This window comes from Propionivibrio sp. (assembly GCF_029255185.1).
Lineage (GTDB): Bacteria > Pseudomonadota > Gammaproteobacteria > Burkholderiales > Rhodocyclaceae > Propionivibrio.
Genome location: NZ_JAPUVO010000132.1, coordinates 56,563 through 112,699 on the forward strand (window position 1 = coordinate 56,563; position 56,137 = coordinate 112,699).

Consider the following 56,137-nt stretch of genomic DNA (forward strand, 5'->3'; position numbering starts at 1 on the left):
AGCCAATTGTGCCGCCGCCGTTGCGCATGGCGATCAGCGCCTGTGAACGCACGTGCCTGGCCGCGTCACCAAACCAGGACGAGGTTTCAAAACCGGACGTCGAACCACAGTAAGGCTGACTGAGCGTCTCGGCAAACTCCTGCAATTTCTCGCTGACATCGGCAAACTCAGGCAGTTCTTCGGCGTTTTCCGGCTGATCCCACAAACGCACGGCAACATGGGGAACAGCGAAATCATCGCGCAGATGCAGATTGAGCGTATGCAGCACCGACTGGAACGTCGCCGCAGCAATCATCGCCACGCCAAGTCGATGCATCTTCTCGCTGATCGTGTCGTTTTCTTCGCCAAACTCGAGCAACTCACCCATCTTGCCTTCAAGCTGCTTGTTCTTGTCGCGCAGACTGAGCATCTGGCGCTCAGTAATCGAGATGGTTCGCCCACCATGCGGATGCGGAATCACCATACGCGACATCAGTTCCGCATGCTCTTCAAAGAACTGCGGATTGTCTTGCAAATACTGGGCGACGTCGTCTGATCTCATAATTCGATTTCTCCGGTAAATACGGTGACAGCCGGGCCGGTCATCAGCACTGCTGTGCCCTTGCCGCCCCAAGTGATATTGAGTTCGCCGCCGCGCGTCGTCACGCGCACCGGTGAGTCGAGCAGACCACGCGCGATCCCTACCACGACGGCAGCGCAGGCGCCGGTTCCACAGGCCAGCGTTTCGCCAGCGCCGCGCTCGAAAACCCGCAGACGGATGGTGTGGCGGCTCAGCACCTGCATGAAGCCGGCATTGACCCGTTGCGGAAAACTTGGATGTGCCTCAAGCAACGGTCCTTGAACGGCCACCGGCGCCGCATCGACATCGGTGACCACTTGCACAGCGTGTGGGTTGCCCATCGACACGGCAGTTAGCACAATGTCATTGTCGCCAATCCTCAACGTTTGCAGCAGATCAGTGTTCGGGCTGAGGAAAGGGATCTTCTGCGGATTGAATTCCGGCATTCCCATATCCACCGTGACCTTCCCGTCTGCTTCCAGACGCAGACCAATCACACCACTCATCGTTGCAACACGAATTTCACGCTTGTCGGTCAGCCCCTGATCATGCACAAAGCGCACAAAACAGCGTGCGCCGTTGCCGCACTGTTCAACCTCGTCGCCATCGGCATTGAAGATGCGGTAACGAAAATCGACGTCCGGGCGAGTCGATTTTTCAACCAGCAGTATCTGGTCACAACCAACGCCAAAATGGCGATCGCCAAGCAAGCGCAGTTGCGCCAACGACAAGTCTAGCGACTGACGAACGCCATCAAGGACAACAAAGTCGTTGCCCAACCCATGCATTTTTGAAAATTTGAGTTGCATCGTTATTATTCCACCAGCAAAGTCAGGCTCAACACAATGATCTGGTCATTATAAAGTCGTCCATGACAAAATCGTTGGTCAGCGGTGAAATCAGTGGGATCATGCAGGCTTGAATCGGCAAGGGTGGTGAGCGGGGATGGTTGACCATACAATGCCGCAGCACGACACTGCACTGCAATTCTGTACGCAGTGAGACCCAACACCAACATGACCATACTTATCACGCCCTACGTTGCCAATTGCGCCGGCCCTGAATCTGTGCAGCGACCATGCTGAGCCGCGCCTTGAGCCGTGCAGCGATCGCCCTGTTCTGGCTGTTGCATTTTCTGCCGCTCCCCATTCTGGCTGTCCTCGGTGAAAACCTGGGATTGCTGCTTTATCGCCTCGCCGGGCACCGCCGCAACGTGGCGTTAGTCAATTTATCCCTGTGCTTTCCTGAACTGGAAGAACAGGAACGCAAGGCCCTGGCCCAGGCGAACTTCAAAACGCTCGGCCGCAGCATTCTTGAGCGCAGCATTCTCTGGTGGGGAGGCAAGAATCGCCTGTTACGCCTCATTCGGGTCGAAGGCGAAGAAAAAATTCGCGCCTTGCTTGGCTCCGGTCAGCCCGTCATTCTGCTGGCCCCCCATTTTGCCGGCCTCGATGCCGGTGGCATCGGCATTGCCCTGCGCTTCGACTCACTGAGCATTTATTCAGCACAAAAGAACGCGCTCTTCAACGACCTGCTCCTGCGCGGTCGCAAACGTTTTGGCGATCAACTGCTTTTGTCTCGCCAGGAGGGCGCACGCACCACCATCAAGGCGATGAAAGCCGGCCGGCCTTTCTACTACCTGCCCGACATGGATCTTGGCCACCGTGATTCGGTGTTTGTCCCCTTCTTCGGGATTCAGGCAGCAACCATCACCGGCCTGTCGCGTCTCGCGCGAGCAGCGGGCGCCGCCGTCATTCCCTGCGTTACCCGCATGCTGCCCGGTGGACAAGGCTATGTTGTCAAGATCGGCGACCCGTGGACTGATTTTCCCAGCAGTGACGTAAAGGCCGATACTCGGCGCATGAACGCCTTCATCGAAGGCGCCGTGCGCACCATGCCCGAGCAGTATTACTGGGTCCATCGCCGCTTCAAAACTCGTCCTGAAGGCGAGGCGCGCCTCTACTAATCAGGGCGCCCGGTCTTGCCGTTCGCGGATCTTCGCGTACTTGATAAAGCTGTTGAAGCAACCGATCGTGATATGTACGAGCCCGGGCACCCCATCGCGAAAACCGCCGCGCACAACGTAGAACTTGATAAAACGAAGCAGCGGCGACAACACCAGGCGCGCCGCAAAGACCGGTTTGCCACTGAAGGCGCCGGCCGCCAGCGTGGTGTAGCGGTTCTGTTTCGCAAGATAACTCTCGAGCGTCTCGGCGGATTCGTGAAGCAAATCCCCCGCCAGATCACCGACCGGCGCTGCGCAGATCACCCTCTCATGCACGACATCGGCTGACCAGTGCGCGATCCGGCGATCAAAAAGACGCAAGCTCCAGTCGGGATAGCCCTCGCCATGACGCAGATAGCGCCCGAGAAAGCGGTTTCTGCGCGCACAGCGATACGCCGAATACGCCGGTTCGGCCAATGCCGCCCGGATGCCGGCCGACAGCTCAGGAGTCAGCCTTTCGTCGGCGTCAAGACACAGCACCCAGTCGTTGCGCGCCGACTGCACCGCGAGATTCTTCTGCGGCCCAAAGCCAAGCCAGTCGGCCGCAATGACCCGAGCGCCATGGGCGGCGCAAATTTCGCGGGTGCCGTCGGTACTTCCCGAATCGAGGACAACAATTTCATCGGCCAATCCGACAACACTGCTCAGGCAATCGGCAATGACCGGAGCCTCGTTCTTCAAAATGATGACTACACTTACAGGGGTCATGACCAATCCTTGGCTATCCTGGAATCTTTTTGGCGCTCGGATGGTCGCAAAGCCTAGCATTGAGACATCAAGAAAGCCATCCATACACGCACTCGCGCCACAGGTGACAACTGCCAGCGTGCTTTTCGCCATTCCTCTGCTATGGCGATATTCGGCAAGCTGGACCCCGTCGGGTATTCCTTGCCTTGCGGCTATAATTGATGCGGATCGACTGGCGGCAATCACCTCGGCGCTCACTTTGACCGCCTCGAAGACATTACAGCCCACATAGTGCTTGAACAGAAAACCCCATGAACTCGACTTTTGCTGCGTCCGCCCCTCGCCCGCTCACGATTCTTCACACGGAATGGTCTGACGGCTGGGGTGGGCAGGAGCGCCGTATTTACTCCGAAATGCAGGGCATGCGCGAGCGCGGCCATCGGGTGCTGCTGGCTACCCGTCCGGGGTGCATTCTGGCTAATCGGGCAGAGGATGTTGGCCTGCCGGTGAGCTACTTCCCGTTCTCGGGGAAATTCGATTTGCATACAGTATTGCGCCTGCGCCGCTTCATCCTTGAAGCGGGCGTCGATATCGTCAATACCCATAGCGGAATCGATTCATGGGTTGGTGGAATGGCCGCCCGACTTGCCGGTGTCAGTCTTGTTCGCACGCGGCACCTTAACCTGCCGCTGAAACGCTCCTGGCATAATTTTGTGCATTTTCTGCCCCATCGCATCGTCACCTGCGGGCAATCCATGCTCGAAAACTTGCGCGATAACGAGAGATTCCCGGCGGTACAACTGACGAGCATCCCGACCGGGATTGATTTCACGCAATTTCGCCCGCACCGGGAACGCGCCGAGGTGCGCGCGGAATTCGTTCTGTCCGATGCGGGGGTGCAAACACCTTTTATCGTACTGATGGTCGCCGTCATTCGCGCCGTCAAACGGCATGAAGTGGCTATTGATGCTTTCGCGTCTTTTCATCGGCAGCATCCTGACTCCTTATTGTTGCTCGCTGGCGAAGGCCCAATGCACGCTCAGGTTGAGGCCATGTGTGCCGCACGGGGAATTGCCGACGCCGTGCGCTTTCTCGGTCATCGGGAAGATATCCCGGACCTGATGAGCGCCGCCGACGCCCTCATTCTGACTTCACGCTCTGAAGGTGTGCCGCAGGTCGTTACCCAGGCGCTTGGACTGGGATTGCCGGTCATCGCTACGGCGGTGGGTGGTGTTCCGGAACTCGTTATCAATGACAGGACCGGCCTGCTCGTCCCCCCGGAGAACCCGACGGCGACCGCCGCTGCCCTGTGTCGCCTGTACGATGACGCACCTTTGCGCGAGCGACTGTCCACTGCCGGGCGCGCGCACGCCCTTGCCCATTTCAGCCATGAAGCCATGCTGGACGCGACCGAAAAACTTTACGCCCAACTGCGCAGGCACTGAATCATCGTCTGTCGTCGCCAGGGGTGCATCGGTGGCCCCGCGTATAATGCCCACCCATTATGTCCAAATCCAATGCTCAGTTGTCCAGTCGGCAACTCTATCTACGCTTGCTCGGCTACGTTCGCCCCTACTGGCGTGCTTTTGTCGCGGCTATCGCTTGCATGGGCATTTCTTCGATCGTCGAGCCCGTATTCCCGGCGGTCATGAAGAACCTGCTCGATAACGGCTTTAGCCAGGCGAGGGATAGTTGGGACTGGCTCATTTATCCTGGCATCATTCTGGGCGTCTTTTTGACTCGGGCCATTCTCGGCTTTATCGGCGACTACGCCATGAGCTGGGTGTCGAACAATGTCGTGGCTGAACTTCGCCGTGCCATGTTCGCGCGCATCGTCGAGCTGCCCGCCTCGTATTTCAGCGATCACACCTCGGGGCGTCTGATGTCTCGCGTTGCTTACGATGTTGGCGGCGTCGCGGGTGCAGCAACCGGCGCCCTCACGACGCTGGTCAAGGATAGTCTTTCGGTGATCGGTTTGTCCGCATGGCTGCTCTACCTGAACTGGCGGCTTTGCCTGGTTGCCGTCGTCATGGTGCCCTTCATTGCCATCGCCGTGCGCGCCTTCAGCGGTAGGCTACGGCGGGTGTCGCGCGGCATTCAACAGTCGCAAGGAGCGATTACGCAGGTTCTCCAGGAAGCCATCGAAGGCCATAAAGTCGTGAAGATTTTTGGTGGCCAGCGCTATGAGCAGCAGCGTTTCACCAAGTCGGTACAGGAGCAGCGCCGTTTGAATATGCGCGCCGCCATCGCCGCGGCAGCGCAGGGGCCGATCGTGCAGTTTTTTGCCGCCATCGCGTTGGCCACCATCATGGCAGTCGCGCTGCGACAGGCCAGCAGCGACCAGACAACGGTCGGAGACTTTGTCTCCTTCATCACGGCCATGCTCATGCTGCTCGCCCCGCTGAAACGCTTGACTGATATCAATGCGCCGATCCAGCGCGGCTTGGCGGCGGCCGAGAGCGTTTTCGAGATTATCGACGAAGCCCCTGAAGCCGACACCGGCAGCGAAGACCTGGGCCGCGCCGAGGGCCGCATCGAGTTCTCCGGCGTTGACTTCACCTACCCCGGTGCCGAACGGCCTGCGCTCAAACACGTGAGCTTTACAGCCAACCCTGGCCAATGCATTGCGCTGGTCGGCCAGTCAGGGAGCGGCAAATCGACGATTGCCAACCTGCTGCCACGTTTTTATGCGGTAGATGAAGGCGAAATCCGTATCGACGGGCTTGTGCTCAGCCACATCAATCTGGAAAGTTTGCGCAGCAATATCGCGCTCGTCACCCAGGAAGTCGTGCTGTTCAACGACACCGTTGCGGCCAACATCGCCTACGGACTACGACGTGTCGCAACGCGCGAGGAAATTCGCTCGGCGGCACAGGCCGCACACGCCCTTGAGTTCATCGATACCATGCCGCAAGGGCTCGATACTCAGATCGGCGACAAGGGCGTCAAGCTGTCGGGAGGGCAGCGGCAGCGACTAGCCATCGCGCGTGCGCTGCTCAAGGATGCGCCGATTCTCATTCTCGACGAAGCCACATCGGCACTTGATACGGAGTCCGAACGCCACGTCCAGGCAGCACTCGATACCTTGATGCAGGGGCGAACCACAATCGTCATCGCGCACCGATTGTCGACCATCGAAAATGCCAGCCGCATTGTCGTGATGCTGCGCGGAGAGGTCGTCGAAACCGGATCGCACGCCGAACTGCTGGCCAGCGACGGGACTTACGCTCAGCTTTACCGCCTACAGTTTTCACCGACGGACCATGCACAATGACCGCCAGCGCTCTGCCTATCCTGATGTATCACCATGTCAGCCCGGCGCCCGGACTCGTCACCGTCACTCCGAAAAACTTCGTTGCTCAAATGGCCTGGCTGGCAGCAAACGATTACCACACGGCAAGCTGCGCCGACCTTGAAGGATTTTTGCAGGGCCGCCCACTCCCGCAGCGTACCGTGATGATCACTTTCGACGACGGCTATCTTGACAATTACGTCCATGCTTTTCCGATACTTCGGCAATACGGCTTGCATGCGGTGATCTTCGCCGTGACCGATTGGATCGGCGACGGGGCGGCCCGCCCCCACCCTGTCGCCGGCGAATCGGGTGCGCCGCTCCTGCTCAATCACAATGCGTGCACAGAACGCATCCGAGAGGGGCGTGCTGACGAGGCCATCGTGCGCTGGTCGGAAGTCGAATGCATGCGCGCTGCAGGCAGCTTCGAATTTCAATCGCACACAGCGTCCCACACCCGCTGGGACAAAATCAGTGGCAACGCTGCCGAGAAATCCACCGCGCTCGGGCGTGACCTTGAGCGCTCGCGTGAAACCTTGCGCCAGCGCCTCGGCATGCTCGGCACCCATCTGTGCTGGCCACAGGGATATTTCGATGCCGACTATCTGTCGGTTGCCCGCGACCAGGGTTTCACGCACTTGTATACGACGACTCCCGGTTCGCTGCGCCCTGACGGGGATGCGAACAAACTGCCGCGCATCGTCGTCAAGGACAAAGGGGCGGCCTGGTTTTCCAGTCGTATCCACCTGTACAGTTCGCCGTTTCTGGCGCGCTGGTATGGCCGTTTGAAGGGAATCTGAGCGCTGTGGGAACGCATTTTCGTGAACACCTGCTGCGCGCTGCCTTGCGCTTCATCAAAGCCCACGACCGGCGCACGCCCGACCCCAGCAAACTGGGCACCGCCGCAATCGAACGTATCCTGGCTATTTCATGCACCGCCATTGGCGACACCCTGATGTCGACCCCGGCCTTGCGCAGTCTGCGCCTGGCTTACCCGAATGCGCATATCAGCCTGCTACTGAACAAGCGCTATGTCACACTGTTCGCCAACAATCCGGATATCGACGAAATCATTCCTTATGCCGGAGGCTACCGGCGCTTCTTTCGCTTGGCATGGGCGCTCAACCGGCAGCGCTTCGATGTAGCTTTGATTCTGCATGGCAACGAACCGCAAGCCACGCCGTTGGCCTATCTGTCTGGCGCTGACTATTGCTTCAAGCTGCCTAACGACAATGACTTCCGCTTCCTACTGAGCAATGCAGAGCCTGTACTGCGCTGGGAGGCGTTTGCGCACGGCATCGATCAGCGCCTTGCGGTTGCCGCACTGGCTGGTGGTGCACAAACCGACCGGGCGATGACACTGACGCCAAGTGCCGCCGCCATGGCCCGGCTAAACGCACGAATCGCCGCCCGCGACATCCCGCCAGAGGCCCAGTTGATCGGCTTCCAGGCGGGAGCCTCAACAGTCAGCCGACGCTGGTCGAGCGGCCGCTTTATCGAACTCGGCAAACGTCTTCTGAAGCGCCTGCCAGATACCTGGATTGTCCTGACCGGCTCCGCCGATGAACGGCCGCTGGCCGAAATAATCGCCTCCGGTATCGATCACCCTCGCGTATGGATTGCCGCCGGCGAGCCGTCGCTTGAGGAAATGCCGGCTTTGATGCAACGACTCCAGATTCTGCTCACCGGCGATACCGGGCCAATGCACATGGCGCTTGCCGTTGGCACCTCGGTGATTGCCCTCTTCGCCGTGTCCGACTGGCGCCGCTCGGGACCGGCTTCCGAGCTTGGCAAACACGTGGTTATTCAGAAGTGGCGAACCTGCGATCCCTGTCTTTCGAAGCGCTGCCCCTATGCGGAACCCCTTTGCATGGCCAGCATCGGCATCGATGAAGTTGAGCAGGCAATCCTCAGTCGCCTGTCTGGCGCACCGGGTGCAATCAGTGAAAACTCGGCGCCAGGAGCAGCCGTATGAAAAAACGCGTCCTGCTGCTCGATACCGGCAGAGAATGGGGCGGCGGCACCAATAGCATGTTCGAGTTGCTCAAACGAATTGACCGTGAGCGTTTTGACATTAGCGCTGTTTTCTACCACAACTACCGCAAGGGTGAGCTTTCCGATCTGCGCAGCGAACTGGCGGCAATTGGTATTCCATTTGAACTGATGCCTGCGCAACGTCAGCCGCTTTGGGCGAAATTCGCCAAGGAGCTGGTGCGCGGACCGTTAAGTCCCTGGCCATCGTTCAAACAGAACATGATTCACGTCATCGAACGATGCTGGCGCATCAACCCGTGCGCACGTGCCATCGCTGAGCGTCTGTTGGGCGGCAAATTCGATCTCCTGTATATGAATAACCAGCCATCTTCGAATCTTGAAGGCTATCTCGCTGGCGAGATAGCCGGCGTTCCAGTCGTTCAGCATTGCCGCAGCAATGCAAGGCTTGGCCGCTCGGAAGTGGCGGTGGTGAATAGGGTGGCGCAGCGTCTCATCTGCGTTTCCGCAGGGGTGCGCGACTCGTTGATCGCGCAAGGCGTAAGGCCGAATCTTTGCGCCGTCGTCCACAACGCAATCGACGTTAAGCAGGTGCTTCCCGAAGCGGTGGCCTTAACCGAAGTTGCTGCGGATGCGGTCGTGATCGGATCGGTCGGCTCGCTCTTGCCGAGGAAATCTAATGACCACCTCATACGCGCCGCGGCCCTGGTCAAAGCACGCGGCGGACGGCCTTTCCATATCGTGCTGCTGGGCGACGGCCCGGAACGTGCTCGACTTGAACATCTGGTCGCCGGACTCGGCCTCACCTCTTGCGTGAGCTTTGCCGGCTTTCGCCCGAACGCACTGGCCTGGGAGGCGGCAATGGACATTATCGTTCTTGCTTCCGATAATGAAGGGTTTCCTCGCGTCATACTCGAAGCAATGCTCCTGGCAAAACCAGTGATTGCCAGCGATGTCGTCGGCTCCAGAGAACTCGTCAAGCATGGCAGCAGCGGCTTCCTCTATCCTTACGGCGACGAGGAGGCTCTGGCCAATCGTCTGCAACAGTTGCTGGAAGATGCCGATCTGCGCCGTAAAATGGGCGCTGCCGGGCATCAGGACGTGCTGCAGAACCACGCCATAGAACGCTATGTGCGTGGCGTTGAAGAACAACTACAGGGAGGTAGGCATGACATTGAATGATCTGAAGATAGCAGTCGTTGGCTTAGGTTATGTCGGTTTGCCGCTGGCCGTCGAATTCGGCAAGAAGCGCCCGGTTGTCGGCTTTGATATCAGCGAAACCCGTATCGCTGAACTTCGCAGCGGGCGCGATCATACGCTGGAGACGGACTCTGACGCGCTCAAGGCTGCGCGTTTCCTCAGTTTCACCACCGCAGTGGACGATCTGCGTGGCTGCACCTGCTTCATCGTTACCGTTCCCACGCCAATCGACGAGCACAAGAATCCTGACCTCACCCCATTGCTCAAAGCCAGCGAAACAGTCGGCAAAGTACTCAAACGCGGCGATATCGTCATTTACGAATCGACGGTCTATCCAGGCTGCACCGAAGACGACTGCGTGCCGGTACTGGAAAATTTTTCGGGCCTGAAATTCAATCAGGATTTCTTCTGTGGCTACAGCCCGGAGCGAATCAATCCCGGCGACAAGGAACATCGTGTCACTACCATCAAGAAAGTGACCTCCGGATCCACGCCTGAGATCGCCGATCTGGTTGACGCCCTCTATAACGAGATTATCAGCGCAGGCACCCACAAAGCCAGCAGCATCAAGGTTGCCGAAGCAGCCAAGGTGATCGAGAACACCCAGCGTGACCTGAACATCGCACTGATCAATGAGCTGGCGCTCATTTTCAACAAAATGGGGATTGATACCGAAGCCGTGTTGCAGGCGGCCGGAAGCAAATGGAATTTCCTGCCATTTCGACCCGGACTGGTTGGCGGGCACTGCATCGGCGTTGACCCGTATTACCTCACCCACAAAGCGCAGAGCATCGGTTACCACCCTGAAATCATCCTCGCCGGGCGGCGTTTGAATGACAGCATGGGGGCTTATGTTGTCGCTCAGCTCGTCAAGGCCATGACGAAACGCCGATTGCATGTTGACGGTGCGCGCATTCTCGTCATGGGTCTTGCCTTCAAGGAAAACTGTCCGGATCTGCGCAATACCCGGGTCGTCGATATCGTCGCCGAACTTGAGGATTACAACTGCCAGGTGGACGTATTTGACCCTTGGGCCTCCACCCAGGAAGCGCAGCACGAATATGGCATTACCCCGGTCAATCAACCAGAACCCGAAGCTTACGACGGCATCATTCTCGCTGTTGCACACCGACAGTTCGGCGAGATGGGAGTAGAAGCAATCCGTAAATTTGGCAGACCTGGGCATGTACTTTATGACCTGAAGTATCTTTTTCCTGCCCATGCGTCAGATTTACGGCTATGAGCAGCCCAATGACTGCGTATGCACAATGCAAACATCGCCTGGAAGCGGCGCCACAAAGCTGGCTGCTTACCGGCGTCGCCGGTTTCATCGGCAGCAACCTGCTCGAAACCCTGCTCAATCTCAAGCAGCGCGTTGTTGGCCTGGATAACTTTGCCACCGGTCATCAACGAAATCTGGATGAAGTGCAAAGCCTGGTCAAACCTGAACACTGGGCTAATTTCCGTTTTATTGAAGGCGATATCCGCAATCTTGAGGATTGCAACAGGGCTTGCCAGGGTGTTGATTACATACTCCATCAAGCGGCCCTGGGCAGTGTCCCGCGCAGCGTGGAAGACCCCATCACGACCAATAGCGCCAACATCAGTGGTTTTCTGAACATGCTGGTTGCCGCACGCGACGCAAACGTTGAACGTTTTGTCTATGCCGCCTCCAGTTCCACCTACGGCGACCATCCCGGCTTACCCAAGGTTGAAAACATCATTGGCAAACCATTGTCGCCCTATGCCGTAAGCAAATATGTCAACGAGCTTTACGCGGACGTCTTCGGCCAGACCTACGGACTAAAATGCATCGGCCTGCGCTATTTCAACGTCTTCGGCCCGCGCCAGGACCCTGATGGCGCCTACGCAGCAGTGATCCCGAAGTGGGCATCGAGCATGATCAAGGGTGAGACCATTTTCATTAACGGGGATGGCGAAACAAGCCGGGATTTCTGTTTCATCGCCAACACGGTTCAGGCCAACCTGCTGGCCGCAACGACAGAAAATCCGGCGGCAATCAACCAGATTTATAACGTCGCACTCGGTGATCGCACAACGTTGAACGCGCTTTTTAATGCACTGAGAGATACGCTTGGAAAGGCGGGTATCAACTATTCAAAAGAGCCGGTCTATCGGGATTTTCGCGCCGGTGACGTTCGTCATTCCCAGGCGGATATTACCAAGGCTAAGAAACTGTTGGGCTACGCCCCTTTGCATCGTGTTCAAAGCAGCATCGAGCAGGCGATGCCCTGGTACATTGCAAATTCTGAATGTCCGTCATGGGAACCCTTGCGTCTGTGAAACAACGATGCGGCGCAGCACTCCAGCATGGGCCGGGCGCATAATGTACCTGCTTCTGGCCTGGCTGCTTGCTCCGCTGGCGCTCTTGCGTTTGGCACTGGGCCGTGGCGCGACCTTGCCGCAGAATATCCTGCTCATCCAGACCGCGAAGATCGGCGACTATATCTGCACGACCCCTCTCATTCGGGCCTTGCATACGGCATACCCGCAGGCCCGCCTGAGTCTGCTGGTCAATCCGGCTGCCGAGCCGCTGGCCAGACACCAGCCTGATGTGGACCAAGTTTTTACGCTGACGGAGGGCCGTATTCGTGGATTTTTCGGGCGCCTGGAACTTTATCGACTGATGCGTCGCGAAGGTTTCGATACGACTGTTTGCATCAGCCCAAATCAGACTTTTTTGCTGATTCCATTTCTTGCTGGCGTGCGCAGGCGGGCAAGCATCCTGCCAAATTTTGGCGGCCGTAGCTATCGACTGGCGACGGCCTTTTTGACCGCCGCTGAAACACACCGACAAGGCCGCATGATGGTCGAAACCGGGATGATGCTGTTGCAGCGGATGGGAATAACAGCCTCTCTACCCGACAAGGAAATCGTTCCAGCACCGGGCGCTGACGAACGTGTGGAACTCGCCTTTCCGGGGCTGCGCGGAAAATACTGGATTGGCCTTGGCGTAAGCAGTGGCAACAAGCTCAAGGAATTGGGCAAAGACAAGCTGGTCGACCTGATCAAGCTACTGCTGGACATCAAGCCCCTGTCAGGTTTGATTCTGATCGGATCGGCAGAAGACAGGGTACTGGCCGCCGAACTTTGCACTGCCACTGACAGTTCACGGGTAATCGATACGACCGGTTGCGTCGCACTTGAAGATCTCGCTGCACTGATCAACCGACTCAGCCTCTATGTGGGAGTAGACTCGGGGATCACCTATCTGGCGGATGCCAGGAATATTCCGGTCGTTGATGTGATGGGCCCGGCCGACCCGCAAGACCAGCGCCCGACTGGCAAGCAGGCTATCGTCATGCACACTCGGCTAGAGTGTGCTCCGTGCTCGCACACCTTCCTCGCCCCCTACGGCTGCGCCATAGGCACCCGAGCCTGCATCAAGAACCTTAACATTATTGAAGTGGTTGCCGAGGCTGTCCGTCTGTGGAAACACACCTCGTCACTTGGGGCAGAATGAATAAGTTCAATCGTTTAACGCTGGCGTATGCGGCAACCCTGGGGCTGGTCTTTATCTGGTCGATTCCCGGCACGATTGCACTGCGAACGCTTTTGCTGGTTGCCGCACTCACGCTGGCGGCATGCTGCACAACACATAAAGACTGGGCAACGCAACGCCGCTGGCCCTTGTTCCCGCTGTTGGCACTTGCCCTGCTCACCGCCTGGCTGTTCTTCCAGGCGGTTTTTGTTTCGGCCGAAACGGCCTGGGCCCTGGGCGAATTACGCGGGCAGTGGCTAACTGCCCTGGCCGCCTTCGGACTTGGCGTCTTGATGAGCAAGCTGGACAAGCCCCAGGCCAGCGGATATTCCCTATGGACAGGCATCGCGCTGGTGCTTTCCGTCCAGGCGGCAATCGCCATTAGCCAATCAGTCTGGCATTGGTTTATGCACGGCAGACTGTTGTATGGGGTGGTGCCGCTGACAGGAGGGCGGCTCGAAATGAGCTACATCATGAACATCCTGCTGGCGCTCCTCACTGTCGACCTATTCTTTCGTGCAACCGAGCATCGCGCACTATTGCGCATCCCTGTTTCAGCTAGCCTGACCTGTGCGGCCTTGGGACTGACGGCCAACTTCCTCGCTGGTTCACGAAATGGAATCCTGGGCACGCTCTTTCTGGCCTTAACAATGACCTGCCTGTTTCTTATCGACGGTCGGCGAAAACTGGGGAATAGTAAAACGATCTTAATCGCGACTGCGCTTGCCGTTGGCATTGGGCTTTTTGCCCTCGCCAGCTACCAGGCTGACTCCCGCTGGAAAACTTTTTCGGAGACCGCCGAGATTGCCATGGATATTGACGGGAACGAAGCCTGGTTTGATCCCGACAACCATCCGCTACCGTTGCTTAGCAATGGCGAACCTGTTGAAGAGTCTGCATATCTGCGCATTGCCTGGTTATCGGCCGGGATTCGTCTTGCCAAGGACATACCCTACGGCGTCGGTTATGGAAGAAATGCCTTTGTTAGAGTACTTCTCCGCCAAGGCTATCCGGCGAAAATCGGACACTCGCACAGTGGGTTTATCGACCTTCTGTCAGGCGCCGGAATTCCTGCCGTTGCCCTGTGGTTAATCTTTGCCGCCGCGATGCTGGTGACAGGCTGGCGCTCATTCACAAGGTTTCGCAGCCCGTTGGGGCTATTGTTGATTCTGTTGGTCAGCGGGCACACTGGGCGCATGTTGATTGAAAGCGTCAATCGTGATCACATGCTACAGATTTTCTTCTTCCTTATTGGCGCGCTGCTCATTGCCGACGCCTCACGCACTGCGGCCAAAGCGTCTTCGACCGAGATATCCTGAACCCGTTTCGAGTCGGCTTGCAGCAGAACGTAGGGCACATGCCAGGGATGCCACTCGACACAGTTCGAATGCCCGAAAAAACACACGATCGGTTTGCCGAGCGCGGCGGCAATGTGCATCGCCCCCCCGTCGCTGCAAACCATTTGCCCGGCAAGCGAAAGGGTCGCCGTAAGAACCTCGATTGAGCGTGTTGGGCAAGGGAAAACCGGCAGATTCGCCAACTGGGCAAGAATTCGCGCGGCCTTGCCGTCGTCACCCGGATGCATTGGATCGTCTTCCAGGCCCGGCGCCCAGAAGAGCAATATCTGCCGTTTGTCATGTTCATTCAAACGCCGGATAAACTCGACAAAAAACGCTTCGGGCCAGCGCTGCCCCGGCTGGCGCGAACTAATATGCACGGCCAGTGTTGACTGTTCCGGATGCCAACCGAGTTCACGCAATCGCACGCCAGCCGTTGTCACAAGCGCCGCATCTGGAAATATGTGCAACGGGCCCACGGCCTGCTCGACGCCTATGGCACTCCCGAGCAACGCCATCTTAGCCACCTCGTGATCGTCCCGCCCACGATTGGCCAGCGGCACGACAATGTCGGGCTGACGATGATCGGGATTGTCTCGCTCACGAAAACCGATAATGGACTTACCACCGAGCTGACGCGCGTAACGCCAGCCGCCGTTGGCCAGCAATACGTGATCGAAACGGCGCGTGCGCAGCATGCGGATGAGCGCCCAGCGCTTCCAGAGCATCGACAGCAGGCCATGCTCGTGGGATCTCTGCTGCCGTTTGAGATAGACAAAAACGTCGTCAATATCCGGATTGCCATTGAGCACAGCAACGTTATAGCTACTTGCGAGAACGGCAAGGTAGGCCTGCGGGTAGCGCTGGCGAATGGCATGAAGCAACGGGGTCGTACACAACAGATCGCCGATATTGTCACGGCGGATAAGCAAAATGCGTGGAGTACTGTTCATGGGCCATGACTTCGCTTCGGACGCCTATTTTATGATGCTTAGCGTCTATACTTCCAGCTTTTCGCTCCGCACTCCAGATGGTCAGATCGAAACCGTACAGCATCCTCGTCATACGACGCGACAACATCGGCGACCTGGTGTGCACGACACCGCTGCTCTCGGCATTACGCCGTCATTTCCCTGATGCACACATCAACGCGCTGGTGAATGGCTACAACGCGCCGGTTCTCGACGGCAACCCCGAGCTAGACGAGGTCTGCGTCTATCACAAGGCAAAGCATAGGGAAGCAGGAGAATCAAAACTACGCGTCTGGCTGGGGACTTTGAGGTTGATGCTCAAACTGCGTCGCCAGAAGTTCGACCTGGCTATCGTCGCCACTCCCGGACACCAGCCAGGTGCGCTGCGCTTTGCGCACTGGGTACGCGCAAGGCGCGTGATCGCTTATGACGAAGCCACGAAGGCTGGCACCACTCCGGCAACACCAGACGGAACGCGCCACGAGACCGAGGAGGTCATGCGCCTGCTACTGCCGCTGGGCATTGATGATTTTCCTGGCCCGGTGCGCGTCTTCCCCAATGTGCGGCGTGCCGAACGAGTGCTTTTGCCACCCGGTGCGGGCCCACTGATTGCCTTGCATATTTCGGCGCGCAAACCAGCGCAACGTTGGCCGATTGAGCGTTTCGCCGAGCTAGCACATAGCCTGCATGCCAGTCATGGCGCTCGTTTCCTGTTGTTCTGGTCGCCCGGCGCCGAGAATCACGCGCAACATCCCGGTGATGACGTCAAGGCCGAAAGGCTGATCGCACTCTGCCATGACCTGCCACTGCTGGCCTGCCCGACGCATCGACTTGAAGACCTGATCGCTGGGCTATCTCGCTGCGACCGGGTAATCTGCTCTGACGGTGGCGCCATGCACCTCGCGGCAGGACTTGGCAAGCCGATTGTCTGCTTCTTCGGCAATTCCAGCGCTCAACGCTGGCGGCCATGGGGGGTGGCGCACGAACTGCTGCAACCGGAGAGCCGCGATGTTGGCGACATTTCACTTGACGCTGTGCGACAAGCCTACGCGCGGCTGGAACAGCGCCTTGCTGCGCAACCCCGGCAAGCCCTCGCCACGATGCCAGACCTGAACGGGTAAAATAGCCGGATGCTCAAGGATTCCATTCCGCTTAACACCCTCCATCGCGCGCTGGTCATCAAACTTCGCCATCATGGCGACGTGTTGCTCAGTTCGCCAGTTTTTTCGGTACTCAAGACGCATGCACCGCAGCTTGAGATTGACGCGTTGGTTTATGCCGATACGGCGGAAATGTTGACCCAGCACCCGGCCATAAGCGCCGTCCATGTCATTGATCGACGCTGGAAAAAGCTCGGGCTGTTGGCCCATATCGCAGCCGAATGGGCGCTATTTCAGGTTCTGCGCAGCCGTCGCTACGACCTGATCATTCACCTCACCGATCATCCGCGTGGGGCCTGGATTTCCCGGCTATGCGGCGCGCGCTGGGCGGTGGCGCGCCGGGTTGGTGGACGCGGGGCATGGTGGAATAGGGCCTTTACGCATTTTTTTTCGAGCCCGCGCGAAGCCAGGCGACACAGTGTGGAATTGAATCTTGATGCGCTCCGGCGTATCGGCGTCTACCCGGCCCAGGCTGAGCGCCGCCTCTGTCTCGTTGCCGGCGCCGAAGCCGACGCTCGCGTGAACTCGCTGTTGCAGGCTCTGGACCTGGATACTCGCCCCTTCATTCATATCCATCCAGCCTCGCGTTGGCACTTCAAATGCTGGCCGGCGGCGGCAATGGCGACACTGATCAACCAGCTTCATGATGCAGGCCACCGGGTTATTCTCAGCGCCGCGCCGGACGCTGCGGAAATGAGCATGATTGACGCCATTCAGTCTCAACTCAAGCAGGCCGCCCCCAGCTTCGCCGGACAACTGTCACTGAAGGAACTGGCTGCGCTGACTGCCCGCGCCCGCCTCTTTGTCGGCGTCGACTCCGCGCCAATGCACATTGCTGCGGCGATGGGGACGCCCACGGTGGCGCTGTTCGGCCCTTCGGGTGACAAGGAGTGGGGGCCGTGGGCGGTGGCCCACCGGGTTGTCGCCAGCCATAGCCACCCTTGCCGGCCTTGCGGCATTGATGGCTGCGGTGGCAGCAAGGTCAGTGACTGCCTGACCACCTTGCCGGTTGAGCACGTTCACCGCGCCGTGCAGGAACTTCTGGCGCAATGATCAGTACAGCGCGTGGCGCCACTCCCGGCGAGCTGAACGCCGGAATAAAGGTCGCTGTCGTTCGTCAACGCTACAACCCCTGTGGCGGTGCAGAGCGCTTTGTCGAACGTGCGCTCGGCGCTCTGGTGCGTGAAGGGGCGCAGGTCACGCTGATTACCCGCAGTTGGGAAGGCGCTGTGCAAGAAGGCTTTCAGCAGAAAATATGCAACCCGCGTTATTCCAGAATCTTCGGCGGCCGGATTGCACGTGACCGGAGCTTTGCCGCCTGTGCCCAGCACGAAATGGCACAGGGTGGCTACGACATCATTCAGGCGCACGAACGGATTCCCGGGTGCATGATTTTTCGCGCCGGCGACGGGGTGCATGCCGCCTGGCTGGAACATCGTGCGCGCGGCCAATCTGCCGTAGCGCGCATGGTCGCAAAGCACAGCCCCTTTCACCGCTATATCCTGCAACAAGAAGCGGCGATGCTGGCCAGCCCTGCGCTCAAGACAGTGATCTGCAACTCGACCCTGATCCGCGAGGAAATGCAGCGCTATTACCGTGTCCCCGAAGAAAAGCTGGTCGTCATCGAAAACGGTGTCGACCTGGACGATTTTCATCCGCGCCTGGCGGTGCAATGGCGAGAATACCAGCGGCAGACGCTCGGGATCGATGCCGATACCCCCGTATTTCTTTACGTCGGTGGCGGCTTTGAGCGCAAGGGAGTGGCTCAATTGCTTGCTGCGCTGACCGGCATGAGGTCTGAGCAGGCACAATTGGTGATTGTTGGCAAGGACCGAAACAGTGCGCGTTTCGAACGTCAGGCCCGCAGGCTCGGCCTCGAAAAGCGCGTGCTGTTTGTCGGCGCGCAACAGGATGTGCGGCCTTTTTACGCAATGGCCGACGCCTTCGTCCTGCCGACCCGTTATGACCCGATGCCCAACGCAGCGCTGGAAGCGATGGCCAGCGGTCTGCCGATTGTCACTTCGACGACTTGCGGTATCGCTGCGCGCGTTACCAGCGGCGAGAATGGTTTTGTCTGTGATGCGCTCGACGTGGCGCAACTCGCTCACCATATGGACCAACTGGCCGCACCCGGGATAGCTAATGCCATGCGCGGCGCAGCGCGGGCAGCGGTCCTCGATCTCGACCTGGACGCGATGGCCACTAAACTCATTGGCCTTTACCATAGCCTGCTTTAGAAAAAATTCTCATCGTCGAAAGTTTTGGAGCAATGAAATGAAAATTACCGTTATTGGCACCGGCTATGTCGGCCTGGTCACCGGCGCCTGTCTGGCCGAAGTCGGCAACGATGTGCTGTGCGTGGACGTCGATGCGCGCAAGATCGACGTTCTCAAAGCTGGCGGCATTCCTATTTATGAGCCGGGGCTGGAAGAGATGGTCAAGCGCAATATGGCTTCCGGACGGCTGATCTTCAGCACCGATATTGAAGCCTCGGTGCACTTCGGCGAAATTCAGTTCATCGCCGTCGGCACGCCGCCTGACGAAGACGGCTCGGCTGACCTGCAATACGTCGTTGCCGCTGCGCGCAACATCGGCCGCCACATGAAGGCCTTCAAGCTGGTCGTCGACAAATCAACGGTTCCGGTCGGCACTGCGGATCGCGTCAAGGCGGCAATGCACGAAGAACTCCAGGCGCGCGGTCTGAACATTGAATTCGGTGTCGCCTCCAATCCGGAATTTCTCAAGGAAGGCGCCGCCGTCGACGATTTCATGAAACCCGATCGCATCGTCATCGGCACCGATAGCGACAAAGCCACCCAGTTGCTGCGCAGTCTCTACACGCCATTTCAGCGCAACCGCGACCGCCTGCTGGTCATGGACGTACGCTCCGCCGAACTGACCAAATACGCCGCCAATGCCATGCTCGCTACGCGAATTTCCTTCATGAACGAGCTGGCCATCCTGGCCGAAAAGCTCGGCGCCGACATCGAACAGGTACGCCATGGCATCGGTGCCGACCCGCGGATCGGCTATCACTTCCTGTACGCCGGCTGCGGTTACGGCGGCTCCTGCTTTCCCAAGGACGTGCAGGCCTTGCGCCGGACGGCCCAGGAAAATAACGTCCCGCTGCACGTACTTAACGCCGTCGAACTGGCCAACGAGACGCAAAAGAGCGTGCTGATCAACAAGATCAGGGCCCGCTTCGGCAGCGACTTGAAGAATCGCCACTTTGCCTTCTGGGGTCTGGCCTTCAAGCCCAACACCGACGACATGCGTGAAGCGCCCAGCCGGACCATGATCGAGGCGCTCTGGCGCATGGGCGCCAGCGTCTGCGCCTACGACCCGGCGGCGATGGACGAAACGCGCGCAATCTATGGCCAGCGCACTGACCTGATGCTGGCGGACAGCCCGATGGACGCTCTGCAGAATGCCGATGCCCTGCTTATCGTCACCGAATGGAAGGCATTCCGCAGCCCCAATTTCGAGACCATGAAGTCGCTGCTCAAGGCCCCGATAATTTTTGATGGCCGCAACCTGTATGAGCCCGAAGCCATGCGCGCACACGGTTTCGAATACTTCCCCATTGGTCGACGGACATGAAAGTTTTAGTCACCGGCGCCGCCGGCTTCATCGGCCTGCACGTTACCCGCCTGCTTCTGGAACGTGGCGACGAGGTCGTTGGCATCGACAACCTCAATGACTACTATGATCCAAAACTCAAGCTGGCACGTCTCGAATGCCTCAAGCCCTACGCCAACTTTCGCTTCGTGCGCATGGATGTGGCCGATTCCGCCGCCTTGGGCGGGCTGTTCGTCGGCGAACAGTTCAACCGAGTCATCCACCTGGCCGCTCAGGCCGGCGTGCGTTATTCGCTCGCCAACCCGCAAGCCTACATCCAGAGCAATCTGGTTGGTTTTGCCAACGTCCTCGAAGGCTGCCGCCACAACAGCGTAGAGCACCTCGTCTACGCCAGCAGTTCGAGCGTCTACGGCGCCAATACCCGCATGCCCTTTTCGGCGCATGATGAAGTCAATCACCCGGTTAGCCTGTACGCCGCCACCAAAAAATCCAACGAACTGATGGCGCACAGTTACAGCCACCTGTTCGGACTGCCCACGACTGGCCTGCGCTACTTCACAGTCTACGGTCCCTGGGGTCGTCCGGACATGTCGCCCTGGCTATTTACCAGCGCCATCCTCGAAGGCCGCACCATCAATGTATTCAACCATGGCAAGATGCAGCGCGATTTTACCTACGTTGACGACATTGCCGCAGGAACGGTCCGGGCCATGGATCGCACCGCCGCACCCAACCCCGATTTCGACAGCGACCATCCTGACCCGGCCAGCAGCCACGTGCCTTACCGGATCTACAACATCGGCAATCACCAGCCGGTCGAACTGATGACCTTCATCGAAACCATCGAACAATCTCTAGGGCAGCAAGCCCGGAAGGTTTTTCTACCAGCACAGGCCGGCGACATGCCAGCCACCTATGCCGATGTCGAAGATTTGAAGCGTGACGTCGGTTTCGAGCCGAAAACCTCACTGACCGAAGGGATTGCGCGCTGGACAACATGGTTCCGCGAGTACGCAGGGGGCAATTCATGGTCATAAAAAACGATTCGCCAAGAAAAACAGGGCATCAAGCAGGGTAAATTTGCCATATAGATCGAGCTTGACCGTACTCCAGGAGTGCAAGGCCACGAGGTCGCTGAAGTAGTCGGTGAGTTGTGCTTCGGACAGATGGTCAACCCCTCCATCGAGCGGACGTTCCAAAGGCCGCTTCGCGCCCCTCACCTTGAACGTTCGGCCCCTTGTCGTCGTACGTAAGCGTTGGACTGATTGACAGCGGTCGTACATGTTGGCACTATCTCCAACATGAAAGCCGTTCAGCTTGTTAGCGCTCGCATTGCCTACTCAGAGTCAGCGTTTGCGGAATTGGTGCTGTGGCGCCTTTCGACTTCACTCAAAGGGTCGGCACATGCGTTCAAGTACAGGCTGGCCTATGTAGTGCGTGGAGAATGCGTTCTGCGCTACGACAACGAAGTTGGGAAGGGCGATCACCGGCATTTCGGCAAAAAGGAAAGTTCCTACGCTTTTACTACGCCGGATCAGTTGATCGCCGACTTCCAGAAGGATATCGCGAGGTGGAACCATGAAAACAGTAACTCTTGATGTGCGTACCCCTGCCGATTCCATGGCTGAGTTTACCCACGCATGGAAGACAGGAAAAGCTCAGAAGACCGCGCGTATCAGCTTTGCCACTCCCGAGTTGCTGTGGAGGGTGCTAACCGAAAAACGATGGGAACTACTCAAGGTGCTTTGCGGAGCGGGGCCGGTGTCCATTCGCGAAGCCGCACGCCGCGCGGAACGCGATGTAAAGGCCGTGCACGGCGACGTCACTGCGCTGCTCAACGCTGGAGTGCTTAACAAGACAGAGGACGGTCACATTGTTTTTCCGTATGAAGCTGTGAAAGTCGAGTTTCTGTTGCAGGCTGCATAGCGTGGCAGCATTTCAGGGGCCGAACCCGGCGTTGCAGGGGAGCTGCGCGATAAGTCCTGCGCAGCTCCCTGAACTCGAACGTTGAGGCTGTAGAAAAACCCGTTTCGCATCAAAATCCAGTCGTAGAAAATGGCGCGGATTGATCGCGCCATTTTTATTTTCTGTCTTGCCGGGCGAAGGAACCTGAGTCGTTCCTGTTTGGGTAGCCGCATTAGAGGGCGGCAAGGTCGATTGTCTTCTCGACGCTCGCGTTATCCATTCGCCGCATACCCGTGACGTGCCAGTTTCTCGATGTTATGGACAAGGCAAAAGAGCTTCCACTGCGCATCGACTTTTTTCTGACTGCGGAGCGTGAAGCGGTTGAGCCGTTTGTTGTGCCGGATGTTTCCGAACACCGGCTCGACGGTGGCAAAGCGTTGTCCGTAGCGCCGCCGCCCTTCCTCGCTGTCAATCGCCTGTTGCATCCGCCCGGTGTGGCTTTCTTCGCTTGAATCGGCCTTGCCGCGAAAGAAGCTGACCTGCCGGACCTTCGTCTTCTCCGGGGTGCGCAGGCATTTGGCGCGCTGATCACACGGCAGGCAATCGCGCAACGCGCCAGAGAACTTGGTCGCAACATAGCCGTTGTGGATGCAGTTCGAGCCGTTTTGGTAGAGCGTCTTGCCCGCCGGGCAGAGACAGGTGCCGATGTCCGGGTCGTACGTGAAGTCGGCCGGCCGGTAGGTTCTGCGGCCCTTCTTTGGGTGCGCCTTGTCGTAGAGCGGGTCGGGCAGGTCTTTGTACTTCTCTTGATAACTGGCACCTTAGTAGGTTTTTTGTGGCTGTGCTTTACTAAAGGGCTTCGAAGTAGGCGCGCGCTTCATGTTTGTCACCATAACGACAAAAAATTACTCGGGCGCGTTCATTGCGCTCTGTCCACACCCAGAAGACAACACGTTCGCGAAACCAGCCCAAACTTTGCAGTCGCTGCTCGCCGTAATTCTCGCGCTCATCTTCCACCGCGACCATCGGGGCATCGAATACACAACCAACCTCAGCCAAGTCAATGCCGTGATCCTTGAGGTTCTAAGTGCTGCGGGCTGACACCGTAATGGCTGCATCGGGAGCCACGTTGCCCTCAACGAAGCCACCGAGCGAACGGGCGCTTCGTTCGGGAACCCGACGAAACTGTTGTAGCATTGACCGCCCCCACTGTTTGCGGTCAAATCGGTTCCTGCCAATTCAATGACAACATCAGGCCATCAATGAGCAATCAACGCGGTTTTCTCGACGGCTTTCGCAGTGCCGGCATTCTGCCCAGCGACTCCGGGGAATTGCGCCTGCAAAAATCCCTGCTGATTTTTGCCACCGGCCTGATCAGCTTCGCCTCGATGCTCTGGCTGTTCATCTACTGGCAACTCGGTCCGCAGTTCTCCTCGACAATCCCTTTTGTCTTCCAGTTGCTGCTCGTCGGTAATCTAGTCGTTTACCTGAGAACGAAAAATTTTGACGCTTTTCGCCTGATTCAACTGTCACTGTTTCTATTCACGCCCTTTGCCGCTCAGTGGAGCATGGGCAACTTCATTTCCGCCAGCGGCGTCAGCCTGTGGGCGCTGCTGGCGCCAATTGGCGCCGTGCTGTTCATTGGCCCGCGTGAAGCTCTGGCCTGGTTTTTTGCCTACCTTTTCCTCACTATTCTCTCCGGCGGCTTTGACTACTATCTGGCCGATACCCTGCCCACAACGCAGTACAAGGTACCGACGCAGACCACGGTATTTTTTTTCGCACTTAACTTTGCTGCCGTGTCGACCCTTGTTTTTCTGTTGCTGCGCTACGCGGCCAGCGAAAAGCAGAAGGCCCAATCACGCCTCGAAGATGCCCATCTGCAATTGCAACTTGAGCAGGATCGCTCCGAACGGCTGCTGCTCAATATCCTGCCTGGCCCGATTGCCGAACGCCTGAAGAACAGTGACCAGACCATCGCCGACGGCTTTGCCGATGTTTCAGTGATGTTTGTCGACATCGTAAATTTCACCCGGATCGCCGAGGGACTCAGTCCACAACAGGTTTTTTCGATGCTCAACAAGATTTTCTCGTCGTTCGACGAACTCGCTGAGAAATACGGACTGGAGAAGATCAAAACCATCGGCGACGCCTACATGGTGGCCGGCGGCCTGAACGACGATATTGGCGATTATTCTGCGGCACTCGTCGATATGGCGCTGGAGATGCGTGATCTCCTGGAACGCGATTTTGACGTCAACCAGATGGGCCTCGAAGTACGCATCGGCATCGGCACCGGCCCGGTGGTCGCCGGCGTGGTCGGCAAGAAAAAATTTATTTACGACCTGTGGGGCGACACCGTCAATATTGCCAGTCGCATCACCAGCGAAGGTGTTCCCGGCATGGTCCAGCTGGACGAAACAACCTACCGGCGACTACAAAACCTCTTCGATTTTTACGAGCCGCAAACGATTTATCTCAAGGGCAAGGGCGATATGATCGTCTACCGCGCCATCGGCCGCCGGGCGGCTTGATCAGCGACGGCGCCTCAACTCGAAGCAGACCCGCCCAGCCACCGAACTCACCAGCCGCAGTTCGTAGCCATACGCTTCGGCCTGTTTGGCAGCCTGGTAAAGACCGATGCCGAGCCCGTTCTCCGACGCTACCGGCGCCCGTAGCAAACCGCTAACGATCTCTTCCCGCAGCGCACTGCCGTCATCGCAAACACAAAACAGCGTGGCGTCGGCGGCAAGCGCAGCGCGCACCGCTAGACCGCTCTCATCCTGACGCTTGAGCAGTGCATTGTGCAGCAGATTGTCGGCCACGCTGTCCAAGAGCGCTGCCGGCAAGCGAGCCGCAGGGTCTAAAGCAACCGGGCTGAAAAGAATGTTGTCATGGGCATAGCGTTGTTGCAGACCGTTCCACCAGGTTTCAGCCAGGACCAACCCGCTGGCCTCCTCCGGTGGGTCCTGCGGCGCTTGCAGCTTTTTCATCGTTAGCTGCAAACGCTGGGTGATCTGCGGCAGTTGCCGTTGCAGCAACTGATTCAGACGTGCGCCATCGCTATCGCCTGGCGACTGCGCCAGAAAACACAGGTTGTCCAGGGACTGCAACAAGTTTTTCACATCGTGCGTCAGGCGGGCGCCAGTCTCATGTACGGCGCGCAGGTAGCTCATCTGCTGCAGCTCGCGCGCGCGTTGCTTGGTGATGTAGTACTCGTTGGTCAATTGGGCCAACAAATGAAAATGCCAAACCAGCGAGGGGCTCAGTTTGTGCCGGGTATAGAGGGTCAATTGCAGCGGTTGATTGGAGAAGTCCTGACAAAAACGCGACTCCTGGCCAAAGCGGCCCGACCCGGCCTGGCTGCCTTGGGCTGGCCCCCAAGCCCCCCCGGCGACCCACGGCAGTTCGAGCATACCCTCGCAGGCGGTGGATATGAAGCGGTCGGGATCGCTCTCGCTCTCCGCACATTCCATCAGCCGCTGCAACCAGGTTTCAAACGGCAAGCCAATGGTCAGCAGATAGCGCGAAAGGAAAACACCGATCCCGCTGAAACCCGGTCGCGGATTCCACGCCCAGGCAATCAGCAGCAGCATGGCCGCCATCGATACCAGGGTCTTGAACACCGCTTCGATATACAAGGCCTCGCGCAGTAACATGAACGCCAGGCTGCCGAGAACGAGCACGGAAATCAGCAAAAAGATGAACAGGCTGTAGAAAAAATCGACCATGCCGACACTCGGCAGGCGAATCTCGCGCGGGCTTGGCAGCAACAGCATGGCTACGAAGAGCAGCGGCGCCGTCCAGGCAAACTGTGCATCCAGCGATGGGCCGATCAGCGTCGCGTCGGGAACGACTCGCGGCACCAGCCAGACCAGGAGGGCGCAGAGCAGATAGGCAAACGCCAACAAATAGAAAATCCGCGTGGGCCGATGGCCAAGCAGTAGCACCCGCCCGCCAAGCAGCGCGGCCAGGACGATCACCCAGAGAATCAGCAACCACCAGCCGAATAGCCAGGCGCCCGCCGCCAGCGCCAGAATAATCAGCGACAGAGAACCTAAATCGAGTTTCCGCTCGGCCTGAATAAAGGGTTGCCAGAGGATGAACAAGCCGACGTCAACCAACCAGCACATCAGGCTCACCGCAGTCTGCGCCCCGGCCAGCAGGGCCAGGTGGAGAACGACGAGCAGCGCGATCAGCACCCAGCGCTGCCGTTCCCTGAGAAGACTGCCAAATTTACCGAGAGTGGTCATCAACGCACGCCCGGAACTGACCGAAGCCCGTCATCAAGAGCGCGCCACGGTCCATTTCTCGACAAATATGTCGAATAATCGACATATTTTTGCCCAGGGCGGGCAAAAAGCCCCCTTTTAACATGGCATGCAATCTGCTTTGAACTGACCGTCATTATCGCCTTGGGCGGGAGAATTAAATGAGAAAACAACAATCCGGTTTCACGCTGGTGGAAATTGCCATTGTACTCGTCATCATCGGTCTGCTACTTGGCGGGGTGCTGAAGGGGCAGGAACTGGTCAACAACGCCAAAGTCAAGAATCTGGCAAACGACTTTCGCGGGATTTCGTCCTTCGTATATGCTTACCAGGACCGCTTCCGTGCACTACCCGGTGACGACCGGGCCGCAAATACTCACCTTAACGGTGGCACTAACGCAGCCGCCGCAAGTCTTGGCAACGCTCGAATTGATGGTGCCTGGAACTCTGTGACGGCAACCGACGAAAGCTATCTGTTTTGGCAACATGTTCGCCTTGCCGGGCTCGCAACCGGAACAACAAATACCGCCGCCGGAGACTACATCCCACGCAATGCCGAAGGTGGCACCATTGGCGTTACCAGCGATCCCATACTTACCGGTCCAGCAATTCCCTATCCAGCAAGCTTCTATGTCTGTTCCCAAGGAATACAGGGGCGCTTTGCCAGGCAGATTGACACCACGCTGGATGACGGAAATACACAAACGGGAACAGTTCGGGTAATCACTGACAATGCCGCCAATATGGCAGAGGCGATCAACGTAGCAGCTGCGAACGACGCCGTTCTCTATACCGTTTGCATGAGCTTTTGATACCTCCAATTCATGGAGCCCGCTGCGGCGGGCTTTTTCGTTCACCCCCCAAGCAGCCGCGCTTCCGCCGTCGCCAGCGCCCCCGGCACACCGAGCAGCACCACCACATCGCCTGCTGCGAAGCGGGTTTCCGGCGAGGGCTCGAGGGCGCGGATATTGCGCCGACGTACCGCCGTGACCTCGACCCCGCACCCTTCTATGGCCAACTCGCTCAGCGTCCGCCCGACGGCATAGGCGCCAGCAGCCAGTGAGACAGAGTGCAGGCGCGCTTCCTCGCCGTCGCGGGCGTTTTCGTCATGATCGCTTTCGCCATGGAAGAAGCCGCGCAGGCTGCGATACCGTGCCTCCCGTGTCTGGCGAATTCGCCTGAGCACGCGATTGATTGGCACCCCGGCGTGAATCAGCGCGTGCGAGGCCAGCATCATTGCCGCTTCCAGAGTTTCCGGCACTGCTTCGGCAGCGCCGGCACGCTGCAGGCGCTCGAAGTCCTTGTCGTCGGTGGTACGCACGACCACTGGCAATCCGGGCGCCAGTTCCCGGATATGGCGCAAGACCTGTTCGGCAGCGCGCGTATCGATGAACGAGATAACCAGCACGCTGGCGCGGCTGATTCCGGCGGCCACCAACGTCTCGCGCCGGGTGACATTGCCGTAGACGACATTCTCGCCGGCCGCCGCTGCTTCACGCACGCGGTCCGGATCGAGGTCGAGCGCCAGGTAGGAAACTCCCTCGTGCGCCATGAAGCGCGCCAAATACTGGCCGCTGCGCCCGAAACCGCAAATCACTGCGTGTTTCTCGGTCGCCATGGCGCAGGCGGCCAGGGTGGTCAGCTGCAAGGAGCGCATCAGCCATTCGCTGGCGGCAAAGCGCAGCACCAGACGGTCACTGTAATGCACAATAAATGGCGCCAGAAACAGCGAAATCACCAGCGCCGCGAGAACTACCTGTACCGACAATTGGGGCGCCACGGCGTATTGCCCGATATCGGAGAGCAGGACAAAACCAAACTCGCCGCCAGCGCATAGCCACAGACCGGAACGCATGGCGGCGCCGCTCATCGCCCCGAATGCACGGGACAAGCTGTATACCAGGGCAAACTTGACCAGCAACAGCGCCGCTAGAAGAGCCAACACAGCGCCCAGATTGGACAGCACCAGCGCCACATCAAGCATCATGCCAACGGTCACGAAGAAGAGGCCGAGCAGCACGTCACGGAAGGGCTTGATGTCTTCTTCAACCTGATGCCGAAATTCGGTTTCCGAAATCAGCATTCCGGCAACGAAGGCGCCGAGCGCCAGCGACAGGCCGACGGCTTCAGTCAGCCACGCCAGCCCGAGGGTGACGAACAGTACATTGAGCACGAAAAGCTCGGCCGATTTGCCATGCGCGACAATAAAAAACCAGCGGCCAAGAAAGTGCTTGCCAAGCAGAAAAACCAGGGCGAGCAGCGCGCCTCCCTTGAGCAGGGCGATACCCATGGTCATCGCCATCTGTTCGGGAGACTGCGAGTACGATGGAATCAGGATGAGCAGCGGAATAACTGCCAGATCCTGGAACAGCAGCACTCCCATGACTTCCCGACCGTGCGGGGCATCAAGCTCCAGCCGTTCGCTGAGAAGCTTGGTCAGCACGGCGGTCGAGGACATCGCCAGCGTCCCGCCAATGGCTACCCCAGCCTGCCAGGGCAAGCCCAGGGCGACCGCCACAGCAGTCACGACGGCCAGGGTCAGCAACACTTGCAGCAAACCCAGCCCAAAGACGATGCGCCGCATGGCAATGAGCTTGGACAGTGAAAATTCGAGGCCGATCGAGAACATCAGGAAGACGACCCCAAACTCGGCCAGATAGTGCGCCCCGGCCAGACCCTCGAGGAGGTTCAGGGTATGCGGCCCGATCAGCGCGCCGACCAGCAGATAGCCCAGGATGGGTGGCAAATTCAGGCGGCGAAAAAGAATGACCGACAGCACCGAGGCGCCCAGCAACATCAGAATGATCGGCAGCGTTTCCATTGTGTCCATTGGCCAACGATTGGCATTGAGGCAATTGCTCAGAGCGTGGGAGAGAGTCGTAGTATTGACGGGGCGTGGCACTACGCCTAACATCTAAAAATTTTTCAAGGTGTTCTGCCGTGAAACTGGAACAGCTCTACAACCTGATTGAGTCAGACATGAAGGCCGTTGATGCGGTGATACGCTCGCGTCTTCATTCTGATGTGGCGCTGGTGCGGCAGGTTGCCGAGTATATCATCAACGCTGGTGGCAAGCGTCTGCGTCCGTCGCTGGTGCTGCTTTCCGCGGGTGCGCTCGGCTATCGTGGTGCGCATCGTCATGAACTTGCCGCAGTGGTTGAGTTTATTCATACCGCAACTTTGCTGCATGACGATGTGGTTGATGAATCCGATTTGCGGCGCGGGCGGAAAACAGCCAATGCCCTGTTCGGCAATGCCGCCAGTGTGCTGGTCGGTGATTTTCTGTATTCGCGTGCCTTCCAAATGATGACCGAAGTCGATGACATGCGCGTAATGCGCGTTTTGTCGGACGCCACCAATATCATTGCCGAGGGTGAGGTTTTGCAGTTGATGAACTGTCACGATGCTGACGTGGATGAAGTGCGGTATCTGCAGGTGATCCGCTACAAGACAGCCAAGCTGTTTGAGGCCGCGGCGCAGCTTGGCGCCATCATCGGCGGTGGCTCGCCGGAGATCGAGCAGCGTATGGCCGAGTATGGCATGCATCTGGGGACGGCCTTTCAAGTTATCGACGATGTGCTTGATTATTCGGGAGCCGAGGTCGAGACTGGCAAGCATCTGGGCGACGATCTGGCCGAGGGCAAGCCTACGCTGCCGCTGATCTATGTGATGCAGAGCGGTACCGCCGAGCAAGCAGCCTGCGCGCGCAGAGCGATTGAGATCGGTGGTTGTGATGACTTTCAGGCGGTGCTGGAAGCAATCCGCTCAACCGGTGCGCTGGAGCATGCCAAACAACAGGCCAAGGCCGAAGCCGATCTTGCCCAAGCTGCACTTGAGGCTTTACCTGCTTCCACATACAAGGATTCTTTGCTAGAATTGGCGACCTTCGCAGTTGCTAGATCCTTCTAGTGCTGTCGTTGTTTCGGTCGGGGCGTAGCTCAGCCTGGTAGAGTACTGCGTTCGGGACGCAGGAGTCGGAGGTTCGAATCCTCTCGCCCCGACCACTAATTCTCCGAGTAAAGCCCTTCCCCAATTCATTGAAGCGTAATTCCGAGTTCGCCGACTGTCTTGCCGTCGACCAGCGCCACCTGCGTTCGATGGCGCGCGATCTGCGTCACCTTTTTGGCGCCAGGCGCGATGCCTTGCAGGCCGAGTGTAACCGCCTGCTGGAGACATCGCGTGCCGCCGTCGCGGTGCGTCGCGAGCGATTGCCCAGGCCCGAGTTTGCCGATGACCTGCCGGTCAATGCGCGGCGCGCCGAGATTGCCGAACTGATCGAAAAGCATCAGGTGGTGATCGTCTGCGGCGAGACCGGTTCTGGCAAGACGACGCAGATTCCCAAGATATGTCTTGAACTCGGACGCGGAACCACCGGCCTGATCGGTCATACGCAACCGCGCCGCATCGCCGCCCGCGCCACCGCGGCGCGTATCGCGCAGGAACTGCACAGCGAGCTTGGCAGCCACGTCGGCTACAAAATCCGCTTTTCCGACCGCACCTCGCCACAGTCCTATATCAAGCTGATGACCGACGGCATTCTGCTTGCTGAAACGCAGGGCGACCCGTGGCTGGCCCAATACGACACCTTGATTCTCGATGAAGCGCACGAGCGTAGCCTGAACATCGACTTCCTGCTCGGCTATCTCAAGCAAATTCTGCCCAAGCGCCCCGACCTCAAACTGGTCATTACCTCGGCGACGATAGACGCCGAGCGTTTCTCGAAGCACTTCAACGCGGCCCCGGTGATCGAGGTTTCGGGCCGCATGTTCCCGGTTGAAGTGCGTTACCGCCCGGTGCAGACCGAGGAGGCCGAGAAGGACGACGAGCGCGACCTTTACGATGCCATTGTCGACGCTTGCGACGAACTGAACCGTACTGGCCCCGGCGACGTGCTGGTCTTCCTGCCGGGCGAGCGCGAGATTCGTGAAGCAGCCGAGGCGCTGCGCAAGCACGCTTTTGGCCGTGGCGGCGTGCATCCCGAAATCCTGCCGCTGTTCGCCCGCCTGTCGGTCGAGGAACAGTCGCGTCTCTTCAGGCCGCATGACGGACGGCGCATCGTGTTGGCGACCAACGTCGCCGAAACCTCGCTTACCGTTCCGGGGATCCGTTACGTCGTCGACTCGGGGCTGGCGCGCGTAAAGCGCTACTCTTACCGCAACAAGGTCGAGCAATTGCAGATCGAGAAAATCGCGCAAGCGTCGGCCAACCAGCGCTCTGGACGCTGTGGGCGGGTGGCCGCTGGCGTGTGCATTCGTTTGTACGACGAGCAAGAGTTCAATTTACGCCCGCCGTATGCCGATCCCGAAATCCTGCGTTCGTCGCTGGCCGGGGTGATTCTGCGCATGAAGGCGCTGCGCATCGGCGATGTCGAGGATTTTCCCTTCATCGAAGCGCCACCGCCCAAGGCGATCAGTGATGGTTACCAACTTTTACTCGAACTTGGTGCGGTGACCGACGATCATGCGCTGACGACGATCGGGCAGGAACTGGCCAAGATGCCGCTCGACCCCAGGGTGGCGCGAATGATCGTCGCCGCGCGCGACGAGGGCTGTCTGCGCGAGATACTGGTGATTGCCGCAGCGCTGACCGTACAGGACCCGCGCGAACGGCCGCAGGAGCGGCAGGGAAGTGCCGACGCCGCGCATAAGAAGTTCGCCGACGAGAAATCGGAGTTCTTGTCCTGGCTCAAGCTGTGGACCTGGTACGAAGCCGAGGTCGGGCACAAGAAGTCGCAGCGCAAACTGGTTGAGGCCTGCCACGAAAACTTCCTGTCGGCGCTGCGCATGCGCGAATGGCGCGACATTCACAGCCAGCTACACAGCCTCGCGGTTGAGCACGGCTGGCTTAAAGAGGCCAGCCCCCCAACCTCCTTCCCGAGGAAGGGGGCGCCTGCATCCTCGCTACGCTCGCAATCTGACGAAGATTCTGCCTTGGGGCGGCCCGGCGGCAGGATCAATCAGATTCCCGCGACCTACGACGCGATCCACCGTGCGCTGCTTGCCGGCCTGCTCGGCAACATCGGCTGCAAGTCGGAGGATTCGGGCTACTACCTCGGCGCGCGCGGCATGAAGTTTCTGATCCACCCGGGGTCGGCGCTTAACAAGAAAGCCGGAAAATGGATCGCCGCGGCTGAAATCACCGAGACGACTAAGCTCTTCGCCCGCTGCGTGGCGCGAATAGAGCCCGATTGGATAGAGAAAGTGGGCGCTCACCTGATCAAGCGCAGCTGGTTCGATCCGCACTGGGAAAAAAAGGCCATGCAGGTCGTCGCCTTCGAGCGTTCGACGCTCTACGGCATCGTCGTCCATCCCAACAAGCGGGTCAATTTCGGGCCGATGAACCCGCAGGAAGCGCGCGAGATTTTCATCCGTCAGGCGCTGGTCGGCGGCGAAGTTAGCGAGGAGTATGTCCGGCGCTGGGCCTTCTTCACGCACAACCACCAGTTGATGCTCGACATCGAAACGCTGGAGCACAAATCGCGACGCCCCGATGTGCTGGTCGATGACGAACTGATCTTTGCCTTCTACGACCAGATCATTCCCGAGGGATTGAGCAACGGCGCCGAGTTCGACCACTGGCGGCGCGAAGCCGAGCGCGAGAATAAAGAGTTGCTCTACCTCAAGCGCGAAGATTTGATGCGTCACGAGGCGGCCGGGGTGACCACCGAGGCATTTCCGCATCAACTCAAGCTAGGCGGCATTGAGTTTGCGCTCACTTACCATTTTGAGCCGGGCTCGCCGAGAGATGGCGTGACGCTGACGGTGCCTCTGGCGCAGCTCAACCAGATTCCGGCAACGCGTTGCGAGTGGCTGGTGCCGGGCTTGCTCAAGGAAAAAGTCATTCAACTCATCAAAACGACGCCGCAGAAGATACGCTCGAAACTGGTTCCGGTACCTGATTTTGCCGCCGAGTTCGCCGCCGCAGTTCAGCCTTCAGACAAGTCTTTGGTGCTGGCGCTGATTGCCTACATCCTGCATTCGCGCGGCCTCAATGCGCGCGGTTGGGAGATCACCCCCGACGCCTTTCGTCCCGATGTGCTGCCAGCGCATTTTTCCTTTAACTTCAAGCTGGTTGACGAACATGGCCGGCAACTTGGGCTTTCCCGCAGCTTGACCGATCTGCGCGGCGAGTGGGGCGGCAAGGCCAAGCAGGAATTCACCGAGCTGCACGAGACGCCGTCAGAGTACGCGGGGATGACCGACTGGAGTTTCGGCGAGTTGCCCGAATTGATGAAAGTTGACGTTGGCGGCGGGCAGATGGTGGTTGGCTATCCTGGCCTTTCCGACGATGGCGAGAGCGTCTCGCTGTGTGTTTTCGATACCGCCGAAGAGGCACGCGAAGCGCATGCGACGGGGCTGCTGCGGCTGTACATGTTGCAGTTCCGTGATCAACTCAAATACTTCGAGAAGAACCTGCCGGGTCTGACGCAAATGGCCATGGCCTTCATGCCGCTTGGTTCGCTCGACGATCTGCGCCGACAGCTTATCGACCTCACCTTCGCGCGCGCCTGCTTGGTCGAGCCCTGGCCGACCAATGCCGAAAGCTTCATGCTGCGCTGCGCCGAAGCCAAGTCGCGCCTCGGCCTGCTGGCGCAGGAAATCTGCCGCCTGGTCGGGCAGATATTGGCTGACTGGCAACAACTGCAAAAGAAACTGCCGGCTTTCAAAGTACATGCGGCAGCCGTGCAGGATATCAACAAGCAAGTCGCCCGGCTGATCGGCAAACGCTTCATCGCCGATACCCCCTTTGAGCGCTTGCAGCATTATCCGCGTTACCTCAAAGCCATTGGGTTGCGTCTTGACAAACTCAAGGCCGGCGGAGGCGAGGGCGCGGCGCGCGATGCCCGCCTGCTCGCCGAATTCGCGCCGCTGTGGACGAACTACGAACGACGTGCCATCGTGCTCGCCAAACAGGGCGTCACTGATACCCAGGTCGAGCAGTTCCGCTGGCTGCTGGAGGAACTGCGCGTTCAGCTTTTCGCCCAGGAACTGCGCACCCCGGCGCCGGTGTCGACCAAGCGGCTGCAGAAGATGTGGGAGGGGATTTGAGCAACAAAACCGCTTTCAACGTAGAGATCGCAGAGACGCAAAGGACGCAGAGAAAAATTCGATGTTCGTTCGTCAGGGGTGGTGCTCATCTCGGAATCCGTTGCTATCTTGTGATTTTTTTCTTCGCGATCTCCGCGTCTCTGCTCCCAAGGGGGTTTCCTTCGGGGCACGTTGAAAGAGCTTAGGTTTTTTACCTGAAAGGAGCCATCACGTGGGTGAAGTAATATTGGCGCTGCGGCGCAGTCTCATCACGCTCGGTTGCGGCCGGGTGTGGTTTTACATGCTCATGCCGGCGCTTTTGGCGCTGATCGTCATGGTCGGGCTGTCCGCTTTTCTGCTTGAGCGGCTGATATCCGGATTCGTCGAGCAGCCGCCGATGAGCTGGATTGCCGCCTGGGGTGCCTTCTGGCTGGCCAAACTGCTGGCGGCCCTTGGCGGCTGGCTGCTGATTCTCTCCGCCAGCTACCTGATTGCCCTGTTGTTGACGGCGATTGTCGTTCTGCCGCTGCTGCTCAAGCATCTGGCGGCGGTTGATTACCCTGAGCTGGCGCGCATGGGCAGTGACAGCCTGGTGGCGTCGACCTGGAACAGTCTGTGGGCCGCCGTCCTGTTCATCGCTGGCTGGCTGCTGACGCTGCCGCTGTGGCTGGTGCCGGGGTTGGGCCTGTTACTGCCGTTTTTCTGGATGGCCTGGCTCAATCGCCGGACCTTTGCCTTCGACGCCCTAGCCGTGCATGCCACTGACGACGAATGGCGCGAACTGCGTCGTCAGCAGGCCATGCCGCTACTGGTGCTGGGTCTGTGCATGGCGCTGCTTGCGCATGTTCCGTTCATGGGTTTGCTGGCGCCATCGCTGGCGGCGCTGGCCTATGTCCATTTTTGTCTTGAAGCGCTGCACCGCTTGCGGCAGGGCGCAGTGGTCGAGGTTATTGAAAATTCGGAGGGCAGGGCATGAACTTTGGCGCACTCATCATCGGCGACGAAATTCTTTCGGGAAAACGTATCGATCAGCATTTCGGGAAAATGACCCAACTGCTTGGCGCACGCGGCTTACGGCTATCCTGGGCGGAATATATCGGCGACGAACGTTCGCGCATCGCGGCAAGCCTGCGGCGCAGTATGGCGACAGGCGATGCGGTCTTCTGCTTTGGCGGTATCGGCAACACGCCGGACGACCACACGCGGCAGGCCGCTGCTGAAGCACTGGGCGTCGATCTGGTGCTACATCCGGATGCCGAACGCGAGATTCGCGCCCGTTTTGGTGACCAGACCGACGACACCCGCTTATTGCTCGCAACGTTTCCGCGCGGCGTCGACATCGTCCCCAACCCCTTCAACCGCATTGCCGGGTTCTGTGTGCGCGATCACTATTTTCTGCCCGGCTTTCCGCAAATGGCGCATCCGATGGCCGAGTGGGCGCTTGATACCTTTTACCGCCATCACTTCAATCGCCATCCCATGGTCGATAAGGCTTTTTTGCTGACCGGACCGAATGCCTACGAAAGCGCGCTGCTTTCGTTGATGGAGCGCATCGTTGCCGATTATCCGACGCTGCGCCTGTTCAGTCTGCCGTCGATTGGTGAAGACGGGCAGCGGCGGCATCTGGAACTTGGGGTCGAAGGTGACGAGGCGCTGGTCGACCAGGCGCTCGAGGAGATCAGGCAAGAAATAGAGCAGCGCGGCATTGTCTGGCGCTGGCGGGAGTAGACGAAAACCTCGCCTTTGCCGTAAACGACAAAACCCCGTTTCCGGGGTTTTGTCGTGCGCCTACGGGCGGGTAGCGCCAAAGCGCGTGAAGCAGACAGCGACTATTTTTTCTTGCCGGTAGGGGCCGCGGCACTCACCGCATTGACCGTGGCATTGCTTGCCGTAGCGATGTTGGCTTCAGCAATTTCAGCAGCCTGCTTGACTACATTCTTCATATTGTCGAAGGCCGAGCTGGCGGCTTCGAGTGCTGACTTGACGGCGGCAACGGCGACATCGGAACCGGCCGGGGCATTCTTTGCGGCCTTGTCCATCAGGCTTGATACCTGTTTCTGGAAATCGCCAAACTGGCTTTCGAGCTGCTTGGACACTTCCTCTTTCGATTGTGCCGAAATTTCGTAGAGGCTGCGGCTGTAGGCCACGGCCTGTTCGACGGCCGGCTGAAACTGAGCTGCGGTTAGCGCCAAGGCTTCCTTGGGATCTTTGGCGCCAAGTAGAGCCTTGGTATTGGCCATGCCGTCTTCCAGCATCGAGCGGGCGGTATTCAGGTTCAGAGCAGCGATACGTTCAGCGCTGGCCAGAGCGGTGTTGGCGAGTGACAGCATGGCATCAACAGAGGCTTTGTTGGCCGCAGCAAATTGTTCGGGGGTTGTGAACATGGTAAATCTCCTAGGTAAAAAAACGAGGACATGTGCAATGTTTGGCTAGTCAATTAACTTGCTGCACTGCACCATAGAAACGATTATAGACTCGGAAAACAGCTTGTCAAGCTTTTATGTTGCGGCGCAGCAAATATATTTTCCGTTTGATTCGCTTGGTTTTTAAAGCCTGATGGTAGCGCTCAGGTTCTGTAGAAGCGTACTACCTGGGAGCGACGGTTTCCGACGGCTTGAGCGTCAGGGGTTCGCCTTTCTGCTCGTCGGCCGCCGTGTTCTTGCCCTTGGGTTGGATGATCGCCCGCACCCGCGCTTGTGTGGCGCCGGTGGCGGTCTTGGTCTCGCCGCCGCCGTTAGTAACGAGATATTTCTCGGTCAGCGCGTCAAAGGAAATGTAATGCCCCTTGACTTCATCGAGTCCGCTCTTTACCCAGCCGCGAACAAAAAATTCGGTTTTTTCGTCGCGCGCATCGTGCTCGATGCGTTCGCCTTCACCTTCAATGTATTCATCCTGACCTTCGCGCTTCTGCCGGAAGCGCGCCAAGCCATTGGCGCCGCCAGTGGCGACGCCTTTCTGGAAACCGTCGGCATCCTGGGTGACGACCAGCCGACTGGTACGAATCTGCAGCGTCCCTTGATTAAGTACCACGTTGCCTTCAAACACCTGCACCTTTTTGACGTCGTCCATGCTGATACGATCAGCCTCGATGTTGATTGGTTTCTCGCGATCGGCTTTTTCCGCGTGCGCCGACAGGGCGAGAGCGGTCAGCAGGAGGGCGGCAAGGCGACAGGGTAATGTTGGCATCATGGATTCTTCTTTTTAGTGTATCGACTTTCCAGAACGGCGGAGGCTTGAGATTCAAGTACGTAGGTCTGCGCCCGGGTATCGACCTTCATGCCGACGCCCTTGACCCAGGATTTGCCCTGGGTGATCAGCACCTGGCTTTTGGTGAACGCTTTTTCGTCGTCCGGCAGGACCGTGAGTTCAGGCGTAAAACCGGTCATCGCTGCGTCTGTCGCAGTCGCCGCACGGGTGATCCGGACATTGTCGTATAAATCAATCTGCTGGCCGTCCTTGTTCGCATGCCCACGCTCGGCAAGCAGGGTCACGGTGGGACTTTTGGGGTACAGATAGACCAGGTTCGGCTTGAACATGTCGGTGCTGTCGTCATCCGGGTAATGCCGGATGTCGCTGGCCTTAAGTGTGTATTGCAGCCGCCCGGTCTGATCCAGCTTGCGCAGGACGCCATCCGAAACGATGTAATCCGGGTCGTGCCGATTTTTGCCGTCACGCCGCACTTCAGGTAACTCGGTGGCATAGCGCAGCCAGAAAGTCAGGCCGGTCAGGGCCAGCAGCAGACTCAGCGGGAAGAGAGCGCTGCCCCACTGTTTCATTTTGTGAGGGCCGGCAGATAGGGGGCAAGTACGGCGTCGAGTTTGCCCTGTGCATCGAGAATGAACTCGCAGACTTCGCGTACGGCGCCGCGCCCGCCGATCTTGCTCGAAAGCATGCGGGCGTAGGGCTTGACCGCCTCGTGGCAATCGGCAGGCGCGGCCGAGAAGCCGCAGGCGCCCATGATTTTCAGATCGACGATGTCGTCGCCCATGTAGCCGGCCTCATCGATGCTGATACCTTGTTTGGCGAGCAGGTCGTGCAGGGCTTCCAACTTGTTCGAGACGCCCTGATAGAGGATGTCGATGCCCAGGTTCTGCATACGCAACTCAACACAACGGGCTGTGCGACCAGTGATGATGGCCACAGTGATGCCGGCGCTCTGCAGCATGTGCATGCCGAGGCCGTCGAGACTGTTGAAGGCTTTCATTTCAATGCCTTCGTCGGTGTAAAAAAGCGAGCCCTCGGAGAGTACGCCGTCGACGTCAAAAGCCATCAGCTTGAGGCGGCGGGCGCGGGCCTGGGTGTCGTTAAGTGAGATCATTAAATGGCTTTTGCTTGGAAGAGGTCGTGCATATTGAGTGCACCGATCAATCGACCGTCATCGTCCGCGACGGGAATCTGGTTGATCTTGTATTTGTCCATCATATCGACTGCTTCGGCGGTGAGCTTGTCCGGGTTAATGCGGTGTGGCCTGGCGCTCATGACCTCGCTCACGGTGAGTCCCTGCAGGTCGCGATTGCCCACGATGGCGCGGCGCAGGTCGCCGTCGGTGAATATCCCGAGGATCTGGCGTTCGGGTGTGATGACGACGGTCATGCCGATTCGGCCACGCGAGATTTCACGCGTCGCTTCGGTCACGCTGGCATTTGCCAGAACAGTCGGAACGGCGTCGCCGGTGCGCATCACGTCGCGGATGCGGGTCAGCAACTGTCGGCCGAGCGTGCCGCCAGGGTGCGAGCGGGCGAAGTCATCGGCGCCAAATCCACGTGCGTCGAGCAGGGCTACAGCCAGCGCATCGCCCAGCGCCAGTGCCGCCGTGGTGCTGGCGGTTGGTGCCAGGTTGAGCGGGCAGGCTTCCTGCGCGACACCGGCATTGAGGTGCGCATCGGCGTCGCGGGCCAGTGACGATTTCGGGTTGCCGGTCATGGCGATCAGTTTGGCGCCTTGACGCTTGATTGACGGCAGGATGTTGAGCAACTCATCGCTCTCGCCCGAATTGGAGAGGGCGATCAGGACGTCGTCGGAGGTGATCATGCCAAGGTCGCCGTGGCTGGCTTCGGCAGGGTGGACGAAATAGGCCGGCGTTCCGGTGCTGGCCAGTGTCGAGGCGATCTTGCGCCCGATGTGCCCGGATTTGCCGATACCGCTGACAATGACGCGACCGTGGCAATTTAGAATCAGCGACAGGGCTTGCAGAAAGTTGTCGTCAATGCGGTCGATCAGAGCCAGGACGGCATCGCCCTCGATACGCAGCACCTGTCGCGCGAGGTCGAGAGTCTTGGAGGACGGCTGGATTTGGTTCATGGGCGGGCAGCGGTTATGACTGGCCAGAGTATAACAGAAGCCTCGGAGGCCCCTGACTACTGAAGGATCTTGGCTGCCAAACAGGGCGATTACCCTGGGTCGTCAAATGACGTCCGCAGGCATGCGACTGCTTTCTAAAATCAACTTCCATGTGATTGATTGATCTAGGCTTTGTGATAGAGTTCCCAAACATGTGTTCCGCTGGAATTGCTCATGACCCTTGCTCAACAATTTGCCGCCTACAGTGAATGGCGAACGCAACTCTCCTCGGGCCTTGAGGCTTTCCACCGATGGTTGTCCGACAACGAGCTTAGCGACGCCCAGACTGACCTGCGTATCCGGCTATTGCTCGAAAAATTGCACGAGGATCGTCTGCAGGTCGCCTTTGTTGCCGAATTCTCGCGTGGCAAATCCGAGCTGATCAACGCCATATTCTTCGCCGATTATGGCAGCCGCATGCTCCCCTCGACGGCTGGCCGGACCACGATGTGCCCGACCGAACTGATGTACGACCCGGCCAAGCCGGCGTCCATCGAACTGCTGCCAATCCAGACCCGTGAAAGCAATGTCAGCATCAGCGAATACAAACGCTTCCCCGACGAATGGACTGTGCTTCCGCTTGACATCGAGTCGGCCGAATCGATGCAGGAGGCGCTTCATTCTGTCAGCGAGGTGGCGCACGTCGCCCCGGAAGTTGCCGAGAGGTTCGGTTTTGCCGCTGGCGACAAGGAATCTACCTTGGTTCGCATCGCTAAAGACGGCATGGTCGAGATCCCGCGCTGGCGCCATGCCATCATCAACTTCCCGCACCCGCTACTGAAACAGGGGCTAATCATTCTCGACACGCCAGGCCTCAATGCCATAGGCACCGAACCCGAGCTAACGCTTTCGCTCCTCCCCAACGCTCATGCTGTGCTGTTCATTCTGGCCGCCGACACCGGGGTGACGCAATCCGACCTGGCAATCTGGAACGATCAAATCGGTGCGCCGGGAACGCGAAAGACAGGGCGTCTGGTCGTTCTCAACAAGATCGACAGCATGTGGGACGAACTCAAGTCCGAAGACGAGATCAACGCCGAAATTACCAAGCAGACCAATAGTTGCGCATGGACCCTTGATCTCCCTGCGGAGCAGATTTTCCCTGTCTCAGCGCAAAAGGCGCTGATCGCCAAAATCACCAATGACTCTGCACTGCTAGAACGCAGCCGACTGTCCGATCTCGAATTCGCCCTTTCCGATGAACTGATCCCGGCCAAGCAGGAAATCATCCACGAGAATACCGACGCCGAATTTTCCGACATCTACATGCGCACACGCGGCCTGCTCGAATCACGCCTTTCCGGGCTGCGCGAACAGCTTGACGAACTGACCGAACTGCGCGGCAAGAACAAAGGCGTTGTCGAATACATGATGGGCAAGGTACGCATCGAGAAGGAAGAGTTCGAGTCCGGACTACAGCGCTATTACGCCGTCCGCAGCATTTTCTCGCAACTGACCAACAAGCTCTTTGCCCATCTTGGTATTGATTCTCTGCGCACGCTGATTACGACAACTCGCGAGACGATGGGCAAAGCGACTTTCTCCAGAACCCTGTCCGAGGCGATGAAGAATTTTTTCAGCATCTCACGCGCCAATCTTCAAAAATCAGACGGCGAGATCAGCGAAATCCTCTTGATGATGGAGGCCGTCTACAAAAAATTCTCGGTCGAACACGGCCTCAAACTTGGCACACCGCACGGGTTCTCGCTGATCCGTTACCGGAAGGATATCGACCGCCTTGAATACTGGTGCGATACCCACCTCAACACCATGTTCCAGTTGATGATGATCGAGAAGAACAAGGTCACGCAGAAGTTTTTCGAGGAGGTCGCCGTTCAGGTCAAACGCGCTTTCGAACGCGCCAACCGGGACGCGGAATCCTGGCTGAAGGCGATCATGGCGCCAATGGAAACGCAGGTCCGCGAACATCAAATCCAGTTCAAGCGACGACTGGAGAGTATCAAACGCATTCATCAGGCAACCGACACGCTTGAAGATCGCATCACCGAACTGGTGCACGTCGAGAACAGTCTGGTTTCCCAGATCCGGTCAATCGAGAGCGTGGCCCAAGACGTTCAACACCAATTGAACGTCACCCAGCGCCGCCTGCGCAGCGCCGCCTAACGGCGTTATCAGACCGCAGACCGCGCTCAGGCCGGGCGCTTGTTGCCCGTCAATTTTTCGTACTTCACCCACAACTGGTTTTCGTTTTCCTGATGATTGCCATCCTTCGGGATGCAATCGACCGGGCAGACCTCGACACACTGTGGGGTATCGTAATGACCGACACACTCGGTGCATTTGTTCGGGTCAATCTCGTAAATCTCTTCACCCTGATAAATCGCCTCGTTCGGGCACTCTGGCTCGCACACGTCACAATTGATGCATTCGTCGGTAATAATTAAAGCCATGGCTACTGTTCCTTCAGTTCATTGAAATTTTTCGGATACCCTGTTTGCCAGCCGTACGCAAATTGCCGGGTGGACAAACTTGCTGACATCGCCGCCGAGAATGGCAATCTCGCGAACCATTGTTGCCGAGATAAACATGTACTGTTCACCAGGGGTCAGGAAAATCGTTTCGACATCGGGGTAAAGGTTCCTGTTCATTCCTGCCATTTGGAACTCATACTCGAAATCCGACGCTGCCCGCAGGCCACGCAGGATAACCTTGGCGCCCTTGAGGTGTAAAAAATCCATGAGCAGGCCGTCGAATCCGCAAACCTCGACATTCGGATACGGCGCCAGCAATTCTTGCGCGATTTCGACCCGCTCAGTGAGCGAAAAAAAGGGACGCTTAGACCTGCTCTCAGCGATACCGATAATCACATGGTCGAACAGACCCGCCGCCCGCCGAACGAGATCTTCGTGACCCCGGGTCATCGGATCAAAGGTGCCCGCGTAAATTGCCGTCCGCTTATTCAGCGTCATTGGACTCGCCTCGTCGCATCAAGTGATAACAAACCTGCCCGGCCCGACCATGGCGCACCGTACACCAGTCGCCACAGGCGTCCAAGCCGTGCTCGGCTTCAACGTAGAGCGCCCCGTCAGCGGTCAGCAACTCCGGCAAGAGCGCTGACAGGCGGTCCAGCCAGCCCTGCTTGTAAGGTGGATCGAGAAACAGCACATCAAAACGTAAACCGGCCGCACGCAGCGAGGAAGCGAATTTTACCGCATCTGCACGCACAATCTCCAAACGCCCGTCAGCACCGAGCAAACGGGCATTCGCTTCAAGCGCCGCCAGCACCTTGGGCGAATTGTCGACCATCACCACCTTGTCTGCACCGCGCGAGGCCGCTTCAAAGCCCAGTGCGCCGCTGCCGGCAAACAGGTCAAGGCAGGACCGCCCGGCCAGATCCTGTCCAAGCCAGTTGAACAGCGTTTCGCGAACGCGATCCGGCGTCGGGCGCAAACCCTCGGAATCCGGAAAACGCAGGACTCGTCGCCGCCATCGGCCTCCGATGATACGTACCGTATTCAAAATTAGCCTCTTTTACTCAAAATAAAACGCCAAAACTTAGTCACAATGACTCGGGTGATTCGTCGCGCGTGGCGCATGGACAAACGTGGCTTCTGTTAAAATCCGACCCGCAGGTCATTGGCGAGGGCATCTTACCATCGCCACATTCCACCGAAATTCTCACAGACAAAAGCCCCATGTTTGCTTTCCTCAAGAAGTCTGCTGGCGCGCAAGACGCCGTTGCAGCCCCGTCACCGCCCCCGCCGCCTGAGCTGTCCTGGCGCGAACGGCTGAAGGCAGGTCTGGCGCGAACTCGGGCGCAATTTGGTGGCCAACTTAAATCGATTTTTTTACGCGGCAAAGTCGATGACGAACTGCTCGAAGCGCTGGAAACCCTGCTCATCTCCAGCGATGTCGGCATGGAAGCCACGCAGCACCTGCTTAACGAACTCAAGACATGCGCCAAACGCGACCGGATCGACACCCCGGATGGCCTCCAGAAGGCGCTCTCGGACGCCCTGCATGGACTTCTGCTACCGCTTGAACAGCCCCTGACAATTTCGGCGCAGCGCCCCTTCATCATCATGATCACCGGGGTTAACGGCGCTGGCAAAACGACCTCGATCGGCAAGCTGGTCAAGCACTTTCATGCTCAGGGCCTGTCTGTTCTGCTGGCCGCTGGCGACACCTTTCGCGCGGCGGCGCGTGAGCAGTTACAGGCTTGGGGCGAGCGCAACCAAGTAACGGTGATTTCCCAGGAGTCGGGCGATCCGGCGGCCGTCATCTTCGACGCCATTGCCGCCGCCAAGGCGCGCGGCATCGATATCGTGCTGGCCGACACGGCCGGCCGCCTGCCCACCCAGTTGCACTTGATGGAAGAAATCGCCAAGGTCCGCCGCGTCATCCAAAAAGCCGACCCGAGCGGCCCGCATGAAACCCTGCTCGTTCTCGACGCCAATTTCGGACAGAACGCACTGCAACAGGTCAAGGCCTTCGACAAAGCGATCGCCGTCAGCGGCCTGATCGTCACCAAACTCGATGGCAGCGCCAAGGGTGGCGTGGTCGCTGCCATCGCCCGCCAGTGCCCGAAACCGATTCGCTTCATTGGCATCGGCGAAGGCATCGATGACCTGCGCCCCTTTGTTGCTCGCGACTTCGTCGATGCACTGTTTGAGTGAGTAACTTGAAAATACAGCGAACCACAACGGGCACAACGATCACAACGAAAAATCTTCATGAAGACTGCTTTCTGCTACTCCCGCTTGTTCTCTCGTTATGTTCGCTGTGTTCGTTGTGCTTAAGCAGATGATTTCCGCCAGCGCCATCAGCAAACGCTATCCCGAGGGACACGAAGCGCTCAGCCAGGTCAGCTTCGAGATCAACACCGGAGAAATGGTTTTCATCACGGGCCATTCGGGAGCCGGCAAATCAACGCTGTTCCGCCTGCTGGCGGGCATCGAACACCCGACCTCGGGCAGCATCGTGGTTAATGGGCAAAACCTCGCCGCCCTACGCAAGAGCGCCATTCCGTACCTGCGACGCAATTTCGGCCTGATCTTTCAGGACCAGAAGCTGCTCTTCGACCGCAGCGTGCTCGACAACGTGCTGCTGCCCTTGGCCATTGTCGGCCTGCCGGCCAGGGAAGCCGCCCGCCGGGCGCGCGCAGCACTCGACAAGGTGGGACTGCTAGAGCGTGAAAAGGCGAACCCGATTGCGCTTTCGGGAGGCGAACAGCAACGTCTGGCAATCGCCCGTGCTGTCGTCAATCGTCCGGCCATTCTGCTCGCCGACGAGCCAACGACCAACCTCGACGCCGACTCAGCCGCCGCCATTCTTGAAATATTCCGTGCTTTCCATCAGGTTGGAGTCACTTTGGTCATCGCTACCCATGACCCGCAGTGGATGGCACGTTTCTCACCACGCGTGCTACAACTTGAACGCGGCCGCCTGGTCGGAGCCGCCGCATGAACCTATCAAGATGAACAGCTTTCTCGCCCAGCACTTTGCTGCCCTGCGCGATGCGCTACGCCGACTGCTCGCCGCACCGCTCAACACGATTCTTTCGCTACTCGTCATCGGCATCGCTCTGGCACTGCCGAGCGCCGGCTGGCTGGTCATCGACAATCTGGGCGGCGTCACCGGTAGCGCCTCCGGTGTTCAGCAGATCAGCATTTTCATGAGCATCGACGCCAGCAAGAAGGAGGTCGGTGAAATCGAAACGCGGCTACGCGCGGCACGGCTGGGGAACTGGCGCTTTGTCTCCCGGGACGAGGCGCTCAAACACCTGCAATCGTCCGAAGGCATGGCTGAGATCACCGCCAGCTTGCCCAAGAACCCGCTTCCCGATGCCTTCGTCGTCGAGCCCGACGATACGCAGCCGCAAGCGCTGGAGCGCATGGCCAAGACCTTCTCCAACTGGCCGAAAGTTGCCCACGTCCAGCTTGATTCAGCCTGGGTTAAACGTTTCGATGCCTCTCTGCGCATCGGCAAGCTGGCTATCACCCTGCTCGCCGGACTGCTCGCCGGGGCGTTGGTGGCGGTGACTTTCAACACCATCCGCCTACAGATCCTGGCCCAGGCAGCCGAGATCGAAGTAGCCAAACTGATCGGCGCCACCGACGCCTTCATCCGTCGCCCCTTCCAGTATTTCGGGGCACTGCAGGGTGTGCTCGGCGGACTTTTTTCCGCTCTGCTCGTGGCGCTGGGCGGCCGCATGCTGACTGCCCCGGTCGGCGAACTCGTCGCTCTTTACGGTGGCAGCTTTGTGCTGCACGGCTTGTCGCCAAGCAACGTCGGCGCGCTGACAGCGATTGGCGCTGCACTTGGCTGGCTGGGCGCACAACTGTCGGTCGCTATCCACCTGCGTCGTCTCGGCTGAACCGGATCGCAGAACGTCCTCAGTAGATAACGGCGGTGGCCTGCATGGTCAGCCAGCCCTGATGGTCCTTGGCCCACAGGTGGATGGTCTTACCGTCCGCCTGCGGCTCGCCGCAAACGAAAAAAGGATTGATATCGAAGCTTGGGCGCACGGCCCTGAACTCAAAGCGCAGCACCTGTGCATCAGGCAACTGATGGCGCAGCAAATCGAGCAGCAGGGTGGCAATCAGCGGCCCGTGCACGACCAGTCCCGGATAGCCCTCGACCGCAGTGACGTAGCGCCTGTCGTAGTGGATGCGATGGCCGTTGAAGGTCAGTGCCGAATAGCGAAAAAGGAGCACGTCGTCGGGAGCCCACTTCTTCTCCCACGCCGCGCTCAAAGGCGCAGCCAACGGCGGTGACGCGACATCGTCAGGCCTTGCCGCCGGCCGATAGACGATGTCGTGGAACTCCCTCAAAGCGCAGTCAGACTCGCCGCCACGCTTGATTTCATGACGCACGCGGACGAAGACCAATGGCCCGCTGCGCCCGGATTTTTCACTGATATCGTCAATGGTCGACACGCGGGTCAGCGCATCGCCGATACAAAGAGGCTGGTAAAATTGGAACTGGCTTCCGGCCCACATGCGCCGAGGCAGGGCGACTGGTGGCAAGAAATCGCCACGTTGAGCGTGACCGTCCGGCCCGAGTTCGGACTGCGGGCAAAGCGGCAGGAAATAAAGCCAGTGCCACAGGGCGGGCAGCGGCGTTCCGACCGGCGGCCGCGGCGCCGGTCGGTCCAGGGTGGCGCAGAGGGCGGCGTACGGCGTTGCCGTGAGCACATCTGACACGCGCTGCGTCCGGCCAATCCAGTCCTTCAGATTCAAGTAAAAACCTCCTTCTACTGGCGTGCGCGCCAGTCGTCTTCGATGACCAGACCAATCGCTAAAATTCGTTGGTCGCTCAGCGCCGGGCCGGTCACCGTCAGGCCAACCGGGGCACTACCCGGCGCCTGGCAGGGCAAGGTCAGAGCGCAGTCGCGTCGGGTTACGCTGCGCAATCCGACCTGCGAGTTGTGCTCCACATCAGTTTGAATCACACCCGCCCAGAAGCAAGCCGGAAACGGAGCTTGCTTGATTTTTCGGTCGAATTTTTTTCTTGTGACGGAACTTAATCCTTTCTGCCTAAAGTGCGTAGAATAGCCAGTTCTTGGGAGGTTAGCTCGACAAGAGACACGACTGGGCAGCCTCCGGAAACCCACGAGACGGAGCGAGTATGTTCGAAGTACGTATTCATGGCCGTGGCGGCCAAGGAGTGGTAACCGCTGCGGAGATGTTGTCGATCGCCGCGTTTGAGGAAGGGCATCACGCACAGGCCTTTCCAAGTTTTGGTTCAGAGCGAACCGGCGCCCCCGTTGTTGCTTTTTGTCGCATCGCCGACAAGGAGATCCGGCTACGCGAGCCGATCATGCGGCCCGACGCACTGATTATCCAGGATCCAACACTTCTGCACCAGGTTGATGTATTTTCCGGCCTGAAAAAAGATGGTTTCATCCTGATCAATACCAAGAGCACTTTCGAAGAACTTGGCCTTAGCGATTATGTTCGCGACTGGCCGGCTGATCGTCTGTGCACCCTGGCCGCGACCGATCTCGGACTCGCGCATGTCGGGCGTCCGATGCCCAACGTGCCGCTGCTGGCGGGCTTTGCCGCCTTGGCCGGAACGATCAGGCTCGAATCCGTATTCAAGGCCATCAACGCAAAGTTTTCGGGCAAGGTGGCGACAGGCAATATCGCCGCTGCCACCGAAGCTTTCGAACTTGTCCGCGCCAGAATTGAAAGCGTTTGCAAGGAGGCTGCCCATGCTTAAGCAGATGGAAGGTTCACACGCCGTTGCCCAGGCCGTCGCACTGTGCCGGCCGGAAATCATTTGCGCTTATCCGATTTCACCGCAAACGCATATCGTCGAAGGCATCGGCGAAATGGTAAAGGCGGGCGAGATCGTTAATTGCGAGTTCATCAATGTCGAGTCCGAATTCGCCGCCATGAGCGTGGCTATCGGCTCCTCGGCGACCGGGGCGCGGACGTACACAGCTACCGCCTCACAGGGTCTGCTGTTCATGGTTGAAGCGGTCTATAACGCGTCCGGCCTCGGCCTGCCGATTGTCATGACGGTGGCCAACCGCGCGATCGGTGCGCCGATCAACATCTGGAACGATCATTCCGACTCGATCTCGCAACGCGATAGTGGCTGGATTCAACTCTTTGCCGAAACCAACCAGGAGGCTCTCGATCTTCATATCCAGGCCTTCAAGCTGGCTGAAGAATTGAGCCTGCCAGTGATGATCTGCATGGATGGCTTCATTCTCACCCACGCCTACGAGCGCGTCGATATCCCGACACAGGAACAGGTTGACGCCTTTCTGCCGCCGTATGAGCCGCGCCAGGTGTTGGACACCCACGCGCCGGTATCGATCGGGGCGATGGTCGGTCCGGAGGCCTTTACCGAAGTGCGTTACCTGGCTCACGAGAAGCAGATGCAGGCACTGGAGCTGATCCCCAAGATGGCGGAGGAGTTCATGGCCATCTTTGGCCGCGACAGCGGCGGCCTGGTTCGTCCTTATCGTACCGAGGACGCAGAAACCATCGTCATCGCCATGGGCTCGCTGCTTGGCACGATCAAGGATACGGTCGATGAAATGCGTGATGCCGGCGTCAAGATCGGCGTACTCGGCATTACCTCCTTCCGCCCCTTCCCGCTTGACGCCGTGCGCCAGGCGATCAAGCACGCCAAGCGCGTCGTGGTGCTCGAAAAAACCTTTGCCGTCGGCATCGGCGGCATTCTTGCAACTGACGTGCGAACGGCTTTCTTTGGCATTCAGATGAACGCGTACACCGTCATTGCCGGCCTCGGGGGGCGTCCGATCACCAAGACCGCGTTGCACGAACTGTTCGAAAAGGCCGGTCGTGACGACCTCATTCCGCTGACCTTCCTCGACCTTGACTGGAATGTTGTCAACAAACAACTGGCGCGCGAGCGTCAGAAGCGTCGTTCCGGTCCGGCCGCCGAAAATATCCTGCGCGACGTGAGCAGCACTGCCGCCCATATCAGTTAAGGAAAAACCCATGAGCTTTCAACCTGTCAAGTTCTACCAGACTGGCACCTTCACTGTCGGCAACCGTTTGCTGGCGCCCCAAGAGCGCAGCGTGCAAGCCAATATGGAGCGCACCAACTCGCTCAACTCCGGGCACCGCGCGTGCCAGGGTTGCGGCGAGGCGCTCGGCGCCCGCTACGCGATTGACGCCGCTATGCATGCAACCGACAATCAACTGATCGCCGCCAACGCCACCGGCTGCCTGGAGGTCTTCTCAACCCCCTATCCTGAGACCTCGTGGCAGATTCCGTGGATGCATTCGCTGTTCGGCAACGCACCAGCGGTGGCTACCGGCATCGCTGCGGCAATCAAGATCAAGCGGCAGAAGGGCCTGAAGGATGATGTGCGCGTTGTTGCGCAGGGTGGCGATGGCGGCACCACCGATATTGGCTTTGGCTGCCTGTCCGGCATGTTCGAGCGTAATGACGACGTGCTTTATATCTGCTATGACAACGGTGGCTACATGAACACCGGTGTGCAACGTAGCTCAGCCACCCCACCGGCAGCGCGCACGGCAACGACCATGCCGGTCGGCCCGCAACCCGGCAACGTCTTCGGCCAGGGCAAGTTCATGCCGGCCATCGCCATGGCGCACGAGATTCCCTACGTGGCGACGGCCACCGTCGCCGACCTGCGCGATCTCGAACACAAGGTTAAGAAGGCGATGACCTTCCGCGGCGCGCGCTACATCCACATTCTCGTCCCCTGTCCGCTCGGCTGGGGATCGGCCTCGCAGGACACCATCAAGTTGTCACGGCTGGCCAAGGAAACCGGCATGTTCCCGGTCTTCGAAGCCGAATACGGCGAACTCACCAACTCATCGAAGATTCGTCGGCTACTGCCGGTCGAGGAATACCTCAGACCACAAAAACGCTTTGCCCATCTTTTTGGCAAATCGCCAGCCGTGGCCACGATTGCCCGTCTGCAGGCGCTGGCCGATAAAAATATTCGAAAATACGAAATGCTCGACAAGGAGGCGAACTGATGAACAAGCCGTTTGCAATCACCCTCGACCCTGGTTCATCGCTGGCCAACCACACTGGCTCGTGGCGTACCGAGCGCCCGGTCTATGTTGACCGGTTGCCGCCCTGCAACAGCCAATGCCCGGCAGGTGAAGACATTCAGGGCTGGCTGTTCCACGCCGAATCCGGTAACTACGAAAAGGCCTGGCAACACCTAACCCGCGACAACCCCTTTCCGGCGATTATGGGCCGGGTGTGTTACCACAGTTGCGAAAATGTTTGTAACCGAGGCCAACTGGACGCTCCGGTCGGTATCAATTCGGTAGAGCGTTTCCTTGGTGACGAAGCCATCAGACGTGCCTGGAAACTGGTGCCACCGGCTGCTGAAACCGGCAAACATGTCCTGATTGTCGGCGCTGGCCCCTCCGGCATGTCAGCGGCCTATCACCTGCGCCGCTTCGGCCATCGCGTTACCGTCTATGAGGCCGGTCCGTTACTCGGTGGCATGATGCGCTTCGGCATTCCAAAATACCGTTTGCCGCGCGACGTGCTTGACGCCGAAATGCAGCGTGTCGTTGACATGGGCGTCGAGGTTGTTCTCAACACCAAGGTCGATAATATTCTCGACACAATGCAGACGGGCAAGTTTGACGCCGCCTTTCTCGCCGTCGGCGCGCATATCGCCAAACGCGCCTTCATCCCCTCGGGTGAAGTCTCGAAAGTTGTCGATGCCATCTCTGTGTTACGCAGCATGGAAGGCGAAAACAAGCCCATGCTTGGACGTCGCGTCATCGTTTATGGCGGCGGCAATACCGCGATCGACGTGGCGCGTACCGCCAAACGCATGGGTGCTGAACCGATCATCGTTTACCGCCGTACACGCGACAAGATGCCGGCGCACGACTTTGAAATTGAAGAAGCCTTGCAGGAAGGCGTGATGATCCGTTGGCTTTCGACCATCAAGCAGGCCGGTGATACCAACATCACCATTGAAAAAATGGAGCTCGATGCCTCTGGTTTCCCACAACCGACCGGTGAGTTTGAAACCTTGGAGGCCGACTCAGTCGTGCTGGCCCTCGGTCAGGATGTCGATCTTAGTCTGCTCGAAGGCGTGCCGGGCCTGGAAGTAAGTGATGGCGTGGTCAAGGTCGACGCCAACATGATGACCGGTCAGCCTGGCGTATTCGCTGGCGGCGACATGGTTCCCACCGAACGCAACATCACCATCGGTGTCGGCCATGGCAAGAAGGCCGCGCGCAACATTGACGCCTGGCTGCGAGGCGCCACCTACGTCGCGCCACCCAAGCACCAGGTGGCGACCTTCGACAAGCTCAACACCTGGTATTACGCCGATGCGCCAAAGACCGTGCGTCCAATGCTCGACATCATCCGTCGTCAATCGACCTTTGACGAAGTTCAGGGTGGTCTGGATGAAAGTACGGCATTGTTCGAAGCGCGTCGTTGCCTGTCCTGCGGAAACTGTTTCGAGTGTGACAACTGCTACGGCGTCTGCCCGGATAATGCAGTCATCAAGCTCGGCCCGGGCAAGCGCTTCGAGTTCAACTACGATTACTGCAAGGGTTGTGGCATGTGCGTCGCCGAGTGCCCCTGCGGCGCGATCAACATGGTGCCTGAAAACAATTGATCATCATTTGAGCAAACGCCGTCGGGTCAGCATCGTGGCGATTGCGAAAGCAACGACAGTGATGGTCAACAGAGCGCCGACATGCATGAAAACGTTGCTTGGCACTTCACCGAGCAGTAGAGGGCGGGCAAGCTGGACGGCGTGCGCCAACGGCAGCCAGGCGGCGAGGGTGTGCACGGCTGCCGGAAGCTGGTCAGCGGGGAAAAAAACGCCGGAGACGAGCAGCATGGGAGTGATGAAGAGCGTGAAGTAGTACATGAAAAAATCGTAGGACGGCGCCAGCGCACAGACGATCAGGCCCATTGCTGCGAAAGCCAGGCCGGTGAGAAAAATGACCGGGATCGCCCACAGCGCCAGCGGCGAAGTGGTCAGCCCCAGTGTTGCAATGACGAGCAGAATGGCCAGTCCGGAGAGCAGGCTCTTGCTGGCGGCCCAGACCAGTTCGCCGGCCAGGATGTGATCGAGCGAAAGCGGCGTATTGAGGATGGCATCCCAGGTTTTCTGCACATGCATGCGCGAGAAGGCCGAGTAGAGCGCTTCAAAAGTCGCCGCATTCATGGTGCTGGCAACCACCGTCCCGGCGGAGAGAAAACTAACGTAACTGACGCCGCTGACCTGCGGCAACAGGCCACCCAGGCCATAACCGAGCCCGAGCATATAAATCAGCGGATCGGCCAGATTGCCGAGCACCGAGGGAATCGCCAGCTTGCGCCAGACGAGAAAATTGCGTCGCCAGACCGGCAGCCAGCGCAGACCGGGGCGGGGGATGGCAAAGAGACGTTGTGTATTCATAGGCCGCGAAACGCTTTCAACGCAGAGATCGCAGAGGCGCAGAGATCGCAGAGAAAGACAAAAAATTGGTTTACCTCTGCGTACTCTGCGCCTCTGCGATCTCTGCGTTGAAAGCGCTTAATCACTTTTTCCATACTCAATCCCTCAACTCACGGCCGGTGAGCTTGATAAATACGTCTTCCAGGCTGGCCGCGCGGTGCAGGTAGCGCAAGGCTGGGGCATCGGCGAGTGCGGCTAGCAGTGGCGCCGAGTCGCGGCAGTAGAAAAAGGCGGTGTCGCCAGCGATTTCGAGACGTTCTCCGAGCGTGTTGCGCGAGCGGGCCCAGGCCGCTGCTTCGTCGCCGAAGACTTCAACCACCTGCGGTTCAATGTGTGTGGCGATTAAGGCGCGTGGTGCGCCGTCGGTGACTAAACGGCCGTGGTCGAGCACTGCCAGTCGGTCACACAAGCGCTCAGCTTCATCCATGAAATGGGTGGTCAGGATCAGCGTCTTGCCGCGCGCAGTGAGTTGCTTCAGACGCTCCCAAATCAGGTGGCGTGCTTGCGGATCCAGGCCGGTGGTCGGTTCGTCAAGAAAAATGATGTCCGGGTCGTTTACTAGCGCCCGCGCCAGGGTCAGGCGTCGCTTCATACCTCCGGAAAGGGTCTGGATGCGCGCCGTGTCCTTGCCACCAAGTCCGGCGAAGTCGAGCAGATCGGGAATGCGGGCGCGGATGATTGCGTCCTTGATGCCAAAGTAGCGGCCGTAGACCATCAGGTTTTCGGCAACGGTGAAATCCGGATCGATGTTGTCGAACTGAGGCACCACGCCGACCCGCTCCCGCGCGGCCTCAGCTTGCTCCGGGATGGAATAGCCACGCAAGGTGATCTGACCCGCGTCTGGCGCAGTCAATCCAAGGCAGCAGCGCAGGGTGGTGGTCTTGCCGGCGCCGTTGGGGCCAAGCAGACCGAAGCAGGTGCCGGACGGCACCGTGAAGTCGATTCCGCCAACCACCTCCTGGTCATCGTAGCGCTTGCGCAGGCCACGGACGCAAAGCGCGTCAGCCAAGTTCAGTGTCGCCATGCGCGGGTGACGATGTCGCGGATAAGGTGCAGCCGACGATGAAAGAAATGGTCGGCGCCGGGAACAACGATTACCGGCAGGTCGAGCGGTTCGGCCCAGGCGAGGATATTGGCCAGGGGCACCGTGCTGTCCACCGAACCATGAATGACAATGGTATCGGAAGCGACGGCCTTGGTCGCATACTGGCGCGCACCTTCGACGTGACCAGCAGCGGTGCCGACTAGAACCAGGCGCTGGGCCGGGTGATTGGCTTCGGCCAGGGCCTGTGCTACCCGAGTCTGCACGTAGGCGCCAAACGAGAAGCCAGCCAGAGCAACCGGTAAGTCGCCAAAGCGGCGTTTGGCTTCTGCGACAACGGCGAGCATGTCCTCGCATTCGCCGTGCCCGTCGTCGTGCGTTCCGCCACTTTCGCCGACCCCGCGAAAGTTTGGCCGCAAGGCCACATAGCCTAAGCGATTGAAGGTACGGGCCAGCGTCTGCGTTACCTTGTTGGTATTGGTGCCGCCGAACAGCGGGTGCGGATGGCAGATCAGGGCGATCCCACGCGGCGCACCCGGACTTTCGACGATCAATTCGATGGTGCCGGCTGGCCCGTCAATGCAAATCTTCTCTTCGCTTTGCTTCATCGGCTTAAATTCTCAGGCGTTCAACGACTCGGCCGTGGACCAGATGCTCCTGGATGATCTCCTCAATGTCTTCTTGGTCCACGTAGTGGTACCAGACTTCTTCCGGATAGATGACGATAACCGGGCCTTCATCGCAACGATCCATGCAGCCGGCCTTGTTGATCCGGATCTTGCCCTGGCCCTTGAGCTTGAGTTGGCTGATGCGATCCTTGGCATAGGTTTGCGCTTCGCTAGCGCCCAGGTTGTTACAGCATCCTTCGCCCTCGGGGCGCTGATTGCAGCAAAAAAATACGTGATGCTTGAAGTAACTCATGTCGACCTTTGTCTTGCTGGTGCTTGCTGTGAGCTCAGATTCTAACCTTGTTTCAGGCGCATTCAGAGGCGTCGTCCAAGCATCATCAGGTAGGGGAGCGCCAGGAAAGGCCACAAACTGGCAGTCAGCCGGGTCAGCCCGTTGAAATTCAAAAAGTGCCCTTGTCGCCAGGTGGCCAGAGCGGCCGCCGAATAGGGATTGGGCGGTGTGATGTTAACCAGCACGGTGCCGGCCATCAGCGTCAGTCCGGCCAGCGCAATACGTAGCGAGGCTGGCAACAGCAGCATGATCGAGAATATCGCGCCGCCAGCAAGCAGGCCAAGCGCGGCGCCGGGGGTGAGCCAGGCCAAGGCATTGAGTGGATCGACAAGCACCGCAGCGGCCAGCGTGCGAATCGACAACGCCAGGAAAAAGAAAACGGCCAGCGCCAGATAGGGGGAGCTACGGTCGCTTAGCAGGGCACGCGTGATTAGCCCGATGGCAATGGTGTTGCAGACGATGATGCCAGTCTCCAGGGCAAAAAAGGCAGGTGCCGCGTAGGGTAGCGATGGTGCTATCTCAAGCAGGTGCCGCAGGTCGCCGGCACCGAAGAGGATTGTTTCCGGAGAAAGTTGCGTCAGCAACCACAGTCCGATCAAGACTAGCCCAAGTTCCGCATGCGGTGTGGATGCCAGCAGGCGCTGCTGCAAGTTTACGAAGCCATCGAAAAAGCGTTCGCCATGCCAGATGGTGAGCAGCGCGCCGAGGCCTGCGCCGCACGTGTTACAAGCCAGGTCGAGATTGGAAGCGACGCGCGCTGGCAGCCAGGCTTGCAGACACTCAAGGCAAAGGCTGAGCAATGCGCCGAGCAACAGCGCAACGCAGGCCGGGGTCCAGCGTCCAGGCAGGCGCCGCAAGGTCAGCGCGAGCAAAAACCCAAGGGGCAGATAGGCGAGGACATTGATCCCCAAATCGAAGACCGTCCAGTAGCGAGGCCAGGCCGCCGTAAGGAAAAAAATCGGCGACAGGCCCGGATCGCGCCAGCCGGAAAAAGGGTGCAGACTGGCATAGACGACCAACGCCAAATAGGCCAGCGCCAGGTAGCGAGGCAGCAGAGTTGGCACCTCCACAAGGCGGGGGGGTGATTCCACAGTCGGTGTGCTTGATGGCATCACGATGGCCGAAAACGTCGATTGGGCTCATTCTAACGCCTCAAACGGAGCAATCGGTGACAGATGCAGGAGGTGTTGGTGCTAGCGCACTGCGCTTCTCTCAAAGACCTTACGGCCATACGACGATTGTGATGCCCAGCGTTGAATTGAAAATACCAAAAAGAAACCGGCCACAGCCGGCTTCTTTTTTAACCACAAACTAGGAATCAGCGCACAGAAAGAGTTTCGGCAACGATTCTGGGGGTTATGAATACCAGCAACTCAGTTTTGTCATCGATCCATTCCCTGT

General features: G+C 58.7%; 56 protein-coding genes and 1 tRNA gene (2 of these 57 running past the window's edge). 32 read left to right on the plus strand and 25 right to left on the minus strand.

All coding sequences use genetic code 11. The features are described from left to right. Both Q1J43_RS14530 and dapF read right to left on the minus strand, forming a co-directional pair. Positions 1–541, minus strand: the 5' portion of a protein-coding gene (locus tag Q1J43_RS14530; protein ID WP_301103222.1) for a DUF484 family protein. Its footprint begins 113 nt before the window's first position; 541 of the gene's 654 nt are visible here — the first part of the coding sequence; the start codon lies at positions 539–541; its stop codon lies beyond the left edge, outside the window. After that, positions 538–1,368, minus strand: coding sequence for a diaminopimelate epimerase (gene dapF, locus Q1J43_RS14535; RefSeq protein WP_301103223.1), 831 nt, complete (start codon positions 1,366–1,368; stop codon positions 538–540). Before dapF ends, Q1J43_RS14530 begins: the two co-directional genes overlap by 4 nt. 269 nt (positions 1,369–1,637) lie before the next feature. Between dapF and Q1J43_RS14540 the strand changes: the two genes are divergently transcribed. Then, complete coding sequence (locus Q1J43_RS14540) at positions 1,638–2,525, plus strand: lipid A biosynthesis acyltransferase (RefSeq protein WP_301103224.1); 888 nt, start codon at positions 1,638–1,640, stop codon at positions 2,523–2,525. On the opposite strand, the gene Q1J43_RS14545 is transcribed toward Q1J43_RS14540, so the two are convergent. Beyond that, complete coding sequence (locus Q1J43_RS14545) at positions 2,526–3,272, minus strand: glycosyltransferase family 2 protein (protein ID WP_301103225.1); 747 nt, start codon at positions 3,270–3,272, stop codon at positions 2,526–2,528. A 290-nt stretch (positions 3,273–3,562) separates the two neighbouring features. Here Q1J43_RS14545 and Q1J43_RS14550 point away from each other — a divergent pair, with 290 nt between their 5' ends. From Q1J43_RS14550 to Q1J43_RS14590, 9 genes are read left to right on the plus strand one after another with little or no spacing between them, the layout of a single operon-like run. Beyond that, entirely contained in the window at positions 3,563–4,696 is a 1,134-nt protein-coding gene (locus tag Q1J43_RS14550) for a glycosyltransferase family 4 protein (protein WP_301103226.1), read from the plus strand. Positions 4,697–4,755: 59 nt separating this feature from the next. Continuing rightward, entirely contained in the window at positions 4,756–6,525 is a 1,770-nt protein-coding gene (gene msbA / locus Q1J43_RS14555) for a lipid A export permease/ATP-binding protein MsbA (protein ID WP_301103227.1), read from the plus strand. Beyond that, the gene (locus Q1J43_RS14560) at positions 6,522–7,343 is read left to right on the plus strand and encodes a polysaccharide deacetylase family protein (protein WP_301103228.1); all 822 of its coding nucleotides are present in this window, start codon (positions 6,522–6,524) and stop codon (positions 7,341–7,343) included. The genes msbA and Q1J43_RS14560 overlap by 4 nt, the downstream gene beginning before the upstream one ends. Positions 7,344–7,348: 5 nt before the next feature. After that, positions 7,349–8,518: a glycosyltransferase family 9 protein gene (locus Q1J43_RS14565; RefSeq protein WP_301103229.1), complete on the plus strand. Its 1,170-nt coding sequence runs from the start codon at positions 7,349–7,351 to the stop codon at positions 8,516–8,518. Beyond that, positions 8,515–9,717 (plus strand): glycosyltransferase, encoded by a 1,203-nt coding sequence (locus tag Q1J43_RS14570; RefSeq protein ID WP_301103230.1) that lies wholly within the window; start codon positions 8,515–8,517, stop codon positions 9,715–9,717. Before Q1J43_RS14565 ends, Q1J43_RS14570 begins: the two co-directional genes overlap by 4 nt. Further along, a complete protein-coding gene (tviB, locus tag Q1J43_RS14575) occupies positions 9,704–10,978 on the plus strand; it encodes a Vi polysaccharide biosynthesis UDP-N-acetylglucosamine C-6 dehydrogenase TviB (protein ID WP_301103231.1) in 1,275 nt (424 codons plus the stop codon). The genes Q1J43_RS14570 and tviB overlap by 14 nt, the downstream gene beginning before the upstream one ends. Positions 10,979–10,986: 8 nt before the next feature. Further along, positions 10,987–12,039, plus strand: coding sequence for an NAD-dependent epimerase/dehydratase family protein (locus Q1J43_RS14580; protein WP_301103232.1), 1,053 nt, complete (start codon positions 10,987–10,989; stop codon positions 12,037–12,039). A 7-nt stretch (positions 12,040–12,046) separates the two neighbouring features. After that, positions 12,047–13,219, plus strand: coding sequence for a glycosyltransferase family 9 protein (locus tag Q1J43_RS14585; protein ID WP_301103233.1), 1,173 nt, complete (start codon positions 12,047–12,049; stop codon positions 13,217–13,219). After that, positions 13,216–14,556 carry an O-antigen ligase family protein gene (locus tag Q1J43_RS14590; RefSeq protein WP_301103234.1) on the plus strand — a complete coding sequence of 447 codons (1,341 nt, stop codon included), beginning with the start codon at positions 13,216–13,218 and terminating at the stop codon, positions 14,554–14,556. Before Q1J43_RS14585 ends, Q1J43_RS14590 begins: the two co-directional genes overlap by 4 nt. Here the strand turns inward: Q1J43_RS14590 and Q1J43_RS14595 are convergent. Further along, positions 14,460–15,527 carry a glycosyltransferase family 9 protein gene (locus Q1J43_RS14595; RefSeq protein WP_301103235.1) on the minus strand — a complete coding sequence of 356 codons (1,068 nt, stop codon included), beginning with the start codon at positions 15,525–15,527 and terminating at the stop codon, positions 14,460–14,462. The genes Q1J43_RS14590 and Q1J43_RS14595 overlap by 97 nt on opposite strands. Before the next feature lie 77 nt (positions 15,528–15,604). On the opposite strand from Q1J43_RS14595, the gene Q1J43_RS14600 reads away from it, so the two are divergent. The 5 genes from Q1J43_RS14600 to Q1J43_RS14620 are packed head-to-tail and all read left to right on the plus strand — an operon-like array spanning position 15,605 to position 21,321. Next, positions 15,605–16,666 (plus strand): glycosyltransferase family 9 protein, encoded by a 1,062-nt coding sequence (locus tag Q1J43_RS14600; RefSeq protein ID WP_301103236.1) that lies wholly within the window; start codon positions 15,605–15,607, stop codon positions 16,664–16,666. A gap of 9 nt (positions 16,667–16,675) precedes the next feature. Beyond that, positions 16,676–17,758, plus strand: coding sequence for a putative lipopolysaccharide heptosyltransferase III (rfaQ, locus tag Q1J43_RS14605; protein ID WP_301103237.1), 1,083 nt, complete (start codon positions 16,676–16,678; stop codon positions 17,756–17,758). Continuing rightward, entirely contained in the window at positions 17,755–18,942 is a 1,188-nt protein-coding gene (locus Q1J43_RS14610) for a glycosyltransferase family 4 protein (RefSeq protein WP_301103238.1), read from the plus strand. Before rfaQ ends, Q1J43_RS14610 begins: the two co-directional genes overlap by 4 nt. A 37-nt stretch (positions 18,943–18,979) precedes the next feature. Beyond that, complete coding sequence (locus tag Q1J43_RS14615; protein WP_301103239.1) at positions 18,980–20,305, plus strand: UDP-glucose/GDP-mannose dehydrogenase family protein; 1,326 nt, start codon at positions 18,980–18,982, stop codon at positions 20,303–20,305. Then, complete coding sequence (locus tag Q1J43_RS14620; protein ID WP_301103240.1) at positions 20,302–21,321, plus strand: NAD-dependent epimerase; 1,020 nt, start codon at positions 20,302–20,304, stop codon at positions 21,319–21,321. The genes Q1J43_RS14615 and Q1J43_RS14620 overlap by 4 nt, the downstream gene beginning before the upstream one ends. On the opposite strand, the gene Q1J43_RS14625 is transcribed toward Q1J43_RS14620, so the two are convergent. Next, positions 21,316–21,483: a hypothetical protein gene (locus Q1J43_RS14625; protein WP_301103241.1), complete on the minus strand. Its 168-nt coding sequence runs from the start codon at positions 21,481–21,483 to the stop codon at positions 21,316–21,318. The genes Q1J43_RS14620 and Q1J43_RS14625 overlap by 6 nt on opposite strands. Positions 21,484–21,585: 102 nt before the next feature. Between Q1J43_RS14625 and Q1J43_RS14630 the strand changes: the two genes are divergently transcribed. Together Q1J43_RS14630 and Q1J43_RS14635 are read left to right on the plus strand one after the other, a co-directional pair. After that, entirely contained in the window at positions 21,586–21,882 is a 297-nt protein-coding gene (locus tag Q1J43_RS14630) for a DUF6516 family protein (RefSeq protein WP_301103242.1), read from the plus strand. Further along, the gene (locus tag Q1J43_RS14635; RefSeq protein ID WP_301103243.1) at positions 21,863–22,210 is read left to right on the plus strand and encodes a DNA-binding protein; all 348 of its coding nucleotides are present in this window, start codon (positions 21,863–21,865) and stop codon (positions 22,208–22,210) included. Before Q1J43_RS14630 ends, Q1J43_RS14635 begins: the two co-directional genes overlap by 20 nt. A 251-nt stretch (positions 22,211–22,461) precedes the next feature. On the opposite strand, the gene Q1J43_RS14640 is transcribed toward Q1J43_RS14635, so the two are convergent. Both Q1J43_RS14640 and Q1J43_RS15955 read right to left on the minus strand, forming a co-directional pair. Continuing rightward, positions 22,462–22,980, minus strand: a complete 519-nt coding sequence (locus Q1J43_RS14640) for a transposase (RefSeq protein ID WP_366141930.1) — start codon at positions 22,978–22,980, stop codon at positions 22,462–22,464. A gap of 58 nt (positions 22,981–23,038) precedes the next feature. After that, a complete protein-coding gene (locus Q1J43_RS15955) occupies positions 23,039–23,215 on the minus strand; it encodes a BrnT family toxin (protein ID WP_366141931.1) in 177 nt (58 codons plus the stop codon). 236 nt (positions 23,216–23,451) lie between these two features. Here Q1J43_RS15955 and Q1J43_RS14650 point away from each other — a divergent pair, with 236 nt between their 5' ends. Continuing rightward, positions 23,452–24,723, plus strand: a complete 1,272-nt coding sequence (locus Q1J43_RS14650; RefSeq protein ID WP_301103245.1) for an adenylate/guanylate cyclase domain-containing protein — start codon at positions 23,452–23,454, stop codon at positions 24,721–24,723. On the opposite strand, the gene Q1J43_RS14655 is transcribed toward Q1J43_RS14650, so the two are convergent. After that, positions 24,724–26,442, minus strand: a complete 1,719-nt coding sequence (locus Q1J43_RS14655; RefSeq protein ID WP_301103246.1) for a hypothetical protein — start codon at positions 26,440–26,442, stop codon at positions 24,724–24,726. It abuts the gene before it with no gap. Between the two features lie 179 nt (positions 26,443–26,621). On the opposite strand from Q1J43_RS14655, the gene Q1J43_RS14660 reads away from it, so the two are divergent. After that, on the plus strand, positions 26,622–27,272 hold the full coding sequence (locus Q1J43_RS14660; protein ID WP_301103247.1) for a prepilin-type N-terminal cleavage/methylation domain-containing protein: 651 nt from the start codon (positions 26,622–26,624) through the stop codon (positions 27,270–27,272). Positions 27,273–27,313: 41 nt separating this feature from the next. On the opposite strand, the gene Q1J43_RS14665 is transcribed toward Q1J43_RS14660, so the two are convergent. Further along, the gene (locus tag Q1J43_RS14665; RefSeq protein WP_301103248.1) at positions 27,314–29,281 is read right to left on the minus strand and encodes a monovalent cation:proton antiporter family protein; all 1,968 of its coding nucleotides are present in this window, start codon (positions 29,279–29,281) and stop codon (positions 27,314–27,316) included. Between the two features lie 158 nt (positions 29,282–29,439). On the opposite strand from Q1J43_RS14665, the gene Q1J43_RS14670 reads away from it, so the two are divergent. From Q1J43_RS14670 to Q1J43_RS14690, 5 genes are all read left to right on the plus strand, one after another. After that, on the plus strand, positions 29,440–30,369 hold the full coding sequence (locus Q1J43_RS14670; protein WP_301103306.1) for a polyprenyl synthetase family protein: 930 nt from the start codon (positions 29,440–29,442) through the stop codon (positions 30,367–30,369). Between the two features lie 18 nt (positions 30,370–30,387). Continuing rightward, a tRNA-Pro gene (locus Q1J43_RS14675) sits at positions 30,388–30,464 on the plus strand. A gap of 33 nt (positions 30,465–30,497) precedes the next feature. Further along, positions 30,498–34,508, plus strand: coding sequence for an ATP-dependent RNA helicase HrpA (hrpA, locus tag Q1J43_RS14680; protein WP_301103249.1), 4,011 nt, complete (start codon positions 30,498–30,500; stop codon positions 34,506–34,508). A 211-nt stretch (positions 34,509–34,719) separates the two neighbouring features. After that, positions 34,720–35,463 carry an EI24 domain-containing protein gene (locus Q1J43_RS14685; RefSeq protein ID WP_301103250.1) on the plus strand — a complete coding sequence of 248 codons (744 nt, stop codon included), beginning with the start codon at positions 34,720–34,722 and terminating at the stop codon, positions 35,461–35,463. Then, entirely contained in the window at positions 35,460–36,215 is a 756-nt protein-coding gene (locus Q1J43_RS14690) for a molybdopterin-binding protein (protein WP_301103251.1), read from the plus strand. The genes Q1J43_RS14685 and Q1J43_RS14690 overlap by 4 nt, the downstream gene beginning before the upstream one ends. Before the next feature lie 101 nt (positions 36,216–36,316). On the opposite strand, the gene Q1J43_RS14695 is transcribed toward Q1J43_RS14690, so the two are convergent. From Q1J43_RS14695 to Q1J43_RS14715, 5 genes are all read right to left on the minus strand, one after another. Further along, positions 36,317–36,871 carry a phasin family protein gene (locus tag Q1J43_RS14695; RefSeq protein WP_301103252.1) on the minus strand — a complete coding sequence of 185 codons (555 nt, stop codon included), beginning with the start codon at positions 36,869–36,871 and terminating at the stop codon, positions 36,317–36,319. 202 nt (positions 36,872–37,073) lie between these two features. After that, positions 37,074–37,676: a lipopolysaccharide transport periplasmic protein LptA gene (lptA, locus tag Q1J43_RS14700; RefSeq protein ID WP_301103253.1), complete on the minus strand. Its 603-nt coding sequence runs from the start codon at positions 37,674–37,676 to the stop codon at positions 37,074–37,076. Then, positions 37,673–38,263, minus strand: coding sequence for an LPS export ABC transporter periplasmic protein LptC (lptC, locus tag Q1J43_RS14705; protein WP_301103254.1), 591 nt, complete (start codon positions 38,261–38,263; stop codon positions 37,673–37,675). Before lptC ends, lptA begins: the two co-directional genes overlap by 4 nt. Then, positions 38,260–38,805, minus strand: coding sequence for an HAD hydrolase family protein (locus tag Q1J43_RS14710; RefSeq protein WP_301103255.1), 546 nt, complete (start codon positions 38,803–38,805; stop codon positions 38,260–38,262). The genes lptC and Q1J43_RS14710 overlap by 4 nt, the downstream gene beginning before the upstream one ends. Next, positions 38,805–39,788, minus strand: a complete 984-nt coding sequence (locus Q1J43_RS14715) for a KpsF/GutQ family sugar-phosphate isomerase (RefSeq protein WP_301103256.1) — start codon at positions 39,786–39,788, stop codon at positions 38,805–38,807. The genes Q1J43_RS14710 and Q1J43_RS14715 overlap by 1 nt, the downstream gene beginning before the upstream one ends. Positions 39,789–40,001: 213 nt before the next feature. Here Q1J43_RS14715 and Q1J43_RS14720 point away from each other — a divergent pair, with 213 nt between their 5' ends. Then, a complete protein-coding gene (locus Q1J43_RS14720; protein ID WP_301103257.1) occupies positions 40,002–41,951 on the plus strand; it encodes a dynamin family protein in 1,950 nt (649 codons plus the stop codon). A 26-nt stretch (positions 41,952–41,977) separates the two neighbouring features. On the opposite strand, the gene Q1J43_RS14725 is transcribed toward Q1J43_RS14720, so the two are convergent. The 3 genes from Q1J43_RS14725 to rsmD are packed head-to-tail and all read right to left on the minus strand — an operon-like array spanning position 41,978 to position 43,307. Then, positions 41,978–42,238: a YfhL family 4Fe-4S dicluster ferredoxin gene (locus Q1J43_RS14725; protein ID WP_301103258.1), complete on the minus strand. Its 261-nt coding sequence runs from the start codon at positions 42,236–42,238 to the stop codon at positions 41,978–41,980. Between the two features lie 18 nt (positions 42,239–42,256). After that, a complete protein-coding gene (gene coaD, locus Q1J43_RS14730) occupies positions 42,257–42,751 on the minus strand; it encodes a pantetheine-phosphate adenylyltransferase (protein WP_301103307.1) in 495 nt (164 codons plus the stop codon). Next, entirely contained in the window at positions 42,744–43,307 is a 564-nt protein-coding gene (gene rsmD, locus Q1J43_RS14735; protein ID WP_301103259.1) for a 16S rRNA (guanine(966)-N(2))-methyltransferase RsmD, read from the minus strand. The genes coaD and rsmD overlap by 8 nt, the downstream gene beginning before the upstream one ends. Positions 43,308–43,483: 176 nt before the next feature. Between rsmD and ftsY the strand changes: the two genes are divergently transcribed. From ftsY to ftsX, 3 genes are all read left to right on the plus strand, one after another. Continuing rightward, positions 43,484–44,464 (plus strand): signal recognition particle-docking protein FtsY, encoded by a 981-nt coding sequence (gene ftsY, locus Q1J43_RS14740; protein ID WP_301103260.1) that lies wholly within the window; start codon positions 43,484–43,486, stop codon positions 44,462–44,464. Between the two features lie 127 nt (positions 44,465–44,591). After that, positions 44,592–45,254 carry an ATP-binding cassette domain-containing protein gene (locus Q1J43_RS14745; RefSeq protein WP_301103308.1) on the plus strand — a complete coding sequence of 221 codons (663 nt, stop codon included), beginning with the start codon at positions 44,592–44,594 and terminating at the stop codon, positions 45,252–45,254. A gap of 10 nt (positions 45,255–45,264) precedes the next feature. After that, positions 45,265–46,164 carry a permease-like cell division protein FtsX gene (gene ftsX / locus Q1J43_RS14750; protein ID WP_301103261.1) on the plus strand — a complete coding sequence of 300 codons (900 nt, stop codon included), beginning with the start codon at positions 45,265–45,267 and terminating at the stop codon, positions 46,162–46,164. A gap of 19 nt (positions 46,165–46,183) precedes the next feature. On the opposite strand, the gene Q1J43_RS14755 is transcribed toward ftsX, so the two are convergent. Together Q1J43_RS14755 and Q1J43_RS14760 are read right to left on the minus strand one after the other, a co-directional pair. Further along, entirely contained in the window at positions 46,184–47,029 is an 846-nt protein-coding gene (locus Q1J43_RS14755) for a MaoC family dehydratase N-terminal domain-containing protein (protein ID WP_301103262.1), read from the minus strand. A gap of 14 nt (positions 47,030–47,043) precedes the next feature. Beyond that, on the minus strand, positions 47,044–47,241 hold the full coding sequence (locus Q1J43_RS14760; protein WP_301103263.1) for a hypothetical protein: 198 nt from the start codon (positions 47,239–47,241) through the stop codon (positions 47,044–47,046). A 176-nt stretch (positions 47,242–47,417) separates the two neighbouring features. Between Q1J43_RS14760 and Q1J43_RS14765 the strand changes: the two genes are divergently transcribed. The 4 genes from Q1J43_RS14765 to Q1J43_RS14780 are packed head-to-tail and all read left to right on the plus strand — an operon-like array spanning position 47,418 to position 51,903. Then, complete coding sequence (locus Q1J43_RS14765; protein ID WP_301103264.1) at positions 47,418–48,011, plus strand: 2-oxoacid:acceptor oxidoreductase family protein; 594 nt, start codon at positions 47,418–47,420, stop codon at positions 48,009–48,011. Further along, complete coding sequence (locus Q1J43_RS14770) at positions 48,004–49,257, plus strand: transketolase C-terminal domain-containing protein (protein WP_301103265.1); 1,254 nt, start codon at positions 48,004–48,006, stop codon at positions 49,255–49,257. Before Q1J43_RS14765 ends, Q1J43_RS14770 begins: the two co-directional genes overlap by 8 nt. Positions 49,258–49,267: 10 nt before the next feature. Next, positions 49,268–50,281, plus strand: coding sequence for a thiamine pyrophosphate-dependent enzyme (locus tag Q1J43_RS14775; RefSeq protein ID WP_301103266.1), 1,014 nt, complete (start codon positions 49,268–49,270; stop codon positions 50,279–50,281). After that, positions 50,281–51,903: an NAD(P)-binding protein gene (locus Q1J43_RS14780; protein ID WP_301103267.1), complete on the plus strand. Its 1,623-nt coding sequence runs from the start codon at positions 50,281–50,283 to the stop codon at positions 51,901–51,903. Before Q1J43_RS14775 ends, Q1J43_RS14780 begins: the two co-directional genes overlap by 1 nt. 3 nt (positions 51,904–51,906) lie before the next feature. On the opposite strand, the gene Q1J43_RS14785 is transcribed toward Q1J43_RS14780, so the two are convergent. The 6 genes from Q1J43_RS14785 to Q1J43_RS14810 all read right to left on the minus strand — a co-directional run. Beyond that, positions 51,907–52,695 (minus strand): ABC transporter permease, encoded by a 789-nt coding sequence (locus Q1J43_RS14785; protein WP_301103268.1) that lies wholly within the window; start codon positions 52,693–52,695, stop codon positions 51,907–51,909. A 136-nt stretch (positions 52,696–52,831) separates the two neighbouring features. Then, positions 52,832–53,758, minus strand: coding sequence for an ATP-binding cassette domain-containing protein (locus Q1J43_RS14790; protein ID WP_301103269.1), 927 nt, complete (start codon positions 53,756–53,758; stop codon positions 52,832–52,834). Further along, complete coding sequence (locus tag Q1J43_RS14795; RefSeq protein WP_301103270.1) at positions 53,746–54,384, minus strand: alpha/beta fold hydrolase; 639 nt, start codon at positions 54,382–54,384, stop codon at positions 53,746–53,748. The genes Q1J43_RS14790 and Q1J43_RS14795 overlap by 13 nt, the downstream gene beginning before the upstream one ends. Before the next feature lie 4 nt (positions 54,385–54,388). Continuing rightward, entirely contained in the window at positions 54,389–54,697 is a 309-nt protein-coding gene (locus Q1J43_RS14800; protein ID WP_301103271.1) for an NAD(P)H-dependent oxidoreductase subunit E, read from the minus strand. A gap of 62 nt (positions 54,698–54,759) precedes the next feature. Next, a complete protein-coding gene (locus Q1J43_RS14805) occupies positions 54,760–55,827 on the minus strand; it encodes a VanZ family protein (protein WP_301103272.1) in 1,068 nt (355 codons plus the stop codon). Between the two features lie 227 nt (positions 55,828–56,054). Beyond that, positions 56,055–56,137 carry the end of a type IV pilus secretin PilQ gene (locus tag Q1J43_RS14810; RefSeq protein ID WP_301103273.1) on the minus strand. Its footprint extends 2,011 nt past the window's final position, so only the last 83 of its 2,094 coding nucleotides appear in the window; its start codon lies beyond the right edge, outside the window; it ends in the stop codon at positions 56,055–56,057.

Excerpts from the sequence above, each read along its gene's own strand:
- dapF (WP_301103223.1), bottom strand. The coding sequence starts at position 1,368 with ATGCAACTCAAATTTTCAAAAATGCATGGGTTGGGCAACGACTTTGTT.
- Q1J43_RS14540 (WP_301103224.1), top strand. The coding sequence starts at position 1,638 with ATGCTGAGCCGCGCCTTGAGCCGTGCAGCGATCGCCCTGTTCTGGCTG.
- Q1J43_RS14545 (WP_301103225.1), bottom strand. The coding sequence starts at position 3,272 with ATGACCCCTGTAAGTGTAGTCATCATTTTGAAGAACGAGGCTCCGGTC.
- Q1J43_RS14550 (WP_301103226.1), top strand. The coding sequence starts at position 3,563 with ATGAACTCGACTTTTGCTGCGTCCGCCCCTCGCCCGCTCACGATTCTT.
- msbA (WP_301103227.1), top strand. The coding sequence starts at position 4,756 with ATGTCCAAATCCAATGCTCAGTTGTCCAGTCGGCAACTCTATCTACGC.
- Q1J43_RS14560 (WP_301103228.1), top strand. The coding sequence starts at position 6,522 with ATGACCGCCAGCGCTCTGCCTATCCTGATGTATCACCATGTCAGCCCG.
- Q1J43_RS14570 (WP_301103230.1), top strand. The coding sequence starts at position 8,515 with ATGAAAAAACGCGTCCTGCTGCTCGATACCGGCAGAGAATGGGGCGGC.
- tviB (WP_301103231.1), top strand. The coding sequence starts at position 9,704 with ATGACATTGAATGATCTGAAGATAGCAGTCGTTGGCTTAGGTTATGTC.
- Q1J43_RS14580 (WP_301103232.1), top strand. The coding sequence starts at position 10,987 with ATGACTGCGTATGCACAATGCAAACATCGCCTGGAAGCGGCGCCACAA.
- Q1J43_RS14585 (WP_301103233.1), top strand. The coding sequence starts at position 12,047 with ATGCGGCGCAGCACTCCAGCATGGGCCGGGCGCATAATGTACCTGCTT.
- Q1J43_RS14590 (WP_301103234.1), top strand. The coding sequence starts at position 13,216 with ATGAATAAGTTCAATCGTTTAACGCTGGCGTATGCGGCAACCCTGGGG.
- Q1J43_RS14595 (WP_301103235.1), bottom strand. The coding sequence starts at position 15,527 with ATGAACAGTACTCCACGCATTTTGCTTATCCGCCGTGACAATATCGGC.
- Q1J43_RS14600 (WP_301103236.1), top strand. The coding sequence starts at position 15,605 with ATGGTCAGATCGAAACCGTACAGCATCCTCGTCATACGACGCGACAAC.
- rfaQ (WP_301103237.1), top strand. The coding sequence starts at position 16,676 with ATGCTCAAGGATTCCATTCCGCTTAACACCCTCCATCGCGCGCTGGTC.
- Q1J43_RS14610 (WP_301103238.1), top strand. The coding sequence starts at position 17,755 with ATGATCAGTACAGCGCGTGGCGCCACTCCCGGCGAGCTGAACGCCGGA.
- Q1J43_RS14615 (WP_301103239.1), top strand. The coding sequence starts at position 18,980 with ATGAAAATTACCGTTATTGGCACCGGCTATGTCGGCCTGGTCACCGGC.
- Q1J43_RS14620 (WP_301103240.1), top strand. The coding sequence starts at position 20,302 with ATGAAAGTTTTAGTCACCGGCGCCGCCGGCTTCATCGGCCTGCACGTT.
- Q1J43_RS14630 (WP_301103242.1), top strand. The coding sequence starts at position 21,586 with ATGAAAGCCGTTCAGCTTGTTAGCGCTCGCATTGCCTACTCAGAGTCA.
- Q1J43_RS14635 (WP_301103243.1), top strand. The coding sequence starts at position 21,863 with ATGAAAACAGTAACTCTTGATGTGCGTACCCCTGCCGATTCCATGGCT.
- Q1J43_RS15955 (WP_366141931.1), bottom strand. The coding sequence starts at position 23,215 with ATGGTCGCGGTGGAAGATGAGCGCGAGAATTACGGCGAGCAGCGACTG.
- Q1J43_RS14650 (WP_301103245.1), top strand. The coding sequence starts at position 23,452 with ATGAGCAATCAACGCGGTTTTCTCGACGGCTTTCGCAGTGCCGGCATT.
- Q1J43_RS14655 (WP_301103246.1), bottom strand. The coding sequence starts at position 26,442 with ATGACCACTCTCGGTAAATTTGGCAGTCTTCTCAGGGAACGGCAGCGC.
- Q1J43_RS14660 (WP_301103247.1), top strand. The coding sequence starts at position 26,622 with ATGAGAAAACAACAATCCGGTTTCACGCTGGTGGAAATTGCCATTGTA.
- Q1J43_RS14665 (WP_301103248.1), bottom strand. The coding sequence starts at position 29,281 with ATGGAAACGCTGCCGATCATTCTGATGTTGCTGGGCGCCTCGGTGCTG.
- Q1J43_RS14670 (WP_301103306.1), top strand. The coding sequence starts at position 29,440 with ATGAAGGCCGTTGATGCGGTGATACGCTCGCGTCTTCATTCTGATGTG.
- Q1J43_RS14690 (WP_301103251.1), top strand. The coding sequence starts at position 35,460 with ATGAACTTTGGCGCACTCATCATCGGCGACGAAATTCTTTCGGGAAAA.
- Q1J43_RS14695 (WP_301103252.1), bottom strand. The coding sequence starts at position 36,871 with ATGTTCACAACCCCCGAACAATTTGCTGCGGCCAACAAAGCCTCTGTT.
- lptA (WP_301103253.1), bottom strand. The coding sequence starts at position 37,676 with ATGATGCCAACATTACCCTGTCGCCTTGCCGCCCTCCTGCTGACCGCT.
- lptC (WP_301103254.1), bottom strand. The coding sequence starts at position 38,263 with ATGAAACAGTGGGGCAGCGCTCTCTTCCCGCTGAGTCTGCTGCTGGCC.
- Q1J43_RS14710 (WP_301103255.1), bottom strand. The coding sequence starts at position 38,805 with ATGATCTCACTTAACGACACCCAGGCCCGCGCCCGCCGCCTCAAGCTG.
- Q1J43_RS14715 (WP_301103256.1), bottom strand. The coding sequence starts at position 39,788 with ATGAACCAAATCCAGCCGTCCTCCAAGACTCTCGACCTCGCGCGACAG.
- Q1J43_RS14720 (WP_301103257.1), top strand. The coding sequence starts at position 40,002 with ATGACCCTTGCTCAACAATTTGCCGCCTACAGTGAATGGCGAACGCAA.
- Q1J43_RS14725 (WP_301103258.1), bottom strand. The coding sequence starts at position 42,238 with ATGGCTTTAATTATTACCGACGAATGCATCAATTGTGACGTGTGCGAG.
- ftsY (WP_301103260.1), top strand. The coding sequence starts at position 43,484 with ATGTTTGCTTTCCTCAAGAAGTCTGCTGGCGCGCAAGACGCCGTTGCA.
- Q1J43_RS14745 (WP_301103308.1), top strand. The coding sequence starts at position 44,592 with ATGATTTCCGCCAGCGCCATCAGCAAACGCTATCCCGAGGGACACGAA.
- ftsX (WP_301103261.1), top strand. The coding sequence starts at position 45,265 with ATGAACAGCTTTCTCGCCCAGCACTTTGCTGCCCTGCGCGATGCGCTA.
- Q1J43_RS14765 (WP_301103264.1), top strand. The coding sequence starts at position 47,418 with ATGTTCGAAGTACGTATTCATGGCCGTGGCGGCCAAGGAGTGGTAACC.
- Q1J43_RS14770 (WP_301103265.1), top strand. The coding sequence starts at position 48,004 with ATGCTTAAGCAGATGGAAGGTTCACACGCCGTTGCCCAGGCCGTCGCA.
- Q1J43_RS14775 (WP_301103266.1), top strand. The coding sequence starts at position 49,268 with ATGAGCTTTCAACCTGTCAAGTTCTACCAGACTGGCACCTTCACTGTC.
- Q1J43_RS14780 (WP_301103267.1), top strand. The coding sequence starts at position 50,281 with ATGAACAAGCCGTTTGCAATCACCCTCGACCCTGGTTCATCGCTGGCC.
- Q1J43_RS14785 (WP_301103268.1), bottom strand. The coding sequence starts at position 52,695 with ATGAATACACAACGTCTCTTTGCCATCCCCCGCCCCGGTCTGCGCTGG.
- Q1J43_RS14790 (WP_301103269.1), bottom strand. The coding sequence starts at position 53,758 with ATGGCGACACTGAACTTGGCTGACGCGCTTTGCGTCCGTGGCCTGCGC.
- Q1J43_RS14795 (WP_301103270.1), bottom strand. The coding sequence starts at position 54,384 with ATGAAGCAAAGCGAAGAGAAGATTTGCATTGACGGGCCAGCCGGCACC.
- Q1J43_RS14800 (WP_301103271.1), bottom strand. The coding sequence starts at position 54,697 with ATGAGTTACTTCAAGCATCACGTATTTTTTTGCTGCAATCAGCGCCCC.